Below are 57671 nucleotides of genomic sequence, written 5' to 3'. Positions count from 1 at the left end.
AGAAGCTTGGCCTTGACGGCAAGGAGCAGATCGAGGAGTACGGAATGGAGCCGTTCATTCAGCAGTGTAAGGAGAGCGTATGGAAATACAAGGGAATGTGGGAGGATTTCTCCTCTACCGTTGGTTTCTGGGCTGACATGGAGCATCCGTATGTAACATACGACAACAATTTCATCGAGTCCGAGTGGTGGGCGCTGAAAGAGATCTGGGAAAAAGGTCTCCTTTACAAAGGCTTTAAGATCGTTCCTTACTGCCCACGCTGTGGAACTCCGCTTTCCGCACAGGAGGTTTCTCAGGGCTACAAGACTGTTAAAGAGCGCTCTGCGATCGTGCGTTTCAAGGTTGTTGGTGAGGACGCATACTTCCTGGCATGGACAACAACACCGTGGACACTTCCGTCCAACGTTGCACTTTGTGTAAACCCGGATGAGATCTACTGTAAGGTAAAAGCAGCAGACGGCTATACCTACTACATGGCAGAAGCACTTCTGGACAAGGTTCTCGGCAAGCTTGCAAAGGATGATGAGCCTGCATATGAGATCCTTGAGAAATATAAAGGAACAGACCTTGAGCGCAGAGAATATGAGCCGCTTTTTGCATGTACAGGAGAGGCTGCAGCAAAACAGCGCAAAAAAGCTCATTTCGTAACCTGTGACAACTACGTTACCATGAGTGATGGTACCGGTATCGTTCATATCGCACCTGCATTTGGTGAGGATGACAGCCGTGTCGGACGTGAGTATGACCTTCCGTTCGTACAGTTCGTAGACGGACAGGGCAACATGACCAAAGAGACACCATACGCAGGTGTATTCGTAAAGAAAGCGGACCCGATGGTCCTCACAGACCTTGACAAAGAGGGCAAGCTTTTTGATGCACCGAAATTCGAGCATGATTATCCGCACTGCTGGAGATGTGACACACCGCTTATCTACTATGCACGTGAGTCCTGGTTCATCAAGATGACTGCAGTAAAGGATGATCTGATCCGTAACAACAATACTATCAACTGGATTCCGGAGAGCATCGGTAAGGGCCGTTTCGGTGACTGGCTTGAGAATGTTCAGGACTGGGGTATTTCCAGAAACCGTTACTGGGGAACACCACTGAACATCTGGCAGTGTGAGTGCGGACATATGGAATCCGTAGGAAGCCGCCAGGATCTCTATGAGAAGAGTGGTGACGAGCGTGCGAAGACCATCGAGCTTCACCGTCCATACATTGATGATATCACCATGAAGTGTCCGGACTGCGGCAAGACCATGCACCGTGTACCGGAGGTAATCGACTGCTGGTTCGATTCCGGAGCAATGCCTTTTGCACAGCATCATTATCCATTTGAGAATAAAGACCTGTTCGAGCAGCAGTTCCCGGCAGACTTCATCTCCGAGGCTGTTGACCAGACAAGAGGATGGTTCTACTCCCTTCTTGCTGAGTCCACACTGCTTTTCAATAAGGCTCCGTATAAGAATGTAATCGTTCTGGGACATGTACAGGATGAGAACGGACAGAAGATGAGTAAGTCCAAGGGAAATGCAGTAGATCCGTTTGATGCACTGAACAAATACGGCGCAGATGCAATCCGTTGGTATTTCTACATCAACAGTGCTCCGTGGCTCCCGAACCGTTTCCATGGCAAGGCAGTTGTAGAGGGACAGAGAAAGTTCATGAGCACTCTGTGGAACACCTACGCATTCTTCGTACTGTATGCGAACATTGACAATTTTGATGCAACTAAATATACTTTAAATTACGATAAGCTTCCGGTTATGGATAAATGGCTGCTCAGCAAGCTGAATACCATGGTGAAGACTGTCGATGCGGATCTTGATTCCTACAAGATTCCGGAGGCTGCAAGAGCACTCCAGGAATTTGTTGACGATATGAGTAACTGGTATGTAAGAAGAAGCCGTGAGCGTTTCTGGGCAAAGGGCATGGAGCAGGATAAGATCAATGCTTACATGACACTTTACACAGCACTGGTAACTGTTGCCAAGGCTGCAGCTCCGATGATCCCGTTCATGACTGAGGATATCTACCAGAACCTTGTTCGCAGCATTGACGCAAACGCTCCGGAGAGTATCCATCTCTGCGATTACCCGAAGGTAAACGAAGCATGGATCGACAAGGATCTTGAGGCGAACATGGAAGAGCTTCTTGAGATCGTTGTTCTGGGACGTGCATGCAGAAATACCGCAAACATCAAGAACCGTCAGCCTATTGGAACCATGTATGTAAAAGCTGAGAAAGCTATGGATAAATTCTACACAGATATCATCGCAGATGAGCTTAACGTAAAAGAAGTGAAATTCGCAGATGATGTAGAGTCCTTCATTTCCTACAGCTTCAAGCCGCAGCTTCGTACAGTAGGACCGAAATACGGCAAGCTTCTGAACGGCATCCGTACCGCACTCTCCGAGATCGACGGAACCGCAGCAATGAAAGAGCTGAGAGATAATGGTGTTCTCGTTCTTGACATTGACGGAAACAGAGTCGAGCTTGCAGAGGAAGACTTATTGATCGAAACAGCCCAGAGCGAGGGCTATGTGACAGAGACAGACGGTGAGACATCCGTTGTCCTTGATACAAACCTTACACCTGAACTGATCCAGGAGGGCTTTGTCCGCGAGATCATCAGCAAGGTTCAGACCATGCGTAAAGAGGCTGGTTTCGAAGTCATGGACAAGATCATTGTCTATGCAAAAGATAACGATAAGATCATGGATATCATGAAAGCAAACCAGGATGAGATCAAACGTGAAGTACTGGCAGAAAACATTATTCTGGGAGAAGCAGAGGGTTACACCAAGGAGTGGAACATCAATAAAGAGGCTGTAACACTGGGAGTATCCAAAGTACAGGAGGAAAACTAATGATTGACAAGCAGTTTGAGAAAGAGGAATTCAAAAAAAGTGTAAAAGAAAACGTAAAATTCCTTTATCGAAAAACACTGGAAGAGGCTACACAGGAGCAGATCTTTCAGGCTGTAAGCTACACTGTGAAGGACGTGATCATTGACAACTGGCTCAAGAGCCAGAAGGCGTATGAAAAACAGGATCCGAAGATCGTATATTATATGTCCATGGAGTTCCTTATGGGCCGTGCCCTTGGAAACAACCTGATCAACCTTGGTGCATACGGCGAGGTTAAGGAGGCTCTTGAGGAGCTTGGACTTGACATTAACTGCATCGAAGACCAGGAGCCGGATCCGGCTCTTGGAAACGGTGGACTCGGAAGACTGGCAGCATGCTTCCTGGATTCTCTTGCAACTTTGAACTACTGTGCATACGGATGCGGAATCCGTTACCGTTATGGTATGTTCAAGCAGGAGATCCGTGACGGTTATCAGGTAGAGGCACCGGATAACTGGCTGAAGAACGGCTATCCTTTCGAGCTCCGTCGTCCGGAGTATGCAAAAGAGGTTCATTTCGGCGGATATGTACGCGTTGAGTGGGATCCGGTGAAGAACGAGAATAAATTCATCCATGAAGGATATCAGGCAGTTAAGGCTGTTCCTTACGATATGCCGATCACAGGTTATAACAACGATGTTGTAAACACACTTCGTATCTGGGATGCAGAGCCGATCGTAGACTTCAACCTTGACTCTTTTGACAAGGGTGATTATCACAACGCAGTAGAGCAGGAGAACCTTGCACGTACTATCGTAGAGGTGCTTTATCCGAATGATAACCATATGGCAGGTAAAGAGCTTCGTCTGAAACAGCAGTACTTCTTCGTATCTGCCAGCCTTCAGGCAGCGATTGCCAAATATAAGAAAACACACGATGACATCACAAAGCTTCATGAGAAGGTTGTATTCCAGATGAACGATACTCATCCGACAGTTGCAGTTGCAGAGCTAATGCGTATTCTTATCGATGAGGAAGGTCTTGGCTGGGATCAGGCATGGGATATCACAACAAAATGCTGTGCTTACACCAACCACACCATCATGTCCGAGGCACTTGAGAAATGGCCGATCGAGCTGTTCTCCAGACTGCTTCCGCGTGTATACCAGATCATCGAGGAGATCAACCGTCGTTTCATTCTTGAGATCCAGCAGAAATATCCTGGAAACTTCGAGAAGATCAAGAAGATGGCGATCATCTATGACGGACAGGTTAAGATGGCTCACCTTGCGATCGTTGCAGGCTACTCTGTAAACGGTGTTGCACGCCTTCATACCGAGATCCTCAAGAATCAGGAGCTGAAGGATTTCTATGAGATGATGCCTGAGAAGTTCAACAACAAAACAAACGGTATCACACAGAGACGTTTCCTTGCTCATGGAAACCCGCTTCTGGCTGACTGGGTAACAGACAAGATCGGACCGGACTGGATCACAGATCTTTCCCAGCTTTCCAAGCTTAAGGTTTACGCAGACGATGAGAAGGCTCTTCAGGAGTTCATGACCATCAAGTTCAAGAACAAAGAGCGTCTTGCAAAATATATCCTGGAGCACAATGGTGTTGAGGTTGACCCGCACTCTATCTTCGATATCCAGGTTAAGAGACTTCATGAGTACAAACGTCAGCTTCTTAACATCCTGCATGTGATCTATCTGTACAACCAGATCAAGGCACATCCGGAGATGGATTTCTATCCGAGAACATTTATCTTTGGTGCAAAAGCTTCCGCAGCTTACGCACGTGCAAAGAAGATCATCAAGCTGATCAACTGCGTGGCAGATGTTGTAAACAATGATGCTTCCATCAACGGTAAGCTGAAGGTTGTATTCATCGAGAACTACCGTGTATCCAACGCTGAGATCATTTTTGCGGCAGCAGATGTTTCCGAGCAGATCTCCACAGCAAGTAAAGAGGCTTCCGGTACAGGTAACATGAAATTCATGCTGAACGGTGCTCCGACACTTGGAACCATGGATGGTGCTAACGTTGAGATCGTACAGGAGGTTGGCGAGGAGAATGCATTTATCTTCGGTATGAGCTCCGACCAGATCATCAACTATGAGAACAACGGCGGTTACGATCCGGACTTCATCTACAACACAGATCCGGAGATCCGTCAGGTACTGATGCAGCTGATCAACGGAACCTTCTCCAGCGATACAGAGATGTTCCGTGACATCTACAATTCACTTCTCGACAAACGCAACATGCCAAGACCTGACCAGTACTTCATCCTTGGCGACTTCCGTTCCTATGCAGAGGCACAGAAGCGTGTTGAGGAAGCATATAAGGATGAGAAACGCTGGGCTAAGATGGCACTTCTCAATACAGCATGCAGCGGTAAGTTCACATCCGACAGAACTATCCAGGAGTATGTAGATGATATCTGGCATCTGGATAAGGTTATTGTGAAAGAGAACTAAGATATATAAAGTAATATGCAAAGTATTACCATAAAATAAATTTCCACACAAAAACAGGGCGCGTCAGAAGTGGCGACGGCCCTGTTTTTTGTGTGGAAATTATGCCGGATTGATGACGATCCGGTTCCGCCTGGCCAGTGCAATGGCGATATGGCAGCCTTCCGCGATGGCGCAGGCTTTATCGGCAAAGCTGATGATCCAGGCTTCCCTGTTGCGTGGAAGAGGTCCCAGAGGGAACATATGTGAGAGTATCGCATCCAGCTCTCTGTCTGTGACATCAAAGTGTGCGGCACTGTTGTCTGCGGCAGCCTTCGGGTGATAAAACGCCTGATGCTCACCGGTCGGTGTCTCCGCCCTGAAGTCATAGGGACAGAAATCGTGGAGAAGTCCTGCCCTTGCGGCGGCTTTCTCGTCACATCCCAGCTTCCTGGCAATGAACCAGGAGAGGTAAGAAACATTGATACTGTGCATGAGCCGTGTGGTCCACTGGTGGTGGGTGTACAGGCTCAGCTTCAGGAACTCTCTGTTACAGAGGATGTTCTTCACAAGCGCATGATATTCCTGTGAGACCTCATCCGACACCGTAATATCCATCGGCAATCACCTTCTTTCTTTTGTTTATAATTTCATTATGACGCTTATGGCGAAAAATGCAATAAAGTTTATATTTTTTTTATAAATTAGTTGAGACAAATTTTTTCAGAATGGAATCTTCTGTTTTTCATCTGTTTTCCATGACCGGAGATATGGTATAGTAATGAACAGAATTGGTGTCAGTGAAAATATTATGAAAAGACGGAGGAGAGAGAACGAATATGAAACCAGAAAAACTGATTGAAGTACTTTCTGTTGCAGAACGATTAAAAGATGCAGTGCGTCATTGCTATACATCCGGAGGCAGGCGGGAGAGTGTTGCGGAGCATTCCTGGAGAATTTCTCTGATGGCATATTTTGTCAGCGACGAGTTTCCGGAGGCAGATCTTCTGAAGATCATGAAAATGTGCCTGATCCATGATATGGGAGAAGCTTTTACCGGGGATATCCCAGCTTTTGAAAAAACAGTAAAAGATTCAGAAAAAGAAGCCGATGTGCTGGGTGAATGGGTGAAAACTCTGCCGGAACCATTTGATAAAGAGATGGCAGAACTGTATCAGGAAATGGAAGCACAGCAGACTCTGGAATCCAGAATCTACAAAGCTTTGGACAAACTGGAAGCGCTGATCCAGCACAATGAATCCGACATCAAAACCTGGATCCCACTGGAATATAACCTGCAGATGACCTACGGAAATGAACAGGTGAAATTCTCAGATTATCTGACGGAGCTTCGGGAGCAGGTAAGAGCAGATAGTGTGCGGAAGATTGAAAAATCTGTACACTAATTTGCACATCTCCATCAGAAACATTAAAAAAGAGGGAACCATTTTACGTGGTTCCCTCTTGTAAAAATTCCGATTTTATGCGGATTTCTTATTTACCAAAGTATCTCTTAAGCAGTCCAGCGAATGCCTTGCCGTGTCTTGCTTCGTCTTTAGCCATCTCATGTACTGTGTCATGGATTGCGTCAAGGTCAGCTGCTTTCGCACGTTTAGCAAGGTCGAATTTACCTGCTGTAGCACCGTTCTCAGCTTCTACGCGCATCTGAAGGTTCTTCTCTGTGCTGTCTGTTACAACTTCGCCAAGGAGCTCTGCGAATTTAGCTGCATGCTCTGCTTCTTCGTAAGCTGCTTTCTCATAGTAGAGACCTACTTCCGGATATCCTTCTCTGTGAGCAACTCTTGCCATTGCAAGATACATACCAACCTCAGAGCACTCGCCCTCGAAGTTTGCTCTCAGGTCTGCAAGGATGTCTTCGCTGACGCCCTTAGCTACGCCTACAACATGCTCAGCTGCCCATGTGAGCTCGCCTTCCTGTTTGGAAAACTTGGAAGCAGGTGCTTTACATACTGGACAGACATCCGGTGCCTGCTCGCCTTCGTAAACATATCCACATACATTACATACCCATTTTGCCATAGTTTTATTCTCCTTTTCTTATAAAAATTTTATTTGATTTTATTGCTTCTCTTAATTAATAATAGTAATTATTACTGTTTTATAGTATCATGTAGATGCGTTTTTGTCAAGACTATTTTTCCTCTTTTTTGAGACATTCCTTACAGATTCCATAGAAGCTGGCGTCTACGTTGAAGACCTTGCCGTGGATGAATTCTGCGGCTGCCTGTTCCAGGATATCGTTGAGTTTGTCTGACTGCATGTCAATGACACAGTTGCATTTCGTACACATGAAGTGTGAGTGTGGTGCGACCCTTCCATCGTAGCGGTCCGCGCTTCCAAAATTGGTCAGCTTCCGGATCTCGCCGATGTCACTGAGAAGAGAAAGATTACGGTAGACAGTTCCGAGACTGATGTTGGGATAGATCTGTCGAAGATTCTCGTATACTGTATCTGCCGTTGGATGATCTGTTCTGGATCTCAGGAATTCCTTGATCGATTCTCGCTGACGGCTGTATTTAAGTGCTGCCATAATGTTTCCTCCTATCAGTAATAGTAATTATTACTGATATTATAATAACTGCCAGCCATGCTTTTGTCAATAGTTTTTTATCTGTTTACGGAAAAATATTTTGCCCTTAATGATAGGATTTTATCAGTAAAAATTCTTATTGAAAAATTTTTAAAAATAAGTTGACATAGACTAACTTTAGTAGTATATTTACAGCAGTTAGAGAAATCTAACTAAAGCGTAAAGGAGAATGCAAATGACTTGTGAAAAATTTGAATCTGTCATAGGTTATCATTGTTCCCCTGTATTAATGGGAATGAAACCGGCGAATCTTGTTTCTTTTTCCAAGGTAAAGATGCCGGAGCTGCCGGAGATCATTTCGGATTATAAGGAGGGTCTTGAACGGGAAGGTATCCGTATGGAGATCATCTGTGGATGCAGGAAGCATTATCTTCTTCTGGTGTACCGGCCGGATATGCTGCAGGAATATCTTGCGCAGGATGAAGCCAGGAATCTTTTGCTTCAGGATGGCTATAATATAGATGGTTCTCTGGATGAGATGATCGCCCGTCTGAAGGAGCGGTTTTTTCATAAGACGGAGTTTCCTCATGAAATTGGGCTTTTTCTGGGGTATCCCATTGAGGATGTGAAGGGCTTCCGGAAGTTCGGGGGCAGTGGCTGCAAGATGTGTGGTTACTGGAAGGTTTATGATAATGTTGAGCAGGCTCGCAGGGTTTTTGACAGTTATGATAAGTGCCGGGAGTTTACGGCGGCTCAAATCCGTGCGGGGTATTCGATTTTGCAGGTTGTTGGTATGAAGCATCTCTGTACATCTCAGATGTGCGTATAATATAAAGTTTAAAAACAGGAGGTTTTTGAGATGAGCAAGGTAGGAATTATTTACTGGTCTTCTACAGGTAACACAGAGGCTATGGCGCAGGCTGTTGAGGAAGGTGCTAAGGCTGCTGGTGCAGATGTTGAGATTATGGAAGTGGCTGATGCTGATGTAGATAAAGCGCTTTCTTTTGATGTTCTGGCTCTTGGTTGTCCGGCTATGGGTGATGAGGAGCTTGAGGATGGTGAGTTTGAGCCGTTCTTCTCTGATCTTGAGGGTAAACTGTCTGGTAAGAAGGTTGCTCTTTTTGGTTCCTATGACTGGGGCGATGGTGAGTGGATGAGAACCTGGTGCGGCAGAGCTAAAGATGCTGGTGCTGAGCTTGTTGAGGATGAGGGACTTATCTGCAATAATACTCCTGATGATGAGGGACTGGCTGCTTGCCGTGAGCTTGGTGGTAAGCTGGCGTAAGGATGTTGGATTCCGGATATAATTAATTGAATACAGAGTTGAGCATTGGATTTTGGAAGCTGCCTGGATGGTTTGTCCGGGCGGCTTTTTTTCTTTGATATGAGAAGGGACGCCCGTGAGGCGTGTGCTGGCTTTTCAGGGCGGTAGGGATAGAGCGATTCAGGAGTGGGAGTTTTGCTGTGTGGGTGTTGTTTTGAGGAAATATAGAAGAAATGAATATTTAAACGTGGGGAACTTGGTTGCTTTTGATATTTAGCTGTCCTAAAATAGATGGGGATGAAATAGTTGTACAGGGAGGTGTGCCGGATGACGAAGGATGAGGCGGAGCAGTATTTGTATTATGCGATGACAATTGGGGAGCAGCTTCTTTGCTGTGGTGCAGAGGTTGGGCGTGTTGAGGATACGATCCGTCGTATTTGTCTGGCTTATGGTGCTTCCCGGGCGGATGTTTTTTCGATTACGTCTAGTATTGTGACGACGATTTATGGTGAGAATTTCGGGATTTGTACGCAGACGCGACGTGTGCCGGGGATGGCGAATGATCTGGGGAGGTTGGATGATCTGAATCAGCTTTCCAGATTTATTTGTGAATTTCGGCCGAAGCCGGAAGAGATTCAGAGGCGGCTGGATGTGATACGGAATAAGCAGGGGTATTCTTTCAGGACGCAGATTTTGATTTATGCGGTGATTTCCGGTTCGTTTTCTGTGTTTTTTGGTGGGGATCTTAATGATATGATTGCTTCGGCGCTGATTGGTATTGCGTTGAAGTTGTTTGAGGCTTTTGTGAAGAGGGGGGCGCTGAATTCGCTGCTTACGGTGCTTTTGTGTTGTGGAGCGGGTGGTGTTCTTTCCAATCTTACGGTTCTGATGGGACTGGGGCATCATGCGGATCTGATCAGTATTGGTAATATTATGTTGCTGATTCCGGGTATTGCGTTTACCAATTCGCTGCGAGATATGTTTTCCGGGGATACGATTACGGGGTTGATCCGGTGTATGGAGTCGATTTTGCTGGCGTTGGTTGTGGGCCTTGGCTTTACAGCGGCGAATCTGTTATTCTGATGGGATTCAGGCGCAGTACTGTAACAGAGACAGCGGTGTGTCCATGAATATGGAGGAAAAAATATGAGAGAGATCATACAGCTGATTGTATCCTTTACAGGATCCCTCGGTTTTGCGGCTTTATTTAATATACATGGCAAAAAGCTCTGGTTTGCGGCTCTGGGCGGCTGTCTGTCCTGGGCTGTTTATCTGGCGGTGGAGTTTGTAACACCGAGTCCTTATATCTGTGGCTTTTGGTCAACAGTGGCGATTACTTTGTATGCGGAGTGTATGGCGAGGGTACATAAGACGCCGGTTACGGTTTTTCTGGTTTCGGCTACGATCCCGCTGATCCCGGGTGCGGCATTGTATCGTACCATGAACTGGATGATGATGAGGAACTGGACGAATTTTCAGAAGGATGGGATCTATACGATTCTTTTTGCGGCCAGCATGGCTGCAGGTATGACGCTGACGACCATTGCTTTCCGGATGGCATGGCGGTGGATGTATAGGCAGAGACGGATGTAGAAATGAAATCGGAACAGCTTCTGGCAGCTTTTACAGACAGTTCAGGAGAGGCTGTGGCTGAGACAGAAGAAGTGCTGCCGGATACAGAAGACATCGATGAGGTTTCTGATGCGGATGCAGCATCTGATGTGGAACAGAATGATATAGCGGAAGAGGAAATTACTGCAGAAAACGAGTTGGAGGAGCTTCAGCCGAAGATTTCAGGAGAAAGTACAGATCCTGAGAATAGCGAAGCAGAGGAAAATACGGTATCAGAGTTTTCTGATGGAGAGAATGCAGAGAAGGACTATAAAGAAAAGATAATTAAAATAAGTATTGGAAATGGCGTTACCAGTATTGGAGATAGGGCATTTAAGAAGTGTGTAAGCCTTAGTAAGATAACATTCTCACAAAGTCTCGAAGGTATTTACAAAAATGCGCAATCTGTGAAGAGGCAGGAAATGCGAAGGTATTTTGCAGCACTTGCAAAAAGATTCTTGGTGAGAAGAAAGAAATTTCTGCAACGGATCACAGCTTTGCAGAATGGGTTAAGAAAACACCGGCAACGGTAACATCCGTCGGAAAGATCACCGCAAAAGCAAAAGGAACTGCAGTGATCACCGTGAAATCCGGAACCAAAACTGTGAAGTGTAAAGTAACCGTAAATTAATATTTCCCCGTTTACAAACCATCGGAAATGTGTTACGATTTTCCCATATGGAAAACTCATGGAAGAAGAGAGTACATGTGTACACCGTACTACAGGGAAATCCCCGGAGGACTTTTTAGATGCAGGCTGTGACGCAGTTGAAGTCATAGATCTGCAGCAGAGTGAATGGTAAAGGTTCACTTTATGCAGGAGTTCCGAGACTGAGAGGGATGTGCAGGCGCAGATGGAAGATGGCTTCGGAGAGGCATTGCTGAACCGGTTTAAACGCGATAAGCGAAGTGCGAATGTCCGATTTAACGGACACCGGCAGGCAGTGACAGGACCGCCTGTTATAGCGGAAGGGTATAGGGTTTGCTGTACCTGATGAGGTTTTTGCCGCGAGGCAGGAACGAAAAGAAGTGGTAACACGGGTAATAACTCGTCTTCTCATATCGTTATGGTATGAGAAGGCGTTTTTTTATGTCGCTGAGAATTACTTGGTAATCTTCCAATGTCCCCGGACAGGAAATTTCCTGTTTTGACGGAATATATTTTCAGTCCGTTATGAGTAAGTACACAATTTATTTTTATATTTATGGAGGAAAGAAAAGATGGAAAAGCAGAGATATTATATCAGCACTGCCATTGCGTACACATCCGGTAAACCGCATATCGGAAATACTTATGAGGTTGTTCTTGCAGATGCCATCGCACGTTTTAAGAGACAGCAGGGTTATGACGTATATTTCCAGACAGGTACGGATGAGCATGGCCAGAAGATCGAGCTGAAGGCCGAGGAAGCTGGTGTTACACCGAAGGAATTCGTAGATAACGTTTCCGGTGAGATCAAACGTATCTGGGATCTGATGAACACATCCTATGACAAATTTATCCGTACAACAGATAAAGACCATGAAGAGCAGGTCAAAAAAATCTTCAAAAAAATGTATGCAAAGGGAGATATCTACAAGGGTCATTACGAAGGAATGTACTGTACACCATGTGAGTCTTTCTTCACAGAGTCCCAGCTTGTAGACGGCAAATGTCCGGACTGCGGACGTCCATGTGTACCGGCTAAAGAAGAGGCATATTTTTTCAAAATGAGCAAGTATGCAGACAAACTGATCGACTACATCAACACACATCCGGATTTCATCCAGCCGGAGTCTCGTAAAAACGAGATGATGAACAACTTCCTTCTTCCGGGTCTTCAGGATCTCTGTGTGTCCAGAACATCCTTCAAATGGGGAATCCCGGTAGATTTTGATCCGAAGCATGTTGTATATGTATGGCTGGATGCCCTGACAAACTATATCACAGGTATCGGCTATGACTGCGACGGAAACAGCAGCGATAAATTCAACAAATACTGGCCGGCGGACCTTCACCTTATCGGAAAAGATATCATTCGTTTCCATACGATTTACTGGCCGATCTTCCTGATGTCTCTGGATCTTCCGCTTCCGAAACAGGTATTCGGACATCCGTGGCTTCTTCAGGGCGATGGAAAAATGAGTAAATCCAAAGGAAATGTAATTTACGCAGATGAGCTTGTTGAGTTCTTCGGTGTAGATGCTGTCCGTTATTTCGTACTCCACGAGATGCCGTTTGAGAATGATGGTGTCATCACATGGGAGCTGATGGTTGAGAGACTGAATTCCGATCTTGCAAATACACTTGGAAACCTTGTAAATCGTACAATCTCCATGTCCAATAAATATTTCAACGGAATCGTTGAGAACAAGAACGTTACTGAGCCGGTTGATGAGGATCTTAAGAATTTCATCCTTCAGGTTCCGAAGAACGTTTCCGCAAAAATGGACAAACTTCGTGTTGCAGATGCCATTACAGAGGTATTCTCCCTGTTCAAACGTTGCAACAAATATATCGATGAGACAATGCCGTGGGCACTTGCAAAGGATGAGACAAAACAGGATCGTCTTGCAACGGTTCTCTACAACCTGGTTGAGGGAATCTGCATCGGCGCATCTCTTCTGAAATCTTTTATGCCGCGTACAACAGAGCGCATTCTTGTACAGCTCAACGCAAACGAGAGAACTCTTGAGGATATGGAGCAGTTTGGTCTTTATCCGTCAGGAAACCGTGTAACTGACAAACCGGAGATCCTTTTTGCAAGACTTGACCTGAAAGAGGTTCTTGAGAAAGTTGAGAAACTTCATCCGAAGAAAGAAGAGAAAAAGGAAGAAGTAAAAGAGGAGAAAGAGGAAACTAAAGATGTGATCGACATCGAGGCAAAACCGGAGATCACTTTTGATGATTTTGAAAAACTTCAGTTCCAGGTTGGTGAGATCATTGCCTGCGAGGAAGTTAAGAAATCCAGAAAACTTCTCTGCTCTCAGGTTAAGATCGGAAGCCAGGTTCGTCAGATCGTATCCGGAATCAAAGCTCACTATTCCGCAGAGGAAATGGTTGGCAAAAAAGTTATGGTCGTTACAAACCTGAAACCTGCCAAACTTGCAGGAATCCTCAGCGAGGGTATGATCCTCTGTGCAGAGGATGCAGACGGAAATCTTTCCCTGATGGTACCGGAGAAAGAGATGCCTGCAGGCGCTGAGATCTGCTAAATATGAAACTGAATCATTTTGATGAAAATGGCAATGCTGTTATGGTAGACGTGTCCAATAAACCGGACACTCACCGTACAGCAACAGCTACCGGTTCCATTCAGGTAAGCCCGGAGATCATGGCCGCAGTAAAAAGCGGAAATGTGAAAAAGGGCGATGTGCTTGGCGTGGCCCGTGTGGCGGGTATCATGGGTGTGAAGCGTACTTCTGACCTGATCCCCATGTGCCATCCACTTCCCATCCAGAAATGTTCTGTGGATTTTGAGACGGACGAGGATGCGGGAGTGATCCGTGTGTTCTGTACGGTAAAAACAGAGGGGAAAACAGGCGTGGAGATGGAGGCGCTGACAGGTGTTCAGGTGGCGCTTCTGACCATTTATGATATGTGCAAGGCAATCGACAAACGCATGGTCATGTCTGATATCCATCTGGAAGAGAAAACAGGAGGAAAAAGCGGAGATTTCCGTTTTGAGGAAAGATGATAGACAGGTGCGGAAGAAATATTGATTATCTCAGGATTTCCGTAACTGACAGATGTAATTTGCGGTGTATTTATTGTATGCCGGAGGAGGGAGTGCAGCATGTGGAGCGCTCCCTCATTTTGCAGGAAGAGGAAATTTTGAGAATCTGCCGGGTGATGGCAGAGCTGGGTATCCGGAAGATCAAGCTGACCGGCGGGGAACCGCTTGTACGGCCACGGATGCCTCAGCTGGTGGAAAAACTGAAAAATATGCCGGGGATCGAGAAGGTGACTCTGACTACAAATGGTGTGCTTCTGAAAGACCAGATGAGTGATTTTGCCCGGGCGGGGCTGGACGGATTGAATATCAGCCTTGATACGCTGGATGAGGCCTGCAGCAAGAGGATCACGCGGCGGGATGAACTGGGGCGGACGCTGGAAGGAATTTCGGAGGCAATGAAGTATCCGGAGATTTCACTGAAGATCAATTGTGTGCCTCTTGGGATCCAGGAGCAGGATCTTTGCCGGGTGGCGCTTTTTGCCAGGGATCACAGGGTGCATGTGCGGTTTATTGAGATGATGCCCATTGGGATGGGAAAAGAATTTCATGGGGTGTCGGAGGAGGAACTGCTTCGGATCCTTGGGGAAAAGCTTCCGCGGTTTTCGCCGTATGTTGGGGAGCCCCTTGGGAATGGACCGTGTCATTATTATGATGTGGATGGTTTTTCCGGAAAGATCGGGTTTATCAGCGCGGTAAGCCATAAGTTTTGTGGGGAGTGTAACCGGATTCGTTTGACTTCCCAGGGTTTTTTGAAGACTTGTCTGCAGTATGCGGCGGGGCGGGATCTTCGTGCTGTGATCCGTGGTGGTGGCTCGGATGAGGAGCTGAAGGCTGTGATCCTGGAGGCTCTGGCGGAGAAACCGGACGGGCATGCTTTTGGCGGAGGCCTGGAGAAACAGAAGGATGATAAGACGGAGAAGCTTTGTATGGCTCAGATTGGAGGTTAAGTGATGAAGAGAGTTGCGGTGATTACTTCTAGTGATAAGGGTTATAAAGGGGAGCGTGAAGATCTTAGTGGGCCGGCTGTGAAGGAGATTGTGGAGGCAGCCGGGTACGTGGTTGTTTCTATGGATGTTTTGCCAGATGACCGTGGGATGCTTGGTGCCCGGATGGCTGAGATTGCGGATCAGGGTCTGGCGGAGCTGATTTTGACTACGGGTGGTACCGGGTTTTCCAAAAGGGATGTGACGCCGGAGGCTACGGAGGACGTGATCGAGCGGCGTGTGCCGGGGATTCCGGAGGCGATGCGGGCGTTTAGTTTGACGATTACTAAGAGGGCGATGTTGAGTCGGGGTACGGCTGGGATCCGGAAGGGGACGTTGATTGTTAATTTGCCGGGGAGTCCTAAGGCTGTTAAAGAGTGTCTTGAGGTTATTATTGAGACGTTGGGGCATGGGATTGAGATTTTGACCGGCGATGCTGGAGAATGCGGACGGTAGTGTGTGGGGTATACTTAGACTAACGAACGGACGCCCAACGGAGGCAGGGCCAGTACGGTGACACGCTGCGCGGCCTGTTCGGCTGCGTCGCTGATTTGCTGCCATTCGCGCCAACTCGCCTGCGGCTCAAACAGGGCGCTCGGTGGCAGCAGCTATACTCGCCTCTCGACGGCCGCTCCGCTAACGTCACCGTACTGGCCCTGCCTCCGTTGGGCTGGTTGTTGAATGTGGTACGGTTTGTCGTATGTGTTGTAGGTTTTACCGGATGTGTTGATAGGTGGAAATTAATATTACTGGTGTGATATATAGGAACAAATTTGGTAACGATGTGTAATTAATAGGAGTTTGTTATGGGAAAAGTACTTGCGGTTTGTATCAGTGAGATGAAGGGGACTCAGAAGAGGAATGTGGGGTCTGCGGTTTTTGTGGAGGACTGGGGGCTTGAGGGGGATGCTCATGCAGGGAAGTGGCATCGGCAGGTGAGTCTTCTTTCCAGTGAAAAGATTGAGGCGTTCCGGGCGAGGGGCGCTGATGTTGAGGATGGTGCTTTTGGCGAAAATCTGGTTGTGGAGGGGATTGATTTTGCGAAACTTCCGGTTGGTACCAGATTTCGCTGTGGCGAGGTTGTGCTGGAGCTGACTCAGATTGGGAAGGAGTGCCATAATGGCTGTGCCATTTTCCAGAAGATGGGTGAGTGCATCATGCCACGGGAAGGTGTGTTTACAAGAGTACTGAAAGGTGGAAAAGTTTCTGTCGGTGACGAGATGACTGTGGATAAAGCTATGATTTTTGATACCCATGCCCATTATGACGATGAGGCTTTTGACGAGGATCGGTTTGAGATGCTGGAGAGTATGCAGGAGAATGGGATCGGGCATATTGTGGATGTTTGTGCTTCTGTGGGACATTTTGACCGGGTTTATGAGCTGGTGGAGAAATATCCGTTTGTTTATGGTGCAGTGGGTGTTCATCCGGATGATGCGGACAAAGTGGATGCAGCTGTTCTGGATGAAATCCGCAGATATTGTGATATGGAAAAAACAGTAGCCGTAGGCGAGATCGGTCTGGATTATTACTGGCATAAGGAGAAAGAAGAGCATCTTCTCCAGCAGAAAGTCTTCCGCCAGCAGATGGACATCGCCCGTGAAAAGAAGCTCCCATTTATGATCCACAGCCGTGATGCAGCGGAGGATACGCTGAATATTGTGAGAGAGTATATGAAGGATGGAATGTATGGCGGAGTTATCCATTGCTTTTCCTATAGTAAGGAGATTGCAAGGGAGTATCTGGATATGGGGCTTTGCCTGGGAATCGGTGGTGTGGTTACTTTTAAGAATTCTCGGAAATTGAAAGAAGTGGTAGAGTATGCACCTCTGAACCAGATTTTGCTGGAAACCGACTGTCCGTATATGGCACCTGTGCCAAACCGTGGAAAGAGAAACAGTTCCCTGTATCTGTCGGAGGTTGTGAAGACTATTGCGGAGATTAAGGGTGTCAGCTGCGAGGAGGTTGTGGCTGTGACGGAGAGTAATGCGGTGAAGGTGTTGGATTTGATTTAACCGAATCAGGGAAGTCCCCTGCGGGATTGCGAATATCCGCTTGACTATAGAAATGAGAAAAACCAGCTGGCCTGAAAGTTTTGTTTCGGGCTGGCTGGTTTTTCTTTGATCCAAAATGGGTTTATTATACCTTTAATTATTATAACACCAGTTTACAACTTTATAAATGATAGACTTGCTGACAAACCAACTGTTTTAAAGTCTTTGTCATAGCATTTGATTTTATATTGGTTTCGATATTTTTTTATGAAGTTTTCCACTTAACACTTCTCCACCAACTCCAAAATCCTATCCGTTGCATGTCCATCGCATGCGGACATAAATTTTTCCCGGAAGGCGCGGACCTGGGAGGGGTTGAAGCGGGTGTCAAGGTGTTGGATGTAGTCGATGATTTCTTCGGTTGTTTTGACGATGGGGCCTGGGGTGAGTTCGTCGTAGTTGTAGTAGAAGCCTCTCCAGTCAAAATATTCGTCCAGGTCGTAGGCGAAGAAGATCATCGGGCGCTCGAACAGGGAGTACTCAAAAATCAGTGAGGAATAGTCGGAGATGCAGACATCACTGACACAGAGTAATTTGTCGATATCCAGTTCTGTTGTGACGTCCATTGCGAAATCCTGGCAGTTTTCCGGGATTTCCGGGCGTTTTTTTACAAAGGGGTGATGTTTCAGAAGCAGGAAATATTCATCTCCAAGAGCTTCTTTCATAGCTGCAATATCCAGACAGTCAGGTGTCTGAGCTTTTGCTACTCTGCCGCGGAAAGTTGGAGCGTACAGAATAATTTTTTTGGAGCGGGCTTTGGGACACACAGAATAAACAGCCTTGGCAGCGGCTTCGATAAAGTTTTTATCATAAAAAACATCGGTACGGCTGATTCCGGTAGATACAATCTGAGTATCTGTATTTTTCAGATTCATCGCCTCTTCATAAGCCCAGCTGATTTCCGGGCTGCTGACAGTAACATAGGCAAGATTCCGGTAATTGGGGAATTTCTCCTGATTCTTACGGTTGTCACCGAAAATCAGATCGGCAGTACTCATGCCGAATTTTTTGAACGCGCCGCAGGCATGCCAGACCTGAAAGATACTGCTTCCTTTTCGAAGAGAAATACAGCTTGTGACGTTGCATGCATCATTCAGGAAAATATAATGGGCATCGGAAATTTCTTTCAGCATATGAAGACTGCGTTTTGTATATGCAAGCTTTCCTGGTTTGGTATTCAGCAGGAAACATTCATGGATTTCATAGCCTTCTTTTTCCATGCGGTTATAAATCAGCTGAAAAGTATCTGTAATCTTATCAAAACGGGCTTCAATAAAAACAACCTTTTTCGGATTTACTTTTCTTGTAAGTGTGAAAAATTTATAAGCAACAGGATAGAAAAAATGAAGAACGACAGGCTTATATATTTTTCGGTATACTTTAAAAACAGGAGAAAGAGGCCCCCTGGAAAGTTTTTTCAATAATTTTTTCATCTGTTAATTCTCCCAAATCATAATTGTTTTTCCCATGATCTTATGAATATCGATTTCGAAAGCACGGATGATGTCCTGAATATTTTTTACGTGGATTTCGGCTCCTACGATTTTTTCCAGCTGGTTTACCACATCCGGATTTTCTTTATACAGGTTAATAAGACCAAGAAAATCTTCCCGGCCGCTTCGGCTGCTTCCGAAAAGACGAAGACCTTTTTCCAGGATCATTCTTGTGTTAAGCGGGGCAAGGTCTTCGGACACACCCATGATGGAAATGGTTCCCTCCGGATTAATATGGTCAATGATCTGATTGATGGCTTTGGATGAAGCAGCTCCACCTACGCATTCGAATGCGTGGTCCAGATAAAAGTCGTCCGGAATCTCGGAAATCAGGAATACATCATCTGCAAAAGAAAAATCATGAAGTTTGTATTCATTGACGCCAAACACACAGATTCTGCTTTCCGGTAGTATGATTTTCAGAAGAAGTGAAGTAATGTAACCAAGGTTGCCATCGCCCCATACGCCAATTACATTTCTGCGTGTATGTGAAAAACGGAGAAATCTCCGGATGGCATGGTAGCTGACACTGACGATTTCTGTAAAAGCAGCCACAGAAAGATTGATATCTTCCGGGAGCGGTACAAGACGATCCGGTTTCATACTGACATATTCCTGCATAAAGCCATCAAAGCCACTGGCACGGAACTGGCTGCTCCGCAGATAATTCTCCGCAATGACCTCATCGGTTTCGGAAGGGGTATTGGGAATCATGACCACAAGAGTCCCCTCCTGGAACTGACCGGACGGATCATAAACCACCCGGCCTACTGCTTCATGAATCAGAGCCATGGGAAGCTTTTTGCGGAGAATGTTTTCCGCACGGAGCCCCTGATAATAGCGTTGATCTGCATTGCAGATAGACAGGCGGACAGGATGAACAATCACATGGGAGGTATCAAGGGTGATATCCTTAAAAACCAGTTCAAACTGACGGGGCCTGACCAGGCGATAGACAGAAGTTAACATTTATTTTCCCTCCATTAGAGCTTCAGCCAGACGGATATCAGAAGGATATGTGATTTTGATGTTGGTAACATCACCTTCTACCAGCTGGACTTTTTCACCTTTGAGAACGAGAATTTTGCATGCGTCTGTGAGAATCTGTTTTTCTGCTGCAGTAAGGCTTTCATAAATGTCGCGGAGTTTTTTTGCCCGGAAAGACTGCGGTGTCTGGCCCTGATACATAGTGGAACGGTCCGGAATGGAACTGATAAACTGATGGCCTGCGCTTTCCACAATGGTATCCGTTGCCGGGATTACGGTGTCACAGGCGCCACATTCCTGGGCTGCACGGATATTTTCTTCAATCATGCGATGGGAGACAAAAGGACGGACAGAGTCATGGGTGACAATAATGGTATTGTCATCAAGGCCGAAATTTTCTTCAATATAGCGGATTCCATTCATGATGGTTTCGTTTCTTGTGGAACCGCCCTGTACAACAACAACGTTGGATGATCTCGGGATATATTTCCGGATCAGATCCCTGGTGTGTGAGATCCATGCTCTTGGTGAAAGAACGATTACTTTATCGAAGGCAGAATGAATGGCAAATTTTTCTATTGTGTGGATAATGATTGGCTTTTTGCCGATTTCCATAAACTGTTTCGGGCGTTCTGCGTTGCCCATTCGTGTTCCCTGGCCACCAGCCAGGATAATTCCAAAAATATTATTAGCCATATATATTACCTCTTATTTATTTGGAGATTTTGAAACATAATTCATAATACGCCGGGTTGCATGTCCGTCGCAGGCGGCCATGTAGTCCTGAAAGAAATCGTGGTATTTCTGATTAACGGAAGAATTAAGGCGTGCCTCGTCAGAAAGAACTTTTACAAGCTGTTCTTCTTTTTGAATATGGATACCTGGAAGTGTGCGGTAATCCAGATAAAAACCTCTGCTGGCCAGATATTCTTCCAGATCCGGGGCAAAGAGAACCAGTGGAAGCTGATAAATCATGGCGTCAAAGAGAATGGAAGAATAATCGGTAATGACAATATCAGCAACCGGAAGCAGTTCTTCGGAAGGAATGTCACAATTGGTTCCTTCTGTGTGTACCTGTGTATGAGGATGCAGTTTAATAATGAAATAATGTGTATCTTTCAGTTCTTCCTGAGCTTTCAGAACATCATCCAGTCCATAAACACTGGCAACCCCAGGTTTTCCACGAAAAGTCGGAGCCCAGAGAACGATCTTTTTGTTCCGGGCATCCGGGTACTGGCTGAAAAAGTTATCCCGACATTTCTGATTGAAGGTTTCATTAAAATACATATCTGTCCGGCTGACACCAACTGGAAGAACACTGGTTTCCGGAAGCTTCATGGCACTGGCAAAAGGTTTTATGCAGATATCGGAACTGACAGTTACCAGACTGCAGTTTGCCATTACATTGCCAACATAATAGGAAGGGATATCTTCCTCCGTGTCATAGCCGAATTTTTTGAATGCGCCACATGCATGCCAGAGCTGTATGACCTGTGTTTCGCTGCGTTTTTTGCAGGATGCGGCAGGCAGAAAATTGTCACAGATGATAACGGTTTCCGTTGTGGCGTATTTTTTCATGAAAGAAAGCATATTCCGGAAAATCTTCACAGGAGAAGATTCGTTATTATTCCAGTACATTTCTGTAACCTGAAGCTCCGGATGCCTGGAAAGTTCTTCTTTTATGGCGAGCATACTGAACGGAATTTCGTCGTGATGTGCATCCGCCAGGATTACAGTTCCGGGTATGACAGGTTTTGCAGTACAGGCGTTATAAACAACCGGAAGAATCAGCTGCTGGAAAAGCATTTTTATGATTTGTTTTATTCCAAATATCATTACAGATCCTCCCGTTTTATATTATCTATTCTTTCAGGTTATTATAAATCAATACCTGACGAAGTATAACATATTTGTTTCAAAAATTGGTTATTTTTGTTTTACAAAGTTTACATAGTGTTAACAATACCTGTGAAGTATAACATATCCGGGGTAGAATCTCAACATTATGGTTTTTACAGAGATTTTAGTACGTTTACAAGGCGGGAGTTATCCTCCGGCATCATAATGCAAAAACGTACAAATTCTCCCTCCAGACACTGGAAAGAAGAACAGTCACGAATCATCAGGCCCTGGCGGATACAGGCTTCGAATACATCGTAAGAGGTCAGGCCGTCTTTCTGGATTTTCAGCAGGATAAAGTTTGCGTAAGCGGGATAAACTTTGTAGGTGCTGATATTTTTAAGCTCATCAATCATTCTGTCACGTTCGGAAAGAATGAGCTGGCGTGTCTGCTGGATATATTCTTCGTCCTGGAGCATAATCTCGCCGGCAAAAGCGCCAATGCTGTTAAGAGACCAAGGAGTCTGTTTTTCACGCATTTTCTCCAGGAATTTTTTGTTTCCGGTGATGCCGTAGCCCAGGCGCATTCCGGGAGCCGCGAAGAACTTTGAGACACCACGGAGAACTATGAGATTGGTGAATTCCTGTGTCAGAGGAACTGCAGTGATGGCACTGATGTCCGGTGCAAATTCCACGTAGGTTTCATCAATCATGACAAAGATATCTTTTTCTTCACAGAAATGGATCAGATCCCGGAGGTCCTTCTTTGAGATGGCAGAAGAAGTGGGGTTGTTGGGGTTACAGAGAATGAGAAAATCATAACCCTGCTCCAGTTTTCGGCAGAGATCCGGAATGTCCGGTTCAAAATCCATACTTTCCTGAAGGTGATAGTATTCCTGTGTGCTTCCGGAAAAAGAAAGTTCTCTGGAGTATTCAGAATAGGTAGGTCCAAGAATAAGGGTATGCTTCGGAGAGCGTTCCTGGATCAGAAGAGAGATCAGTTCACTGGAGCCGTTTCCCGGAAGGATAAAATCAGCCGGAATATTGCAGTAGCGGGAAATGGTATTACGAAGAGATGTATAATCTCTGTCCGGGTAGGAAGAAAGCAGTTCTATATGGCTGGCAATGGCCTGGCTGGCTCTGGGGGATAAACCCAGAGGATTCACATTTGCACCAAATTTGACGATATCTTCTTTTTTCAGGTTGTAGTAACTGCAGATTTTTTCTATATCACTTCCGTGAAAAACGGGTTTTGTGTCCATTATCTGTCACCTCATTTGTTTATTTATTATTTCAGAAATTTATATCCAGTATACACCAGAAAGCCTTTTAAAGAAAGGCAGGATAGAAATTTTCTAAGTTGTCTGGTAAAATACAGTTATGCATAACTGGCGGATGGAAGACTGGTTCGTCTGGCGTAAAATACAGAGGATTTTTAACGGAGATGGACAGAAAGAGGGAAACAGACATGAAGGCAGAAGATAAAAAAATTGCAGTAATCGGTATCGGTGGTGTAGGTGGATATATAGCGGCAATGCTGGCGAAGGCTTATCCTCATGTGACGATGGTGGCCCGTGGAGCCAGAGGGGAAAGTATCCGGAAAAATGGACTGGTGCTTCACAGTGATTATAAAGGAGAAATTGTTGCAAGACCGGAACAGGTAGTTCCAGCTCGGGAAATGGGACAGCAGGATTATATTTTTATTTGTGTGAAAAATTATTCTCTGGAAGATGTCTGCGAGAGTATCCGGGATATGGTTACAGAGGATACGGTAATTATTCCGGTAATGAATGGTGTAGATCCGGGAGAAAAAATCCGTCGGCTGATTGGAAAAGGAACGGTGGTGGATTCGCTGATTTATACGGTAGCTTTTTCCAACGCAGATTTTTCTGTTTCTCAGCAGGATACATTTACCTGGCTTTGTATCGGAATTAAGGATGCGGATAAAAAACAGCTGGAGAAAGTTGTGGAAGTGACTGAGATCCTGAAGGGAGCGGATATTGATTATAAAGACCAGGGCGATATTGAGGTGGAGATCTGGCGGAAGTATATTCTGAACTGTGCGTTTAATGTGATGACTGCTTTTTATGATAATACTATCGGGGAGTTGCGGAGTGATCCGGTGAAGGCACAGCAGTACGAGACTCTTGTATGGGAAGCAGCAAGTGTGGGCTGTGCAAAAGGGGTTGCGTTGACAGATGAGCATATCAATGAAGTGATTCATAAATTCCGCCATGTACATGCAGATAATGCCACCAGCTCACTTCAGAGAGATTATCGCATCCGTCGAAAACAGACGGAACTTGAGACATTCAGCGGGTATATTGTGAAAGAGGCGAAGAGGCTGGGCGTTTCGATTCCTCTTTCCGAAAAAATGTATCAGGGCCTGAAGGAGATGGCTGCAAGGTTTTAACCAAATCAAGAAAGCCCAGCCACGCTCTCTCTTGACAAAGTTTCTCAACTTTGTTACAATGACGAAAATCAATTCCGTGAGGGAGTAATTCGCGTGTAAACGTGGTTTGTCAACATACTGGTGCATGCACCTGGCAAATCTTAAAGAATGAGACTCATGTATATTTTATTTCTGTTGTGGAGATAAAGTATACGTGGGTCTTTTTTTATGGCTCCGGACCGGACACATATGCAAAGGAGAAGAAAGATGCTGTTATTTATGAAAGTGCTTTTTACCCAGTTTATTGCGGAAATGGGTGACAAAACACAGCTGATGCTGGTTGCAATGACTTCCAAGTTCAAGTTGAAAGATATCCTGCTTGGAACGGGTGTTGCAATCCTGGTGCTGAACGGACTGGCAGTACTGGCCGGAGGCTTTGTCAGTACGGTAGTTCCTACGTGGCTGATCCGTCTGATTGCCGGTGCGGCGTTCCTGTTTTTTGCGGCAACGACGCTTAAAGGAGACGATGATGAGGAAGAGAATGTAAAGGACCGGAAAATTAAGTTTGCGCCGTTGTCTGTATTCTGTACATTTTTTGTTGCAGAGCTTGGTGATAAGACACAGCTTACTGCCATCACATTTGGAGCAAACGAAGGTTTAAGTGCAGCAGTTGTTGTATGGCTGGCCTGTTCACTGGGACTTTTTGCGGCGGATGTGATCGGTCTTCTGATCGGTTATCTTCTGAAAAGCAAGGCACCGGAGGGAATTCTCAATACAGTTGCATTTTTCATTTTTTCCATTTTTGGAATTCTGACACTGAGACAGGGATTCGGGCTTCTGATGGGGGCAGAGTCGTCTATGGTTCTTCCGCTGACTGCTGTGGTTACGGTGGCATTTGTGATCGTCTGTCTTGTGCTTTACAGGAAGTCTAAAGCAGTGCATACACAAAAATAATACAAATAATATATATTTATATGGAAATTTCAATACCGGGCAGATATTTTTTTGACTGTCTATCCGGTATTGCGTGGGGGGATTTGCTGAGAAACCGGAACGGAATGGAGATGCTATTTTTACAGCAGCAACCCGTGGGTGATCTGCTGTGCATTTATTGTCGGGTCTGCGGTGGTTTTTCGGAAGGAGTTTCAGACAGCAGAGTGACAGGGTACATACCTTTCAAATCTTTTGCATACACTGTAAAAAAGCGTCTTCGGGGGCTTGGCAGTGAAGGATTATATAGAGGAACGTGCAGTTGAGATCGCAGGATATATTGTGGAAACAAAGGCGACGGTGAGGCAGGCGGCGAAGAAGTTCGGGATCAGTAAGAGTACGGTACATAAGGATTGCGTGGAACGGCTGAAAGTGATCAATCCGGTACTTGCCATGGAAGTTCGGAAGGTACTGGATGTGAATAAGCAGGAGCGGCATATCCGGGGAGGACTTGCTACGAGGGAAAAATATCTGCATGCACATATGCGGTGAAAAATGTCTGAGTTATTCTCTGAATTACTTCAGTTGACATACCGGGTAAGATGTGCGAAGATTTACCATATAATAAAACAGCAAAACACATCACAGAGGAAAGAGAGGATTTTATCATGCTGAAACAGTTATCCATCTACGCAGAAAATAAAAAAGGTGTTATGCAGAACATTACCGGGATCCTGAAGAATGAGGACATCAACATTCTGGGGTCAGTTACCAACGACAGTGCAGAGTACGGAATCGTGCGAATGGTAGTTTCTGATCCGGATAAGGCGAAAGAGGCACTGATCGCTGCAGGATATCTCTGTCACGTGATTGACGTGATCGGAGTGGAAGTTGAGGATAAAACCGGAAATCTGAATGATCTGCTTCTTACATTGAAGGACAGTAACGTAAGCGTGGATTATCTGTACCTCTCTTTTAACCGTGATTCCGGAAAGCCGATCATGGTATTCCATACTGAGGACACCATGGAAGTGAGAGCCTGCCTGAAGTCCAGAGGATATACAGTTTTATAAAAATAGATTATAAATAAGTTCTATATTATAAACATTAAATATTAATTTTACAAATGTATATAGCCATGCTATCATATAGCCATAATAGTTCTTAACCTGTAAACAGCCACCTCAGGATATGTGAATATCCGATATCATACAGGCCCGGAACTAAAAAACTCATCACATAAAGTTAATAATTACACCCATGAAGGAATCCGTGGATCAGCGTACATGGATTCTTTCGGAAAAAGCTGTCATATCAGCGGAGTTTTCTGTGTCTCCAATGATGTGGCAGCTTTTTCTTTTGTTATACTTTCGCAGTATTTTCACAAATACATGATATATTATAAAGTGCTTTATAATAAGCAGAAAAAAATCAGACGGAAAAGAAATGGCAGAAGAGGAAAATGCAATGAAAATATTGTCAGTAAAAGAACAGAATAATAAAAAAGGAAATAAATGCTGGGTTTATATCCTGGCGTTTCTATTTCCGGTGATGATCTTTGGGGCCGGTTTTGCGCTGAAAGGTGTTTATCCATTTGGAGAAAGTTCGGCCCTTGTGGTAGATGGGGTCCATCAGTATACTGCTTTTTATAAGGAACTTTTGAACCAGTTGCAAAAAGGTCTGGGGTGGACGTATTCGACTCATTCTATGGGCTATAATTTCTATGGCCTGTTTTGTTATTATCTTTGCAGTCCATTCAGCATTCTGGTACTTTTGCTTATGAAATTCATGTATGTGAACGAGGCGGTAACGACTGTAATTCTGGTCAAAATAGGGTTTTGCGGTGTGTCTATGGCTTGGTATTCCGGGAAAAAATATCCGGGCAGAGGAAGTATGGCAGTTTCTCTTGGCTGTATGTATGCGTTGTCCAACTTCCTGATAGGATATTACAGCAACGTGATGTGGCTGGACTGCATAATACTGTTGCCGGTTCTGGCATATCTGATCGAACAGCTGGTTTGTACCGGGAAATGGAAGTGTTACTGCCTGGTGCTGGGATTTTGTATTTTTACCAGTTATTATATGGGATTTATGTTATGTACATTTTCCGGCCTTTATTATCTGTCAAATCTTATTACAGTGGAATCGAATCGTCGTCCGGAAAAAGTCCGGTTATCAATTCTGAAATTTTCCGGTGCGTCTGTTGCAGCGGCAGGTCTTGCGGGAATTACACTGATTCCGGGTATTGTGGCAGTGTCCAGAACAGCAGCTGCGGAGGAAGCAGGCACAGGAATTGCCGGTGTTTACGGAGATATCTGGAAACAGATGAGCGCATTGATGGAGGATTCCCTGTCTTTTGTAAAATCCAGCCAGCAGGGAGACGTAAATCTATATTGTGGCTGTGCAGTACTGCTTTTTGCAGGAATGTATTTTTTTAACAAAGAGATCCGTGCAGTGGAAAAAATTGTGGCAGGTGCATTGATTGTCCTGTATTTTGCGGGATTTCATATTACTGCTCTGAATCTGCTTTTTCATGGAATGCATAAACCGGTAGGAATTCCCAACCGTTTTGCGTTTATTCTGATTTTTCTGTTCCTGAAAATGGCCTGTGATGCCTGGGGAAAAGTGGAGAATATGAGTAGAAAGCGGATTTTTGCAGGCCTGGCAGCAGCGGAAATATTCTGTACAGTTGTGGGGATCCGAAGCGGAAAAACAGGAGAGATCCTTCTTACAGATGGGATTCTTGCAGGGATGTTTCTTCCAGTGTGGATGGAGCATTATTTTTGTGGAAAACTTTCGAAGCATTCTTTCGGCTGTGTGGAAATCCGAAAGATCTGTGCGGGGATTCTGGCAGTTCTGATTCTGGTTGAGACAGGAATTCATGGAATTGTCAGCATCACAGATAATGGAACCGCAAACCGTGATATTTATGTGGAAAGTGAGCAGGAAGTTTGTGGATTGTTGGAGGCTGAAAAAGTGGATCAGGTGGATTACCGGGTGGCCATTGTAAATCCTCTTGTAAGAAATGAAGAAATGTTATATCAGCTGAACGGAGTATCCATGTATTCTTCCACCAATACAGAAGAAATGTGGAACTTTGTAAAAAGTATGGGATTTGAAAATCTGGAGAATCGTTTTCAGTATGCAGGTGCTACAGAGGTGATGGATATGCTTCTTGGGATCCGATATCTTCTGTGCAGGAATACACGAACTCTCAATACAGTCTATGAAAAGATCGGGGAAAGCCAGTCTTTTGATCTGTATGAAAATCCCAGGGCATTAAAAATCGGGTATATGGTTGACGATTCTGTACTGAATTATATTATGGAAGGAATAAATCCCATGGAAGTGCAGAACCGCCTGTTAACTGGCGTTGTGGGAAAAAGACTGTATAAAATGCAGACGGTAAGTTCTGAAGTGGCTGCAATCGGAACAACTGCTTTTCATATTCGCCTGAAAAAAGGAGAACATGGTTATCTCTATATTCCGGGAACAGAGCCGGATACTGTGACGATTCAGGGGCAGGAACAGAAATCGGATTATTGGAACAATAATTTTCTGGATCTTGGTACATTCGATACAGATACCACAGTCCGGGTAACTGCGGATACAGGAATGCAGGAGGCAGTTCTTGGCACATATGAGGAATCGGATCTGGATGAGATTTATAAGGAACTTTCTTCACAGCAGATGGATCTGAGCGATGGAAAAGGAAGCATATCTGTAAAAGAGGATGGAATTCTTATGCTCAGCAGTTTTTACGATTCGAATATGAGAATTACCGTAGATGGAAAAAAAGCAGAAACATTCCGTATACAGGGAATGACAGGGGTAAAGCTTTCTGCGGGAACACATAAGATTGTTATGAAATATCAGACTCCGGGGCTGAAAGAAGGAGCAGTTCTTTCTATATTAATAGCAGGAATGCTGGGAATAGTCTGGATTATCTGTATGAGAAATGGAAAACACCGCTTTCCGGATTAAAGTAGATACATATAAGAAGAAATGTTATACTTTTGAGTTGAAGAAAAGAGGAGGGGGAAAATATAAAGATTGTAATGATAAACGGGCAGAATCATAAAGGTTCTACCTATCATATAGGAAAAATACTGGCAGATAAGCTGGGCGGAGAAGTGACAGAGTTTTTTCTGCCAAAAGATTTCGGGCATTTCTGCATTGGATGTAACCAGTGTATTGTGAAGGATGAGAAGCTTTGCCCATATTATAAAGAACTGAAACCGCTGACAGATGCCATTGACAGCGCAGATGTGATCATTCTTACAAGTCCGGTATATGTTTATCACTGTACCGGTTCCATGAAAGCATGGCTGGATCACTATGGCTACCGATGGATGCTGCACAGGCCAAACCAGGATATGTTTTCCAAACAGGGAATCTGTATTTCTACCGCAGCAGGCGCCGGAACGAAATGGACCAACAAAGATATGGCAGACAGTATGTTTTTCTGGGGAATGGGAAAGATATACAGGTACGGTACTGCCGTTCATGCCATAAATTATAAATCGATTTCTCCGGAAAAGATGGCGGAGATTGAGAAAGCGACCGATAAGCTGGCAGAAAAAATCCGTAAGAACTATGGCCATGTAAAACCGGGGTTGAAGACCAAAACATATTTCGAGGTGATGCGTAAGCTTGTAAAAAGTGGATGGAATGAAGTGGATGTGGCTTACTGGAAGGAACATGGGTGGACAGAAAAGGCCAGACCCTGGAAGTAAAACCGTCATTTTCGCAGGGTTGTGACATCTATGAAGAAAACTGTGTTAAACCCCTGTAAAATCAGCAAAAATTCTTCATAAAACACCTTGACAAGCCCTGTATTTACGGTCTATAATGAGCAAGCGTGCGAATGAAACGTTATATTTTCGCATGCCGTAATTTGTAAATAGCAACCGCAAGGCCCCATGGGAAAGCCCATGGAGAAATAAATCGGGAGGTGAAATGGAATGCCAACATTCAACCAGTTAGTAAGAAAGGGCCGTCAGACAGCTGTTAAGAAATCTACAGCACCGGCTCTGCAGAAAACATACAACTCTTTAAGAAAGAAAGCAGTTGATCAGGCTGCTCCACAGAAACGTGGTGTTTGTACTGCTGTTAAAACAGCTACTCCTAAAAAGCCTAACTCAGCTCTTAGAAAGATCGCCAGAGTTCGTCTTTCCAACGGTATCGAGGTAACAAGTTATATTCCAGGAGAGGGTCACAACCTTCAGGAGCATAGCGTTGTTCTTATCCGTGGAGGAAGAGTTAAGGACTTACCTGGTACAAGATACCACATCATCAGAGGTACTCTTGATACCGCAGGTGTCGCTAACAGAAAACAGGCTCGTTCCAAATACGGAGCTAAGAGACCTAAAGTTAAAAAATAATTTAAGTAGATCAGAAATCTACGCCGCTTCCTGATTGCAGATAATCAGGAGGATTACAAAGATATTATTCATCTAATGTATTACAGCGGAAGACTATAAGGATTTGTACGGTATTCCATATACCCTGTCGGTTGCGGGTTAAATATAGGACCTTACCAGTGCGAACATGCAATAGTTTTACTGCGTGAGTACCGATGATATAATCAATATGATTAAGGAGGGAAGTAACGTGCCACGTAAAGGACATACTCAGAAAAGAGACGTTCTGGCTGACCCGATGTACAATAACAAAGTGGTTACCAAACTTATCAATAACATCATGTTAGACGGTAAGAAAGGTGTTGCTCAGAAAATTGTATACGGCGCATTTGCCAGAGTAGAGGAAAAAGCTGGTAAACCAGCAATTGAAGTATTTGAAGAGGCTATGAACAACATCATGCCAGTTCTCGAGGTAAAAGCAAGACGTATCGGTGGTGCTACTTATCAGGTTCCGATCGAGGTAAGAGCAGACAGACGTCAGGCACTTGCTCTTCGTTGGCTTACAATGTTCTCACGTAAGAGAGGCGAGAAGACAATGGAAGAAAAACTGGCTAATGAGCTTCTGGACGCAATGAACAACACAGGTGCATCCGTTAAGAGAAAAGAAGACATGCACAAGATGGCTGAGGCAAATAAAGCATTTGCTCACTATCGCTTCTAATTCGAGGAGGAAAATTCATTGGCTGGAAAAGAAGGAAGAGAATATCCATTAGAGAGAACCAGAAATATCGGTATCATGGCGCATATCGATGCTGGTAAAACAACTCTTACAGAGCGTATTCTTTATTATACAGGAGTTAACTACAAGATCGGTGATACTCATGAAGGTACAGCGACAATGGACTGGATGGAGCAGGAGCAGGAGCGTGGTATCACAATCACATCCGCTGCTACAACATGTCACTGGACTCTTGAGGAGAACTGCAAGCCAAAGCCAGGTGCTCTTGAGCATCGTATCAACATCATTGATACACCAGGACATGTAGACTTCACTGTTGAGGTTGAGCGTTCCCTTCGTGTGCTTGATGGTGCTGTCGGCGTTTTCTGTGCTAAGGGTGGTGTTGAGCCGCAGTCAGAGAACGTATGGCGTCAGGCTGATACCTACAATGTACCTCGTATGGCATTCATCAACAAGATGGATATCCTTGGTGCAAACTTCTACGGTGCAGTAGAGCAGATCAAGACTCGTCTTGGTAAAAACGCTATCTGCCTTCAGCTTCCGATCGGAAAAGAGGATGACTTCAAAGGAATCATCGATCTTTTCGAGATGAAAGCATACATCTACAATGATGAGAAGGGTGATGACATCTCTATTACTGATATCCCGGAGGATATGCAGGAAGATGCAGAGCTTTATCATACAGAGCTGATCGAGAAGATCTGCGAGCTGGATGATGACCTCATGATGGAGTATCTTGAGGGAGATGAGCCTTCTGTAGACAGACTGAAAGCTGTCCTCAGAAAAGCTACATGTGAGTGTACAGCAGTACCGGTTTGCTGCGGTTCCGCTTACAGAAACAAAGGTGTTCAGAAACTTCTGGACGCAATCCTTGAGTACATGCCGGCGCCTACAGATATCCCGGCTATCAAGGGTGTTGACCTTGACGGCAACGAAGTTGAGAGACATTCATCTGATGATGAGCCGTTCTCCGCTCTTGCATTCAAGATCATGACTGACCCATTCGTAGGAAAGCTTGCTTATTTCCGTGTTTATTCAGGAACAATGAACTCCGGTTCTTATGTACTGAATGCCACAAAAGATAAAAAAGAGCGTGTTGGACGTATCCTTCAGATGCACGCTAATAAACGTATGGAGCTGGATAAGGTTTACTCCGGTGATATCGCTGCAGCAATCGGATTCAAATTCACTACAACAGGTGATACAATCTGTGATGAGCAGCATCCGGTAATCCTTGAGTCCATGGAGTTCCCAGAGCCAGTTATCGAGCTCGCTATCGAGCCTAAGACAAAAGCTGGACAGGGCAAACTTGGTGAGGCACTTGCTAAGCTTGCTGAGGAGGACCCGACATTCCGTGCTCATACAGATCAGGAAACAGGACAGACCATCATCGCTGGTATGGGTGAGCTTCACCTTGATATCATCGTTGACCGTCTTCTTCGTGAGTTCAAGGTTGAGGCAAACGTTGGTGCACCTCAGGTTGCTTACAAAGAGACAATCACCAAACCTGTTGATGTAGACAGCAAGTATGCAAAACAGTCTGGTGGTCGTGGACAGTATGGTCACTGTAAAGTTAAATTCGAGCCTATGGATGCCAACGGAGAAGAGCTGTACAAGTTCGAGTCTACAGTTGTTGGTGGTGCTATTCCGAAGGAATACATCCCGGCAGTTGGCGAAGGTATCGAGGAAGCTATGAAAGCTGGTATCCTCGGAGGATTCCCGGTAGTTGGTGTACATGCGAATGTATACGATGGTTCTTACCATGAAGTCGATTCTTCTGAGATGGCATTCCACATTGCAGGTTCTCTTGCATTCAAGGATGCTATGCAGAAAGCAGCTCCGGTTCTTCTTGAGCCAATCATGAAGGTCGAAGTTACTACACCAGAGGATTACATGGGTGACGTTATCGGTGATATCAACTCCCGTCGTGGACGTATCGAGGGTATGGAAGATATCGGTGGCGGTAAGATGATCCGTGGATATGTTCCGCTTTCCGAGATGTTTGGATATGCTACAGACCTTCGTTCCAGAACACAGGGACGTGGTAACTACTCTATGTTCTTCGAGAAATATGAGCAGGTTCCGAAGTCTGTACAGGAGAAGATTCTTTCTAAGAAAGACTGATCCACTATAAATAAATAAAATGCTTGCAAATAACCTTGGTTTGCAATATAATCAAGGTTAGCAAGTTTAAATCTGAAAAAATGCTCTAATTACAGAGTCAAGTTTTTTAAGGAGGACATTTTAAAATGGCAAAGGCTAAGTTTGAGAGAACAAAACCGCATTGTAACATTGGTACCATCGGACACGTTGACCATGGTAAAACAACATTAACAGCAGCTATCACTAAAGTTCTTGCTGAGAGAGTTCCAGGAAACGTAGTAGAGAACTTTGAGGATATCGATAAAGCTCCAGAGGAAAGAGAGCGTGGTATCACAATTTCTACAGCTCACGTTGAGTATCAGACAGAGAAGAGACATTACGCACACGTTGACTGCCCAGGACATGCTGACTACGTTAAGAACATGATCACAGGTGCAGCTCAGATGGATGGTGCTATCCTTGTTGTTGCTGCTACAGACGGTGTTATGGCTCAGACAAAAGAGCACGTTCTTCTTGCTCGTCAGGTAGGTGTTCCTTACATCGTTGTATTCATGAACAAATGTGATATGGTAGACGATGAGGAGCTTCTTGAGCTCGTAGAGATGGAGATTCGTGAGCTTCTTTCCGAGTATGACTTCCCAGGAGATGACCTCCCGGTTATCCAGGGTTCTGCTCTTAAAGCTCTTGAGGATCCGGCTGGCCCATGGGGAGATAAGATCATGGAGCTTATGGATGCTGTTGACAGCTACATTCCGGACCCACAGCGTGACACAGATAAACCGTTCGTAATGCCTGTAGAGGACGTATTCTCCATCACAGGACGTGGTACAGTTGCAACTGGTAGAGTTGAGGCTGGTGTTCTTCACGTATCTGATGAGGTTGAGATCGTTGGTATCAAAGAGGAGACTCGTAAAGTTGTTGTAACTGGTATCGAGATGTTCCGTAAACTTCTTGATGAGGCTCAGGCTGGTGATAACATCGGAGCACTTCTTCGTGGTGTTCAGAGAAACGAGATCGAGCGTGGACAGGTTCTTGCTAAACCAGGAACACTTACATGCCATACAAAATTCACAGCTCAGGTTTACGTTCTGACTAAAGACGAGGGTGGCCGTCATACACCATTCTTCAACAACTATCGTCCGCAGTTCTACTTCAGAACAACAGACGTAACAGGTGTTTGCAACCTTCCAGAGGGAACAGAGATGTGCATGCCTGGAGATAACATCGAGATGACAATCGAGCTGATTCATCCGATCGCTATGAGCCAGGGTCTTACATTCGCTATCCGTGAAGGTGGACGTACTGTAGGATCAGGACGTGTTGCTACAATCATCGAGTAATCACTGACTAATATATATTGAGTACCGCAAGGTACATTGTGTCCAAACGTAAGATACCCCGGGACCGTAAGGTTTCCGGGGTTTTTCTGTTGAACAGAAGATTAAAAAAAGGCTGTAAAGAATAGCGAATAAATTAAAAACAGGCAGGTATGGGAAGAAAATGAAAACCTTCGCATATCTGCCTGTGATACTGTTATGATACTATTTCTGTTCGTTATTGGAAAATTTCTGTGTTAAAAGTTCATCTCGTTTACGGATTCGTGTCTCAAAATCCAGTTCTTCAATTTCTTTATGGGTGACAGGTTTGGAAGTGTAGTATTCCAACGTCTGCTTTTTCCACATATCAAACATATCTTTGCCTGTGAAATAAGATTCCAGGCTTTCTCTGTTCTCCTGCAGATCAGCAAGAAAATTACACATATCTGCGTTTAAAGAATGTTCCGGATCATTTCCATAAAAGCGAAGTCCGGCATACCATTTCTGTGTTTCTGTTTCTATATCACCGGGAAGTTTATTATTTATATCCAGTTCATACCGGAGTTCATTGGATTCATTCATCTGCAGTAAAACCCAAAGAATATCGCTGAGAGTAGAAATCTGTACTTTATTTTCAGATAATCCAAATAACCAGTCCAGTGAGACATGAAATTTCTGAGCAATAGTCAATAACACATCATTGGAGGGAGTAACCACACCATTTTCATAACTGGATAAAGTTGACTGACGTATACCAATAGCTGCGGAAAAGTTTTTTTGATTCATCTTCAGATCAGTTCGTAGCTCTTTTATTTTTTCTGAAATAGATGATTCCTGCATATTATCCACCTCCTTAAAAGCTATGATTAGTATATCACAAATGATAAAAATCAACAATATAGAAAAATATCATTCACACAGATAAAAACCATTGACAATGATTACTTTAAATGATATAGTATCAGTGAAAATGATAATTATAGACAAGGAGGAAATGATATGCAGAGACAAAACTATATGATTACAGCGGAAGAAGTTGCAGAGAGCATGGGGATTTCACTTGGATATGCTTACAAGCTACTTCGCAAACTGAACAAAGAGCTTGCAGATCAGGGATATGTGACCGTTGCGGGCAAGATACCGAGAGCATTCTGGGAAAAGAAATTTTATGGATATTCCCAGATTGCAATGTAAAGGGGGGGAGAAAGTATGGCAGCATACAAAGATGAAGAAAGAGGAACCTGGTATGTTTCATTTTATTATGAGGACTGGACAGGAGCCAAAAAGCGAAAAGTAAAAAGAGGATTCCGCACTAAGAAAGAAGCATTAAATTTTGAAGCGGAGTATAAAAGAACAGCGAAAGCAGACATGGATATGACAATGGGAGAGTTTGTAGAAGTCTACTTCCGAGACAAGTCTCAGTCATTGAAGGACAGGAGTATCAAGAATAAAAGAGATACGATGAAGGCTCAACTGTTACCGTATTTTAAGGACAGACCAATGAACAGTATTACACCAGCAGAGATTATCCAGTGGCAGAATACGATTATTGAAAAAGGATATTCAGATGATTATCTGAAAACAATACAGAATCAGATGACGGCATTATTCAATCATGCGAAGAATATCTACAATCTGGCAGATAATCCCTGTGACAAAGTAAAACGTATGGGAAAGACTTCAAAAAAGAAAATGAAGTTTTGGACAATTGAAGAATATCGGCAGTTTATGACCGGAATAGAACCGGGAAGCAAATATTATGTGCTGTTTGAATTATTATTCTGGACAGGAGCGAGAGAAGGCGAAGCACTCAGCATTACACCTGCTGACATTGATTTTGAAAGGAATCTACTTCATATCAATAAAACTTACTACCGTATGCATGGAGAGGACGTGATTACATCTCCCAAAACAGAAGAATCGAACCGTACGATTTCCATACCGGAATTTCTGAAAAAAGAGATTCAGGACTATATTAGCAGACTGTATGAGTTGCCCGAAGATGAACGGATTTTTCCAATGGTTCATGAAGCGGTACAGCATAAGTTAAAACAGGTGGTTCAAAAGACCGGAGTAAAAAAGATAAGAGTACACGACATTCGTCACAGTCATGCGGCATTTCTGATCAATAAGGGAGTGCAACCATTGATGATTAAAGAAAGGTTTGGACATACGGACATTCGCATTACATTGAATACTTATGGGCACTTATATCCAGATCAGCAGAAAGTAGTGGCAGATATGTTGGATGATGAAAATATAAAAAGCTCCGGAAGTACGAACAACCGGAGCAATGTGACAAATGAGGACGAATCCACAAATGTCAACCCTAGACAAGTTGATTATAGCAGAGATTCTTCCAGAGAACAACAGATAACTGGCGAGAACAGTTGGGAAAATGGAGGAATTTATGGAACAGAGAAATGAGAATAAAACAGAATTGAAAATGATAAAGATGTCAGATGTCCAGTCTCAGACAGTGGACTGGCTCTGGTATCCGTTTATCCCTTATGGAAAATTAACGATTATTCAGGGAGATCCCGGTGATGGAAAAACTACGCTGGTATTAAATATTGCTGCAAGATTGTCTAAAGGAGAAGGTCTGGATAACGATATGAAAGTAACAGAACCCGTGAATATTATCTATCAGACAGCGGAAGATGGACTGGCAGATACAGTAAAACCCAGACTGGAGCTGGCAGAAGCGGTCTGTGAAAGAATTATGGTTATAGATGAAACAGAAAAATCACTTTCCATGATTGATGAAAGACTGGAAACTGCTATCAAACAGACTGGTGCGAGAGTGCTTATTTTAGATCCGATTCAGGCATACCTTGGAGGAACAATGGATATGAACCGTGCAAATGAAGCAAGGGATATGACGAAAAGATTGAGTTTGTTGGCAGAAAAATACAAATGTGCAATTTTATTAATCGGACACATGAATAAAGCTGGTGGAAACAAAGCTGCATATAGAGGAATGGGTTCGATTGACTTTTTTGCAGTAGCCAGAAGCGTATTACTGGTAGGAAGAATAGAGGGAGAACCGGATTTAAGAGCAGTGGTTCAGATTAAAAATAATCTGGCTGCATTTGGGCATTCCAAAGCATTTCGCCTGACAGAAACAGGATTTGAGTGGATAGGTGACTATGAAATCACAGCAGATGAGGTGCTTGGTGGAATTGCGCCAAAGGTAAATAAACTGGAACAGGCAAAGAAGATGCTGAGGGAACTGGCAGAAACATCAACTTCTGTGCAAAGCAGTGAAATCTTTGATATGGCAGAAGATTTGAATATTTCTAAAAGAACACTGGAAAATGCAAAAAAGGAACTTGAAATTAAGGCAAGACGAATCGGCAATTCATGGTATTGGGATTTAGATAAAGTTAAGCCGGAATAAATTAAGGGTGCAACATTGCAGAGTATATAGAAAATGCGGAATTAAAATGCAAGGTTGCAATCTGTAAAGACATTGCAGTGTTGCGTCCTTACATAAATTGTAAGAAGGTGAGAGCTTGAAAAACGTTATGATTCCAGAGGAGTTATTTGGAAAGATTATAAAATATCATTTACTGGATCAGGAACAGGAAGCAGATGATATAAGAAAAGGTCTGGAGAAAAAGCTGGATGCAATGGTAAATCGTGAGGTATACAGTAAATTCAAAACTGCACCAACAGAAGAAGAACGGGAAAAGTTCCGGCAGGAGTATCTGGACAGAAAAGGAATGCAAGAGAGCTTTCGATGGTAACAGTTCTTATTGATTATCTTTTTACAGGAGCGTGTCACGCACCTGTGAGAAGTAAACAAGGAGAAAGTTGGTAAGGTGCAGACGGAAAACTGTGGCTGGAATGTGAGACGGCTGTAAATTTGATAGTTGTGAAGAAGGGAGAAAGATACAATGAAACAGGGAAGATTAGGATATAACAGTAGCAATAACAGATATGGGTTGTTGGCATCAGACTTATGGATTGATACGGGATTTCACTGTGGAGAAGGTCTTGAGGTGCTGGTCGATGATAAGTGGGTAAGGACAAGAATGGAGATGAATCCAGCAAGAGAATGGTATCTGGTTGGAACGCCATACTGTGGAGATCTGGAATATGTGCAGGCAAGAATAACGGAATAATTTAATCGAGAGAGTAACGAAAGAGATAAAATAGCCCCCGGCAGGGCGCAAGGGTACTTTTGATGGACGGAACGGCTGTCGAAAGTGCTTTTGCGTTACTTTTGACAAAAGTAACAAAACCGCCGTATCCGGCGAAGATTTCTTTTTATACTATAGCTGGTAAAGATACAAATTTATGTGCCATGTCTGGCACTGGTTTTAGAAAGTGGGGTGACGAACATGACGCTGAAACGAACAATTAGTGGTATGATCGGGACAGGTTCTCTGGCTCATAACAGAAGGGAATTTATAGCAGAAAATGTTGATTCAGACAGAGTGCAATTAAATATTTGCTATCAGAATGAGAATTTAAAAGAAGTTTATAAAGAACTGTTTGATGAAGCTGTAGAACGATATAATATCGGGAAAAGAAAAGATCGACAGATTACAAATTACTATGAAAAAATCCGGCAGGGCAAACAGGAAAAATTGTTCCATGAAGTGATTTTCCAGATTGGAAATCGAGAAGATATGGCTGTCGGAACAGCAGAAGGAGGTCAGGCTGTAAAAGTACTGGATGAGTATGTAAAGGACTTCCAGAAACGGAATCCAACGCTACGGGTATTTGGTTGTTATCTACATCAGGATGAAGCTACGCCACATCTACATATTGATTTTATTCCTTATGTAACTGATTGGAAAGGAAAAGGAATGGACACCAGAGTTTCGCTGAAACAGGCATTAAAAAGTCTTGGATTTCAAGGTGGGAATAAGCATGATACTGAGTTAAACCAGTGGATGAACCATGAAAAAGAAGTTCTGGCAGGGATTGCAAAAGAGCATGGTATTGAATGGGAACAGAAAGGCAGTCATGAGGAACATCTGGATGTCTATAACTTCAAGAAAAAAGAACGGAAAAAGGAAGTACAGAAATTAGAGCAGGAGAAAGAGTATCTAACTGCAGAAAACGAAGAACTGACAGCACAAATTGCGGAATCCAGAGCAGATATCCAGATTTTAAAAGACGATAAGGAACAGGCAATTAGGGAGAAGCAAGAAGCAGAACAAAGGGCAGAGGACGCAGAAAAAGAACTAAAAAGTCTGGAAGATCGTCGGAATGTGCTACAACCAATCATGGATAATGCCAGTAAGGAAATAAAAGAATATGGAATGATTAAGACGTTTTTACCGGAGGCAGGAACATTTGAACGTGCAGTACCTTACAGGGAGAATAAAATCAAGCCATTGTTTATCAAGATGAAGAATCAGATTGCTGCATTAGCTGGAAAGGTTGTAGAGCTTAACAAAATGGTAGAAAGCTGGAAAAATAAATATCAAAAATCTGTTGAGGAATGTGATAATATCCAGAAACAGTTAGACGATGTACGTAAGGAAAATGGAAAATTATCAAATGATAATCAACGTTTACAGGAGACTTCGGACAGATATGACAGAGTGGTGCGTATTCTGGGAATGGAAACTGTAGAGGATGTGGTGCAGCAGGACATTAAAGAACAAAGGGCACTGGAAGAAAAACGGCGAATGGAGCAAATGCCAAAGGGAAGCGTTCTGAAACAGTTGGAATGGGCAACTCAAAAGAGCCAGATTGAAAACCAACAACGTAAGAAAAATAAAACAAAATACAAAGGATTGGAGATTTAGACTATGAAAAAACAGATTTATGATGAGAAAAATGGAATGAGCTATACGTTGCATGGAGATTACTATTTGCCGGATCTGGTTTTAAGAGAAGAAGAACCGACATATGGAAAATATGGAATGTTACGAAAGCAGTTCTTAAAAGAACACAGATCAGCAAGGTATCAGTATTTGTTATTGACTGGAAAGCTGAATGAACATCTGAATCAGACTGATCAGGAAGCTAGAGAACAGGTGGAAACGCTTATGGAACAGATGACAGAAAAACAGGGTGTAACTGAAGAATTAAAGGCACAGGATCAGATGGAGAGGGTCAGGCTGATGAATAATATAAAAGCTAGTGCAGAAGAAATTGTATTGAAAAACATGATATATGTGTGATTGCGAGGGGGATAAGATCGCTTTTTTACATTTTTGTATATTAGAATAGAACTTTAGAAAGCACTATGGTAAAATAAAGTGAAGGTAAATTGAAAGTTATCAAAACAAAGATAAAAACGCAACGTGCATCTTTGATGTGCCAGAGCCGGTAGGTAGCCCGGCCGTCCTATATAAATAGGGTAAGTAACCTGCCCCTCCGGGTTGTCCATTCTTTGTTCAATAAATTTTAGGAGGGATTTTTATGGACAAAGTAAATGGAAGATTGACGGTATATTTTGAAGAACCATTTTGGGTAGGCATATTTGAGCATATTGAAGATGGTAAATTATCTGTGGCAAAGGTAACATTTGGCGTAGAACCAAAAGAATATGAAGTGCAGGAATATATTCAAAAATACTATTTCGGTTTGAAATTCAGTCCGGCTGTTGAAGCTATTGTAAAGGATATAAAAAGAAATCCGAAACGGATGCAGCGTTCAGCAAAAAAGCAGATGCTGGAAACTGGCATTGGCACAAAATCGCAACAGGCGTTGAAATTACAACAGGAACAGAACAAACAGGAGCGTAAAGAAAAAAAACGAAAGAAAAAAGAGGCGGAAGAACAGCGAATGTTTGAACTAAAACAGCGAAAGAAAAGAGAAAAGCATAAGGGACATTAAAAGTCCTTTGAGCTTTTTCTCAAATTCGGGATTTGGAGGTATAAACAATGAGGAAATGTGAAAAGTGTGGAGCAAGTATGAAATTAGATTTAAGACTTAAAGTTAATGGCGGTGGCTATGGGATGGTTGTTCGTGTAGATGAAAAACAAAAGGCGACAACTATAGATGATGTTAGAGTTGCAGTCTGCCCAGAATGTGGTTATACAGAAATGTATTTAGAGGATTTAACGAAATTGAAATCTTAAAAGACAACTTTCAGATTTTTAGAATTAAGAAAAACGAAATTTAGGGAGGGTCTATAATTGAAATTAGCAGATTTAGCAACAGGTTCTGATTGGATAGTGTGGATTGTCTTTGTAATATTTGCTGTACTTTCTATAGTTTTACTTTCTGGACACGGAAGCTGGTTTATTTCTGGATATAATACAGCTTCAAAAGAAGAAAAGAAAAAATATGATGAAAAGAAGTTATGCAGGACAATGGGAGTTGGAATGTCTATTATAGCAATTCTTGCATTAATTATGGGCTTGCTTGAAAATATTTTGCCTGCATTTTTTGTATATATTGCATTGGGAATCATTGTAGTTGATGTCGTGGTTATTATCATTTTAGAAAACACACTATGCAAAAAGTAATAACTTCTGGTTTGAGGAATTGACTGAAAGGAAGGCATTATATGTTCTATATTTATATTATTTTTGACTTTGCAATGGCAGTGATTATGCTTTTATTTGGAATATGGTTTTATAGGTCAAAAGGACAAGCATCCAAATTCTTGTCTGGTTATAATATGAAAGCAGCAGAAGAACGAAAAAAATATGATGAAAATGCTATGTGTAAGGCATATGGGAAGAGAATGATGTTTATGTCAATTCCTTTTATTGCTGGAATGATTATAGATATTTGGCATATAGGAATCGGTTGTTTAATTGCATGGGTGATATGGTTTGTTATGTTTATTCTGCTACTTATGGATAGACATAAAAGAGAAGGTTAATTTATAGAGGAATAGAATGCTTTTGGGGTGAAAATACCGTTTATTTGTTTTAGACATACGATGTCCGGTTGAAAATTAGCGGATTCTCGTTTTATGTCGTGGTAATTTTGATACATATTGGTAAGCTGTAAGTGGAAGAGAGGTAGAGACATGGACACAAAAAAGATTGGAGCTTTTTTAAAGCAATGTCGTAAAGAAAAGAATCTTACGCAAGAGCAGCTTGCCGAGAAGTTTGAGGTATCTGCAAGAACAGTTTCCAGATGGGAAACAGGAATAAATATGCCAGATCTCAGTATACTTGTTCAACTTGCTGAATATTACGATGTTGAGATGAGAGAGCTCCTGGATGGAGAAAGGAGCCAGACTATGAATAAAGAGATGAAAGAAACACTGGACAAAGTTGTGGTGTATGAAGGATGGGTGAAACAAAAAGCATTAAAGGCTGGAAATCTTGCATTTGCATCAATGTTTGTGATTAGCGTGTTAGCGATTATTATTCAGATGTTATTAACTGTGGATATTCGCTTGGTTTTAGGAGAGACAGCAACTGCTTTGGTAGGAGGAATCCTGTACGCCTCTATTATGGTGTACAATGGAATATGGGATAAATGTTTGCCAAAAAGTGCTACTATATGGCGAGATTTTTTCACCAGTGTGATATTTGCAGGAATTTTTACCGTCATCTATGGTGTATGCTTATTTAGAATGGGAGCTACAGAAACACAGATAACACGATTAGCATTGGGATTTCTGATTGGTATTATTATTGTGGCATTTATTATTCTTAGGCTCTTGGCATTTATTAATCGAAAAAGAAACCAGAATTCGTTAAATGTTCAGGAGAAAAAGGAAACTTCCCTATCTAAGGTAGAATGGATAAAAATTTATAATGCACAGAATATAGTAGAGACAGAACAACTTGTAGAAATGTTAAAGCAAAATGGAATAGCAGCTTTTTCACAGGAAGCAGGTGCGAATGTTGCAATGCATGGGGCACCTGGATTTGGAATATATGGTGTGGATATATTCGTGAAAACCGATGATGCAGAGAAGGCAGTACAGCTGATTAAGGAGATTAATAACCAAGAGAATGAAGAAAATTTTTGACATTTTCACACATGCGTGCTAATATGATTATAGAAAAAGAGTGCTACCGATAGACGGTTAGTCCGATATATGTTTTGACAAAAATTGCCGCTTAGTTTACCAGACCAGGGCGGCTATTTTTGTGGTTTATTATTATCCTTGCCAAAGGTATATCCAAGACCAAAGCAGGTTAAGCCGAAGCTCACTACTGCTATAAAATCAACAATACTCATGGCTTAGCCCTCCTTTCCAGTGGATTCTCTTTCGAGTTTCTATGTAATCAGAGGGTCACAGTCCCTCTGCTGAAGGACTAACCGCCTACCGTTATGATAGCACCCATGTTTCGATTATAACAGTCAAGGTGGGAATCTGCAACCGGAAAGTTGACAGCTCATGAAAATCTGGCTGTGATACCGTTTTGATACTAAAAAATGAAGAGAACAGAAATATAGCGTAGAAATCCTATAACACAGGACAATAAAGACACGAAAATCACAGAAAATAATGAGATTTTAAGAACCTCACAAACGTGAAGGTGGACGTACTGTAGGATCAGGACGTGTTGCTACAATCATCGAGTAATACAATCTGAAAATAGATTTGTTATCGCAAGATAACGTTGTGTCCAAATGTAAGATACCCGTAGAACTTCGGTTCTACGGGTTTTTCTGTTGCTTAAAAAAGTTAAATAAGTCGGAAAAGAATAACGAATGATAAAGAAAAACGGTTGCCGGGAGATTATCCTAACAACCGTTTGTGATAACAGAATGATAACAAAATATGAAATTTTCACCAATTTGATAACAGATACAGTGGATTTGTTCATATATCACAGATATGGGTGTGGATTAAGTCAGATCATATGTCTTAATGTCATTACCATCTGTGCCCTTCTTAACAATAGTGTGACACCCTATCGTTGTTCCCATAGCACGCAATTTCCATTCTTCCTGGGTAGCGTTCAGTTTATCCAGTTCTGCCTGTCTTTTATCTTCATCTTCAATAGCTAATATTTCAGCTTTTTCCTTTTCATAGACATTTTTAAATTGACACCATTTCCTGAAAAAGTCCTGCATTGTAGGATTTTCGAATGTCAGTGCAACCTTCTGCTCAGGTGTTTCAGCAAGTGAGAGGTTCACCGAATCATCAATAGAAAACAACAGAGAGAGTACATCTCCGACTGTTTCAATATTAAAATCCAGAAAAACACTTACATTTAATCCCAGTGCAGTTGCAATCTTTTCTAACTGATCCGGTTTCGGATTCCGGATTCCCAGTTCATATTTTCTGATTGTTCCTACGTTAATGCCGGACAGCTCGGCTAACTGTATCTGACTGTATCCTCTAAATTCCCGGAATGCCCGGATTTTTTTGCCAACCATAATGCTGCCTCCTTAATAATATTTGTGCTTCTATTCTAGCACAAAAGTGAATGATACAAAAGAGTGAGATTTAACAAATTGCCGATACGCAAGCAATAGGTATGGAATGGAAAAAATAAATTCGCAAATGTTTATTGACAAATTCACAAAAGTGAATTATTATAAGAGAACAACGAAAGAGTCACAAAAGTGACTGGAAAGGAGGACGCTATGAGAACTAATTATATGATGACTGTTGATGATGTCATGGAAGAATTAGGCGTGAAACGCAGTAAAGCATATTCCATTCTGAAGCAGCTTAATGATGAACTGGCAAAGGAAGGATATGTGGCAGTTCGTGGAAAGATTCCACGTCCCTACTGGGAAACAAAATTTTATGGATGCTCTCAGAGAGCAGTGTGAAGGAGGTTTTAAGATGTCAGCTTACAAGGACAAAACACAGGGAACCTGGTATGTGAGCTTCCGCTATATTGACTGGACAGGTAAGAAAACGCAGAAGCTGAAAAGAGGGTTCAAGACAAAGAAAGAAGCATTGAATTATGAAAAGGAATTCATAAGAAAGACTGCAGCGGATATGAAAATGGAGATGAACAGTTTTATTCAAGTCTATTTTGAAGATAAAAAGAATGAACTGAAAGAAAATTCAATCCGTAACAAGCAGCACATGATGAACAAGCACATTGTTCCGTATTTTGGAACAAGAAAAATGAATGAGATCACACCGGCAGAGATTATCCAGTGGCAGAACACCATTCAGGAAAAAGGTTACAGCAAGACTTATGAGCGTATGATTCAGAATCAGTTAAATGCACTGTTTAATCATGCACAGAAAATTTACAATCTGAAGGAAAATCCATGTAAGAAAGTAAAAAAGATGGGGAAATCGGATGCTAATAAGCTGGAATTTTGGACGAAAGCAGAATATGACAGCTTTATCGCCGGGATTGAGCCAGAGAGTGAGGATTATCTGATATTTGAAATCCTGTTCTGGACAGGAATCAGGGAAGGAGAACTTCTGGCATTGAGTCTTTCAGACTTTGATATGAGTGGTAATCTTTTGCATATCAATAAGACTTATAACCGGATCAGGAAAAGAGATGTGATTGATACTCCAAAAACAGAAAATTCAGTCCGTACCATTGATATTCCTAATTTTCTTAAAGAAGAGGTGCAGGAGTATGCGAAGAAGCATTATGGATTTCCGGAAAATCAGCGGTTATTTCCGATTGTGGCGAGAACACTGCAGAAACGGCTTAAGAAGTATGAAGCATTGACCGGTGTAAAACCAATCAGAGTGCATGATATCCGTCACAGCCATGTAGCATATCTGATTTATCAGGGTGTAGAGCCACTGATCATCAAGGAAAGACTGGGGCACAAAGATATTCAGATGACATTAAACACTTATGGTCACCTGTATCCGTCACAGCAAAAAAAGGTAGCTGAGATGTTGGACAACAAACGTTAAATATGGAGGAAAAGACACATGAAAACAAAGAAAGTAGTCAGAAAAATATTTGATACGCTCAATTATAGTAAGAAGCTGAAGATAAGTTCCATTTTACCGGATCGAGATTCGGATTATGCGATTCTTCTTGAATTAGAGGATGGAAGCAAATTTGAAATTATCATTATCCCAACAAGGAGATTCGTATAAGGAGTGGAACTATGGCTACTAACAGACAAAAAGAAAAAGCCCAGACAAAATATCTGAGCAAGTTCTCTGATAATCAGATTCACTGATATATCATCTTGGCAGATTCAGTATATCACGAATTGAACGATACAACAATTCCCGAATATCTGTTCATCAGAGACTTGTCCGGAGGGGCAGGAGGTAGAAGTGACATTATTTGAACAGGTAAAAGAATGTGTGACAGCCAGACAGGCTGCGGAGCATTACGGGATTAAAGTAAAAAGAAATGGAATGGCGTGTTGTCCGTTTCATAAAGACCGACACCCAAGTATGAAGGCCGATAAAATATATCACTGCTTTGCATGTGGAGTGGGCGGTGATGCGATAGATTTTACAGCAAGGTTATTTGGAATATCACAGTATGAAGCTGCGAAAAAGATGATAGAAGATTTTGGACTGGATATAAAAATCGAAGACAGAAACAAATACAAAAGGATGCACCAAAGCAGGAATACTTTGATATCAAAGAAACCTAAAGTTGTGATGATCAGAGAAAAACTGGAGCAGTGGTTGAAACATGCAACAGACGTGCTGATCAGATATCTGAAATGGATTCAGTTCTGGAAAGAGATTTACAAACCAGAACCAGATGAAGAGTGGCACGAATTATTTACGGAGGCATTGGCAAATGAAAGAAAGATAAATGACTATCTGGACGTGCTGATGTTTGGAACAGGAGAAGAGATTGTAGAGTTTTTCAAGATGAAGAGAAGGGAGGTTGAAAAAATTGAAGAAAGAATTAACGAATATCAGCGAGAAGTCCTTGATGGAATTAGAAGATATTGTGAACGAGGAAATGCTTACAACAGAAGATGTCAATAATATGTTGGAGCATACGGATAAAGGAAGAACAAAGCAGACAATTAGAAATTGTGTAACCGTACTTCAAAATGATCCGGTATTGAAAAAAGCGATTAAACGAAATGAACTTTCTGGAAGGATGGACATTGTAAAAGAGGTTCCCTGGGAGCGGAGGAATAACAGTCCTACGGTTACAGATACTGATGAAAATAATTTGAAGATGTATCTGGAAGAAAATTATGAACTGACAAGTGAGCGTGTGATCAAAGCAGGAATAGATATTGTTTCCAATGAAAATAAATATCACCCAATTAGAGATTATCTGGAGAGTCTGGTCTGGGACGGAATTCCAAGAATAGAAAATATGCTTCCACATTTTCTGGGAGCAGAAAAGAGCAAATATACAATCGGAGTAATGAAAATGCACATGCTGGCAGCGATTTCAAGAATTTATGAACCGGGAATAAAATATGATATTATGTTGTGTTTGGTTGGGAGTCAGGGAGCCGGAAAGTCCACATTTTTCAAATATCTAGCGATAAAAGAAGAATGGTTCAGCGACAATCTGGATCATTTGGATGATGAAAATATTTACAGAAAACTGCAAAATCACTGGATTATCGAAATGGGAGAAATGAAGGCAACTATCACAGCAAAGAATATTGAACAGATAAAATCGTTTCTGAGCAGACAGAAAGAAACTTATAAAGTACCTTATGAAGTTCACCCGGAAGACAGACCGAGACAGTGTGTATTTTGCGGTACTTCAAATGATTTGAATTTCCTTCCGCTGGACAGAACCGGAAACAGAAGATTTGCTCCGGTGATGACAGATATGTCGAAAGCAGAAGTTCATATTCTGGACAATGAGGCAGAGAGCAAAGCCTATATCGAACAGGCTTGGGCAGAGGCAATGGTACTGTATCGACAGGGAAATGTGTTCTTAGGATTTACAAAGGAAATTGAGGAAGAGGCAAAGCGTCTGCAGAAAGAATTTATGCCGGAAGATACCAATGCCGGAATCATACAGGAATTTCTTGATGACTACGATGACGATTATGTATGTACAAGAATTCTGTTCGATGAAGCGCTACATCGAACCGGAGAAATGAAACAGTGGGAAGGTAAAGAAATTGCCAATATTATGAACAATGCGATTGTAGGCTGGAAACCACATGGTACACATCGATTCGGAAAGGAATATGGAATACAGCGGTCATGGAAACGGATGAAAGATTCGGTGAAGAAAGATAAAGACGGATTTATAGAAGTACCGGAACAGTTGGAAATACCGTTTGAGTAAAGATTATTGTAAACGATGTAAACGGAACTTGAAGAAAAAACTTAAAACGTTAACTTTTAAAATCTTTTGAACTCCGTTTACAAATTTCGTTTACAGACTGGAAAGGAGCAGAAAATGATGAAACAGGGAAGATTAGGATATAACAGCAGCAATGGAAGATATGGATTATTATCATCAGATTTATGGATTGATACAGGATTTCACTGCGGAGAAGGACTGGAAGTGCTGGTAGATGATGAATGGGTACAGACCAGAATGGAGATGAATCTGGCAAGAGAATGGTATCTGGTGGGAACACCTTATTGTGGAGATTTGGAATATGTGCAGGCGAGGATACCAGAATAAACAGATCTATGATTCACTTCGGTCGGTGCAGAACAGACGTCCATAAGGACGTTATGCCCCCGGCAGGGCGCAAGGGGACTTTTGATGGACGGTACGGCTGTCGAAAGTGCTTTTGCGTTACTTTTGACAAAAGTAACAAAAGAGGGGCTTGTCCCCGATACTTCTCGAACTACTAATGTTCGAGAAGGTTCCTAAATATCGTATCCGGCGAAAATTTCTTAAATATCGCCATAACTGGCGTAAATAAAAATTATGTGCCATGTCTGGCACTCGAGTAGAAAAGAGGTGAGAAAATTTATGATGAAACGGACAATCAGTGGCATGATCGGAGCCGGTTCACTGGCTCATAACAGACGGGATTTTGTAGCAGAAAATGTAGATCCGGACAGAGTGCAATTGAACATTTGTTATAAGAATGAGAATCTGAAAGAAGTTTATAAGGAACTGTTTGACGATGCTACGGAGAGATACAATGTCGGGAAAAGAAAGGACCGGCAGATTGCAAATTATTATGAAAAAATCCGACAGAGCAAACAGGAAAAGTTGTTCCATGAAGTGATATTCCAGATTGGAAATCGAGAGGATATGGCAGTGGGAACAACAGAAGGAAATCTGGCTGTAAAGGTATTGGACGAATATATGAAAGATTTCCAGAAGCGGAATCCGACACTTCGGGTATTTAGTTGCTATCTGCATCAGGACGAAGCTACTCCACATCTGCATATCGATTTTGTCCCTTATGTGACCAACTGGAAGGGAAAAGGAATGGATACTAGAGTTTCACTGAAGCAGGCATTAAAAAGTCTTGGATTTCAAGGCGGAAATAAGCATGATACAGAACTGAATCAGTGGATAAATCATGAAAAAGAAGTGCTGGCAGAAATCGCAATGCAACGTGGAATTGAATGGGAACAGAAAGGTACACATGAAGAGCATCTGGACGTTTATAATTTCAAGAAAAAGGAACGTAAAAAGGAAGTGCAGGAACTGGAGCAGGAAAAAGAAAATCTGACAGCAGAGAACGAAGGATTGATTTCTCAGATTGCGGACGCAAGGGCAGATATTAAACTACTGGAAGAAGAAAAAATTCAGTTCCAGAAAGATAAAGAAATAGCAGAAAAACGTGCCGAGAACGCAGAAACGGAATTGAAAAAACTGGAGGACAGAAGAGAATTCCTGCAACCGGTGATGGATAATGTCAGTAAGGAAATAAAAGAATATGGAATGATCAAAACATTTTTGCCGGAAGCTACAGCATTGGAACGTGCGGTAACTTATCGGGATAAGAAAATAAAACCCTTGTTCATTGAAATGAAGAATAAAATTGGTGCGATGGCTGCACAGGTTAAAGAACTTACCAGAGAAAGAGATAAGTGGAAAAGTAAGTTTCAGAAGAAAAAGCAGGAGCACGAGAACACTAAAAAGGAACTGGCAGAAGTTCAGAAGGATTATCAGAAATTATCCGGTGAGAAAGAAATATTGCAGGGATTTGCAGACAGATACAATCGACTTTTACGTATGCTGGGGAAAGATATGGTAGAAAGACTGGTGCAGGACGATATCCGGATGCAGGCGGAACTTGAAGCGAAAAAGCAGAAAGAACAAATGCCGAAAAAATAGGCGACCGTATACAATGGGCAAGAGAACGAAGTGAAGAACACAATGTACAGATAAAGAAGAACAAAACAAAATATAGAGAAATGGAGTTGTAAGAATATGAAGAAACAGATTTATGATGAAAAGAACGGACTGAACTACACACTGCATGGAGATTATTATCTGCCGGATCTGGAAATCAATGAGGAAGAACCCACATATGGGAAATATGGAATAATGCGAAAACAGTTTCTGAAGGAACACAGGAGTGCCAGGTATCAATATCTGGTACTGACCGGGAAATTGACGGAGCATTTGAATCAGGTCGATAAAGAAGCGAGAGAAAAAGTTGAAATGCTGGTGGAACAGATGGCTGAGCAGTGGGGCGTGACAGAAAAACTGAAGATGCAGGATCAGATGGAATGGGTTAGGAAAATGAATAATATTCGTAGCAGAGCAGTAGAGATTATAGATGTAGAATTGATTTGTGTTTAGGAGGACAAAGCGGCAGATATAATGTTAAAAGTAGTTGCGTGCGCACGCATATTGTATTATAATACTGGTGGTTAGGAGGAATATATCTATGAAACTATTAAAATGGCTTTCAGTAACAGACCGATTTTACAAAATCTATTTGGATAAACAGCTTGCCCCCTTTGGAATCAACAACAGCCAATATATGTTTTTGATTAAAATCTGTCGTTCGCCTGGCATTTTACAGGATTCTTTAATGGATATGTTTTATGTTCATCCGAGCAATATTGTACGGACAGTTGCGGCATTAGAAAAGCAGGGAATGATTATGCGTTCCCCAAATGATAAGGATAAGCGGACGTGTAAGCTGTATCCTACGGAACGTGCGCTGTCTGTAATTGATGAGATACAGACGGTATGTGAAAAGACAGAAGCTCTTTTATTGCAAGGCTTCAGGGAATCCGATAAAAACCTCTTTATTGATTTGCTGATTCAGGCAGGTGAAAATATTACAGCGGAACTCCGTATAGAAAGAAAGGGGGATGAATTTAATGACTGAGAATCCCCTAGGATATGAAAAAATTTCAAAACTGTTGAAAGATTTTGCCATTCCCAGTATTATGGCGTCTCTTGTCGGCTCAATCTACAATATTGTGGATCAGATTTTTATTGGTCAAGGGGTCGGTTATCTGGGAAATGCAGCAACCAATGTTGCCTACCCGTTCTCTACCATCTGCCTTGCTATTGCACTGCTGGTTGGAATTGGCAGTGCTTCCCGTGTTTCCCTCTGTCTTGGACGCAAAGAGCCGAAAGCTGCCGCCAAAGCAGCGGGAAATGGTATTGTTCTGATGGGGATTTTCGGAATTATTTATTTATTGGTTGGTGAAGCTTTTCTGTCTTTGCTCCTAAAGGCATTTGGGGCAACGACAGATGTATTTCCATATGCAAAGCAGTATGCTAGCATAACATTGATTGGAATGCCGTTTCTTATTGTAACGAATGGTATGAGCAATTTGATTCGAGCAGATGGAAAACCAAAGTATTCAATGGTTTGCATGGTTATGGGAGCTATTATCAATACCATTCTTGACCCTATTTTTATTTTTGCTTGCGATTGGGGGATTGCCGGCGCAGCTTGGGCAACAGTTATTGGGCAAATTTTTTCCTTCATACTCGCACTCCGTTATCTATGGCGTTTCCAAACAATCCATTTTGAAAAAGAGTCGTTTTTATTGGACATCAAAGAAAGTATGAAAATTTGCAGCATGGGAATCAGCAGCAGCTCAAACCAGATTGCAGTTACCGTGATTCAAATCATTCAGTACAATTCGTTGACTTATTACGGCGCATTAACAAAATATGGAACAGATATTCCCTTAGCTGCTTGCGGAATCGTTATGAAAACAAATGCCATAATCCTTGCGATTGTTGTAGGAATCTCGCAGGGAACACAGCCGATTATCGGCTTCAACTATGGGGCAAGGCAATACCATCGTGTACGGGAGGCTTACCTGCTTGCGGTAAAATGGAACCTTGTTGTTTCCACAATTGCTTTCATCGCATTTCAATTTTTCCCGCAATCTATCATTTCGCTATTCGGAGATGGGAACGAGCTGTATTTTGAATTTGCTGTTTTGTTCATGCGTACCTATCTTTTCATGGTGTTGGTAAATGGTGTGCAGTTGCTTTCTTCCAGTTTTTTTACCGCAATAGGAAAATCGTTAAAAGGTGCTCTGTTGGCATTAACAAGGCAGACCTTTGTGTTGATTCCGCTTACCCTGCTGCTCCCGCTTCGTTTCGGAATTATGGGAGTATTGCTTGCGGGACCTGTTGCTGATTTTTCAGCGTTTATGCTATCTGTTGTACTGGTGGGTATAGAATTAAAAAAACAAAAAAATGACATGTAAACAACAGCCCTATGTGAAAACATTCTTTTTCCGCCGTTAAGTAATCAAGAAGCAAAAACTTAAAAACCGTTGCGATAAATTTTATAAATTCACCACCACAATCTGCGCAAAACATGAGTCCGGTTAACGGATTTGCTTTGCCCTGTGCTATTGGGCGGTGCTTGGTCTCTCTGATTTTCTGAACCACATACCAGGTGTCTTCATCAACAATAGCTTCCTGCGTATCTCTGAATATCATCCAGTCCTCCGGATTAGTATATTGGGAATGCTTGTCTTCGCAAGATAGTAGGATGGACGCTCAACCTTTTCGTTTGTGAGTATTCTGGCAACCTGCATCGGTCCATTCCCTTCAATAATTAACTGGAAAATACGTCTTACCACAGCAGCGGCTTCTTCATCAACAAGCCAGTGGTTGTTATCTTCCGGGTCTTTTTTGTATCCGTAGATGGCATTAGAAGTCAGATGTTTGCCTTCCATACCCTTGTTGCGAAGTACAGACTTGATTTTTCTGCTGGTATCACGCACATACCATTCATTCATAATGTTTAAGAATGGTGCAAATTCATTGGATTCAGAATGTGTGCTGTCAACACCATTGGAAATGGCAATAAAGCGGACGCCTTTTTCTCGGAATAAAACCTCCGTATAAAAGCCTACTTCCAGATAATTTCTGCCGATTCGACTCATATCCTTGACGATAACACATCCGATTTTTCCTTCTTCAATGTCGGCAGTCAACCGCTTCCAATCCGGTCTGTCAAAGTTAGTACCGCTATATCCATCGTCGGTATAGTGTGCAAGGTTCGTAAACCCCTGTTCTTTGGCATACTTTTCAAGCATTTTCTTCTGGTTTACAATGCTGTTGCTGTCCCCATTCAGTTCATCATCTCGTGACAGTCTTTTGTAAAGTGCTGTTATTTTGTTGTTGTCCGGTCTCTTCATAAAATCTCCTTTCCGAGGTAGCAATACCTCTGTGACCGGGCATCTATGGATGAATTTATTCTATCATACAGGGTCACTGCTATATAATCTTGTGATTCGGGAACAGATTTTCTAAAAATGACCATAAAAATGACAGGGCATGTAACCCTGTCATAAAGTTAGAAATTGTTCCTTCACTTATAGGAGAAATTCGAGGGGATAAACGGAACTGTTTTTTTCTAAACAATAGTATGTAAATGTTTACGACAAACTGCGATTTTCCTACGATTCATCATATCTTATTTATCAGTTTTTCTATTAACGAATTCACTTCCTCCGGTGCATCGGTATTTGAATTATGTCCTGCATTTTTAATCCATGCAATAGGAATTCCAGTATTTTTATGCCATGCATTATTGTAACGAATACAAGAACCGGCATGATCTTTTTCTCCACATATCAGTTGAGCCGGACAGTTTATCCTGTATGGAAGATTAGTTTCCATTGCTTCTGCCAATATTCTAAAACCATGACCTGCGATTTTGGCATATCTTTTTTGGTCACCATCGTAGATCATCATAATATCATGCATTAATTTTCTACCATATTCGGATGTAGCCACACCATTTGTTCCCGTTTTCAATAATGATTTCCAAGGATAGTATCTATATACTGGCTCCATTTTTTTCAGAAGCCACAGCTCGATTCCTGTTACATATTTTCTTTGTAAAGGAGCAGAATCAATAGAAATAAATCCTTTCAGCTTGTTGGGAAATAATTCTGCATACGCTTGACCAACATAACCTCCCATGGATTGTCCTATAATCACTGGATACCGAATGTTTTCCAAGCTCAAAATATCATCAAGCCATTTCGCTTTATCCGACAAAGAAAAATTAAATTCAAACGGCCAGGATTTTGCATGACCAGGTGCATCCCATACAAAAACATTATATATGCCTTCAAAGAATTCAATTTGTTTATCAAATAGTCTATGGTCGGCAGTTAAACCTGGAAGGAAAATCAAGGTTGCTTTTTCTGGATCTTGTCCCAGATTTATCCAATAATGAATACATCCACTTTGCGTTTTATATATCTTTTCATTCATTGCAAACACTCTTTCAAATTCAAGTTTTCTTTATTATAGTACTGATTAAAACGTGATACAACATATAAGAAGGACGGGACTAAATAAATGTCCTGTCCATATCATTATGCTATGAATATATCAGTTGTCAGGGCTCCAGCCTATCCGCAAATACAGTTCATAATCACGCTTATCATCAGAAGCTCCATGCGGAAGCGAAACGGCATTTATTATTATGTATATCCGTGTGTGTACCGGGATAAAAAACTGACCTGCCTTGCCTATGCAACGTCGAAAAGTCCGTTAGGGCCATTTACTTATCAGGGGATAATTATTGATAATGCCAAATGCGACCCGAAATCCTGGAATATACACGGAAGCAGAGCCGGGAACCTATGAAATCAAAGTAACCTGTAAAGGAGATGTGGTACTGCATTCCGTGACCATTCAGTAAAGGAAATGCAAACCTATTTTTACAATAAATAACTCAAAACTATAATACGAAAAGAAAAATATATGCTATCTTTATCCAAAAGAGAAAGATTGGCAGGAGGATGAAACATGGAAACAGCAAAAATAAAAGAATTGGTCTCCAGAATGACTCTGGAGGAGAAAGCATCTTTGTGTTCCGGGCTTGATTTCTGGCACACAAAAGGAGTGGAACGTCTCGGAATCCCTTCGGAAATGGTCTCAGACGGACCTCACGGACTCCGCAAGCAGGACGATAAAGCAGACCATTTGGGAATCAACGACAGCATTCAGGCTGTTTGCTTTCCAGCGGGATGTGCAACCGCATCCAGCTTTAACCGTGAGCTGGTGACAAAACTTGGAGAAACACTGGGGGAAGAGTGTCAGGCAGAAAATGTAAGCACAATCTTAGGCCCGGCTATGAACATTAAGCGTTCCCCGCTGTGCGGACGTAATTTTGAATACTATTCAGAGGACCCACTTGTGTCAACGGAAATGGCAGGTGCGCTTGTCCACGGCGTCCAGAGCAAACATATCGGAACAAGTCCGAAGCATTTTATGGCAAATAACCAGGAATATCACCGCTTAACAAGCTCTTCAGAAATGGATGAACGCACCATGCGTGAAATTTACCTTGCTTCTTTTGAAGGAATGGTAAAGAAGGAAAAGCCGTGGACCATTATGAACGCATACAACAAGCTGAACGGCACATACCTTTGTGAAAATAAAGAAATGCTCACAGATGTGCTCCGCAAGGAATGGGGATTTGACGGCTATGTAATGACAGACTGGGGTGCGATGAATGACCGTGTGGAAGCTCTGAAAGCAGGCTGCAATCTGGAAATGCCGTCCTGTGAAGGCGCTACGGATGTGGAAATTGTTGCCGCAGTACAGGACGGAACACTGGATGAATCTGTACTGGACAAGTCCTGTGAAGAATATTTGAATGTTATTTTCAAATATGAGGAAAACAGAGACAAAAACGCGGTATTTCAGCATGAAAAAGACCATGAGACAGCCCGGGAAATCGAAGAGGAGTGTATTGTGCTTCTGAAAAATGAGGATGCGCTTCTCCCGTTGTCCGCAGACAAAAAGGTGGCTTTTATCGGCAAATACGCCGAGGAACCACGCTATCAGGGCGGCGGAAGTTCCCACATCAACAGCTTTAAAACAGAATCTGCAATGGACGCCGTAGAATTTCTCGCAACTGTAAAAAAGGAAAACATCACATTTGCCAAAGGCTTTGATGATGTTGAGGATAAAGTGGATGAAGCATTGGCTGCAAAAGCCGTAGAGGCTGCTGCTAATGCGGATGTGGCGGTAATCTTTGCCGGACTGCCGGACAGCTTTGAATCCGAAGGGTATGACCGGAAGCATCTTGGGATGCCGAACTGCCAGAACGCACTGATTGAAGCGGTGGCGGAAGCACAGCCGAACACCATAGTTGTGCTTCACAACGGCGCTCCGATAGAAATGCCGTGGCTCGGAAAAGTAAAAGCCGTGCTGGAAGCCTACCTGGGCGGACAGGCTGTGGGCGGCGCAGTGGTCAATGTGCTTTACGGAAATGCAAATCCAAGCGGACGATTGGCGGAAACATTCCCACTTCGGATACAGGATACGCCGTGCTATTTGAATTACGGCGGAGAACATGACAAATCGGTTTATTCAGAGGGCGTATTTGTGGGATACCGCTATTACACATCCAAAGAAATGGAAGTCCTGTTCCCGTTCGGATACGGATTGTCTTATACGACCTTTTCTTACGGCAATCTTACGGTGGACAAAAAGGAGTTTAAGGAAAGTGAAAAACTGCTGGTATCCGTAGACGTAACAAATACAGGCGCATGTACAGGAAAGGAAGTCGTACAGCTTTACGTAGCGCCGAAGGGCGGAACAATCATCCGCCCGGTACGGGAGTTAAAAGCATTTGAAAAAACAGAACTTGCACCGGGTGAGACAAAAACCGTCACCTTTGAACTTGACAGCAGAGCCTATGCATACTGGAATACGGAAATCCATGACTGGCATGTGGAGACCGGAGCCTATGAAATCCAGATTTGCCGGAATGCACAGGAAGTGCTTCTGTCAGAGGAAGTACAGGTAGAATCAGAAACCGTCCTGCCGAAAGTGTATACCCTCAATTCCACAATGG

57 protein-coding genes and 1 pseudogene (2 of these 58 cut by a window edge) are annotated in these 57671 nt (G+C 42.8%); 46 read left to right on the top strand and 12 right to left on the bottom strand.

What is annotated here, in order from left to right; all coding sequences use genetic code 11:
- Both ileS and G5B06_RS02935 read left to right on the top strand, forming a co-directional pair.
- A protein-coding gene (ileS, locus tag G5B06_RS02940) for an isoleucine--tRNA ligase (RefSeq protein ID WP_173771366.1) crosses the window boundary here: on the top strand, positions 1-2873 show its 3' portion. Its footprint begins 292 nt before the window's first position; the window shows 2873 of its 3165 coding nt (coding positions 293-3165); its start codon lies beyond the left edge, outside the window; it ends in the stop codon at positions 2871-2873.
- A complete protein-coding gene (locus G5B06_RS02935) occupies positions 2873-5335 on the top strand; it encodes a glycogen/starch/alpha-glucan phosphorylase (RefSeq protein WP_059086602.1) in 2463 nt (820 codons plus the stop codon). The genes ileS and G5B06_RS02935 overlap by 1 nt, the downstream gene beginning before the upstream one ends.
- Positions 5336-5434: 99 nt before the next feature.
- On the opposite strand, the gene G5B06_RS02930 is transcribed toward G5B06_RS02935, so the two are convergent.
- Positions 5435-5929 carry an HD domain-containing protein gene (locus G5B06_RS02930; protein ID WP_173746229.1) on the bottom strand — a complete coding sequence of 165 codons (495 nt, stop codon included), beginning with the start codon at positions 5927-5929 and terminating at the stop codon, positions 5435-5437.
- Between the two features lie 221 nt (positions 5930-6150).
- On the opposite strand from G5B06_RS02930, the gene G5B06_RS02925 reads away from it, so the two are divergent.
- Positions 6151-6717, top strand: coding sequence for an HD domain-containing protein (locus tag G5B06_RS02925; RefSeq protein WP_118752642.1), 567 nt, complete (start codon positions 6151-6153; stop codon positions 6715-6717).
- An 88-nt stretch (positions 6718-6805) separates the two neighbouring features.
- Here the strand turns inward: G5B06_RS02925 and G5B06_RS02920 are convergent, their stop codons facing one another.
- Positions 6806-7351 (bottom strand): NADH peroxidase, encoded by a 546-nt coding sequence (locus G5B06_RS02920; RefSeq protein ID WP_147602717.1) that lies wholly within the window; start codon positions 7349-7351, stop codon positions 6806-6808.
- A 112-nt stretch (positions 7352-7463) separates the two neighbouring features.
- A complete protein-coding gene (locus tag G5B06_RS02915) occupies positions 7464-7862 on the bottom strand; it encodes a Fur family transcriptional regulator (protein ID WP_173771272.1) in 399 nt (132 codons plus the stop codon).
- A 235-nt stretch (positions 7863-8097) separates the two neighbouring features.
- Here G5B06_RS02915 and G5B06_RS02910 point away from each other — a divergent pair, with 235 nt between their 5' ends.
- The 10 genes from G5B06_RS02910 to G5B06_RS19745 all read left to right on the top strand — a co-directional run bounded on the left by G5B06_RS02910 (position 8098) and on the right by G5B06_RS19745 (position 17451).
- Positions 8098-8691, top strand: coding sequence for a DUF3793 family protein (locus G5B06_RS02910; RefSeq protein ID WP_173771270.1), 594 nt, complete (start codon positions 8098-8100; stop codon positions 8689-8691).
- A 30-nt stretch (positions 8692-8721) separates the two neighbouring features.
- Positions 8722-9147 carry a flavodoxin gene (locus G5B06_RS02905; RefSeq protein WP_173762822.1) on the top strand — a complete coding sequence of 142 codons (426 nt, stop codon included), beginning with the start codon at positions 8722-8724 and terminating at the stop codon, positions 9145-9147.
- A gap of 306 nt (positions 9148-9453) precedes the next feature.
- Positions 9454-10209 (top strand): threonine/serine exporter family protein, encoded by a 756-nt coding sequence (locus G5B06_RS02900; RefSeq protein ID WP_173762821.1) that lies wholly within the window; start codon positions 9454-9456, stop codon positions 10207-10209.
- A gap of 63 nt (positions 10210-10272) precedes the next feature.
- Positions 10273-10719 (top strand): threonine/serine exporter family protein, encoded by a 447-nt coding sequence (locus G5B06_RS02895; protein ID WP_173771268.1) that lies wholly within the window; start codon positions 10273-10275, stop codon positions 10717-10719.
- 2 nt (positions 10720-10721) lie between these two features.
- Positions 10722-11270, top strand: coding sequence for a leucine-rich repeat protein (locus G5B06_RS02890; RefSeq protein WP_173771266.1), 549 nt, complete (start codon positions 10722-10724; stop codon positions 11268-11270).
- Positions 11271-11958: 688 nt separating this feature from the next.
- Positions 11959-13932 carry a methionine--tRNA ligase gene (gene metG / locus G5B06_RS02885; RefSeq protein ID WP_173771264.1) on the top strand — a complete coding sequence of 658 codons (1974 nt, stop codon included), beginning with the start codon at positions 11959-11961 and terminating at the stop codon, positions 13930-13932.
- Between the two features lie 2 nt (positions 13933-13934).
- Positions 13935-14414, top strand: coding sequence for a cyclic pyranopterin monophosphate synthase MoaC (moaC, locus tag G5B06_RS02880; RefSeq protein ID WP_173771262.1), 480 nt, complete (start codon positions 13935-13937; stop codon positions 14412-14414).
- Positions 14411-15400, top strand: coding sequence for a GTP 3',8-cyclase MoaA (gene moaA, locus G5B06_RS02875; RefSeq protein WP_173771260.1), 990 nt, complete (start codon positions 14411-14413; stop codon positions 15398-15400). The genes moaC and moaA overlap by 4 nt, the downstream gene beginning before the upstream one ends.
- A 3-nt stretch (positions 15401-15403) precedes the next feature.
- Positions 15404-15892 carry a MogA/MoaB family molybdenum cofactor biosynthesis protein gene (locus G5B06_RS02870; RefSeq protein ID WP_173771258.1) on the top strand — a complete coding sequence of 163 codons (489 nt, stop codon included), beginning with the start codon at positions 15404-15406 and terminating at the stop codon, positions 15890-15892.
- 350 nt (positions 15893-16242) lie between these two features.
- Positions 16243-17451 (top strand): TatD family hydrolase, encoded by a 1209-nt coding sequence (locus G5B06_RS19745; protein WP_180214171.1) that lies wholly within the window; start codon positions 16243-16245, stop codon positions 17449-17451.
- 260 nt (positions 17452-17711) lie between these two features.
- Here the strand turns inward: G5B06_RS19745 and G5B06_RS02855 are convergent, their stop codons facing one another.
- The 5 genes from G5B06_RS02855 to G5B06_RS02835 all read right to left on the bottom strand — a co-directional run bounded on the left by G5B06_RS02855 (position 17712) and on the right by G5B06_RS02835 (position 23071).
- Positions 17712-18923 (bottom strand): CDP-glycerol glycerophosphotransferase family protein, encoded by a 1212-nt coding sequence (locus G5B06_RS02855; RefSeq protein ID WP_173771256.1) that lies wholly within the window; start codon positions 18921-18923, stop codon positions 17712-17714.
- A gap of 3 nt (positions 18924-18926) precedes the next feature.
- Positions 18927-19952 (bottom strand): alcohol dehydrogenase catalytic domain-containing protein, encoded by a 1026-nt coding sequence (locus G5B06_RS02850; RefSeq protein ID WP_173771254.1) that lies wholly within the window; start codon positions 19950-19952, stop codon positions 18927-18929.
- Positions 19953-20666, bottom strand: coding sequence for a 2-C-methyl-D-erythritol 4-phosphate cytidylyltransferase (locus G5B06_RS02845; RefSeq protein ID WP_173771252.1), 714 nt, complete (start codon positions 20664-20666; stop codon positions 19953-19955).
- A gap of 12 nt (positions 20667-20678) precedes the next feature.
- Positions 20679-21806 carry a CDP-glycerol glycerophosphotransferase family protein gene (locus G5B06_RS02840; protein WP_148445486.1) on the bottom strand — a complete coding sequence of 376 codons (1128 nt, stop codon included), beginning with the start codon at positions 21804-21806 and terminating at the stop codon, positions 20679-20681.
- A 176-nt stretch (positions 21807-21982) separates the two neighbouring features.
- Positions 21983-23071, bottom strand: a complete 1089-nt coding sequence (locus G5B06_RS02835) for a pyridoxal phosphate-dependent aminotransferase (protein WP_173771249.1) — start codon at positions 23069-23071, stop codon at positions 21983-21985.
- A gap of 206 nt (positions 23072-23277) precedes the next feature.
- Between G5B06_RS02835 and G5B06_RS02830 the strand changes: the two genes are divergently transcribed.
- The 10 genes from G5B06_RS02830 to tuf all read left to right on the top strand — a co-directional run bounded on the left by G5B06_RS02830 (position 23278) and on the right by tuf (position 34676).
- Entirely contained in the window at positions 23278-24222 is a 945-nt protein-coding gene (locus G5B06_RS02830; protein ID WP_173771247.1) for a ketopantoate reductase family protein, read from the top strand.
- A 246-nt stretch (positions 24223-24468) separates the two neighbouring features.
- Positions 24469-25155 carry a TMEM165/GDT1 family protein gene (locus G5B06_RS02825; RefSeq protein WP_173771245.1) on the top strand — a complete coding sequence of 229 codons (687 nt, stop codon included), beginning with the start codon at positions 24469-24471 and terminating at the stop codon, positions 25153-25155.
- A 270-nt stretch (positions 25156-25425) separates the two neighbouring features.
- Positions 25426-25683: a sporulation transcriptional regulator SpoIIID gene (spoIIID, locus tag G5B06_RS02820; protein ID WP_148445477.1), complete on the top strand. Its 258-nt coding sequence runs from the start codon at positions 25426-25428 to the stop codon at positions 25681-25683.
- Between the two features lie 116 nt (positions 25684-25799).
- Positions 25800-26204, top strand: coding sequence for an ACT domain-containing protein (locus G5B06_RS02815; protein WP_021976037.1), 405 nt, complete (start codon positions 25800-25802; stop codon positions 26202-26204).
- Between the two features lie 394 nt (positions 26205-26598).
- A complete protein-coding gene (locus G5B06_RS02810; protein ID WP_173771243.1) occupies positions 26599-29115 on the top strand; it encodes a YfhO family protein in 2517 nt (838 codons plus the stop codon).
- A gap of 74 nt (positions 29116-29189) precedes the next feature.
- Positions 29190-29867: a flavodoxin family protein gene (locus G5B06_RS02805; RefSeq protein WP_202030836.1), complete on the top strand. Its 678-nt coding sequence runs from the start codon at positions 29190-29192 to the stop codon at positions 29865-29867.
- Between the two features lie 228 nt (positions 29868-30095).
- On the top strand, positions 30096-30515 hold the full coding sequence (gene rpsL / locus G5B06_RS02800; protein WP_015526360.1) for a 30S ribosomal protein S12: 420 nt from the start codon (positions 30096-30098) through the stop codon (positions 30513-30515).
- Between the two features lie 229 nt (positions 30516-30744).
- Positions 30745-31215 (top strand): 30S ribosomal protein S7, encoded by a 471-nt coding sequence (gene rpsG, locus G5B06_RS02795; protein WP_207664959.1) that lies wholly within the window; start codon positions 30745-30747, stop codon positions 31213-31215.
- An 18-nt stretch (positions 31216-31233) separates the two neighbouring features.
- Positions 31234-33357 (top strand): elongation factor G, encoded by a 2124-nt coding sequence (gene fusA, locus G5B06_RS02790; protein ID WP_256442543.1) that lies wholly within the window; start codon positions 31234-31236, stop codon positions 33355-33357.
- A 125-nt stretch (positions 33358-33482) separates the two neighbouring features.
- Positions 33483-34676 (top strand): elongation factor Tu, encoded by a 1194-nt coding sequence (tuf, locus tag G5B06_RS02785; RefSeq protein ID WP_148445471.1) that lies wholly within the window; start codon positions 33483-33485, stop codon positions 34674-34676.
- 201 nt (positions 34677-34877) lie between these two features.
- Here tuf and G5B06_RS02780 read toward each other — a convergent pair whose 3' ends face one another.
- On the bottom strand, positions 34878-35492 hold the full coding sequence (locus G5B06_RS02780) for a helix-turn-helix domain-containing protein (RefSeq protein ID WP_070100139.1): 615 nt from the start codon (positions 35490-35492) through the stop codon (positions 34878-34880).
- 159 nt (positions 35493-35651) lie between these two features.
- On the opposite strand from G5B06_RS02780, the gene G5B06_RS02775 reads away from it, so the two are divergent.
- The 12 genes from G5B06_RS02775 (at position 35652) to G5B06_RS02720 (ending at position 43560) form a co-directional block, all read left to right on the top strand.
- Positions 35652-35846 carry a hypothetical protein gene (locus G5B06_RS02775; RefSeq protein WP_055053915.1) on the top strand — a complete coding sequence of 65 codons (195 nt, stop codon included), beginning with the start codon at positions 35652-35654 and terminating at the stop codon, positions 35844-35846.
- Between the two features lie 15 nt (positions 35847-35861).
- Positions 35862-37079, top strand: a complete 1218-nt coding sequence (locus G5B06_RS02770) for a site-specific integrase (protein ID WP_072522257.1) — start codon at positions 35862-35864, stop codon at positions 37077-37079.
- Complete coding sequence (locus tag G5B06_RS02765; protein ID WP_072522256.1) at positions 37051-38052, top strand: AAA family ATPase; 1002 nt, start codon at positions 37051-37053, stop codon at positions 38050-38052. Before G5B06_RS02770 ends, G5B06_RS02765 begins: the two co-directional genes overlap by 29 nt.
- A 127-nt stretch (positions 38053-38179) precedes the next feature.
- On the top strand, positions 38180-38401 hold the full coding sequence (locus tag G5B06_RS02760) for a hypothetical protein (RefSeq protein ID WP_055059751.1): 222 nt from the start codon (positions 38180-38182) through the stop codon (positions 38399-38401).
- A gap of 150 nt (positions 38402-38551) precedes the next feature.
- Positions 38552-38779, top strand: a complete 228-nt coding sequence (locus G5B06_RS02755) for a DUF5348 domain-containing protein (protein ID WP_114002719.1) — start codon at positions 38552-38554, stop codon at positions 38777-38779.
- Between the two features lie 219 nt (positions 38780-38998).
- Positions 38999-40420, top strand: a complete 1422-nt coding sequence (locus G5B06_RS02750) for a plasmid recombination protein (RefSeq protein ID WP_147567297.1) — start codon at positions 38999-39001, stop codon at positions 40418-40420.
- A 3-nt stretch (positions 40421-40423) separates the two neighbouring features.
- Positions 40424-40798, top strand: coding sequence for a TnpV protein (locus G5B06_RS02745; RefSeq protein ID WP_055059744.1), 375 nt, complete (start codon positions 40424-40426; stop codon positions 40796-40798).
- Positions 40799-41039: 241 nt separating this feature from the next.
- Positions 41040-41456 carry a YjdF family protein gene (locus tag G5B06_RS02740; RefSeq protein WP_055059745.1) on the top strand — a complete coding sequence of 139 codons (417 nt, stop codon included), beginning with the start codon at positions 41040-41042 and terminating at the stop codon, positions 41454-41456.
- Positions 41457-41503: 47 nt separating this feature from the next.
- On the top strand, positions 41504-41701 hold the full coding sequence (locus G5B06_RS02735) for a zinc ribbon domain-containing protein (RefSeq protein ID WP_008373560.1): 198 nt from the start codon (positions 41504-41506) through the stop codon (positions 41699-41701).
- Positions 41702-41758: 57 nt separating this feature from the next.
- Positions 41759-42091: a DUF3784 domain-containing protein gene (locus tag G5B06_RS02730; RefSeq protein WP_008373562.1), complete on the top strand. Its 333-nt coding sequence runs from the start codon at positions 41759-41761 to the stop codon at positions 42089-42091.
- A 41-nt stretch (positions 42092-42132) separates the two neighbouring features.
- Positions 42133-42453 carry a DUF3784 domain-containing protein gene (locus G5B06_RS02725; protein ID WP_114002721.1) on the top strand — a complete coding sequence of 107 codons (321 nt, stop codon included), beginning with the start codon at positions 42133-42135 and terminating at the stop codon, positions 42451-42453.
- A 150-nt stretch (positions 42454-42603) separates the two neighbouring features.
- Positions 42604-43560 carry a helix-turn-helix domain-containing protein gene (locus G5B06_RS02720; protein ID WP_114002722.1) on the top strand — a complete coding sequence of 319 codons (957 nt, stop codon included), beginning with the start codon at positions 42604-42606 and terminating at the stop codon, positions 43558-43560.
- An 827-nt stretch (positions 43561-44387) separates the two neighbouring features.
- Here G5B06_RS02720 and G5B06_RS02715 read toward each other — a convergent pair.
- Positions 44388-44921: a helix-turn-helix domain-containing protein gene (locus tag G5B06_RS02715; protein ID WP_173762049.1), complete on the bottom strand. Its 534-nt coding sequence runs from the start codon at positions 44919-44921 to the stop codon at positions 44388-44390.
- Between the two features lie 210 nt (positions 44922-45131).
- On the opposite strand from G5B06_RS02715, the gene G5B06_RS02710 reads away from it, so the two are divergent.
- The 10 genes from G5B06_RS02710 to G5B06_RS02665 all read left to right on the top strand — a co-directional run bounded on the left by G5B06_RS02710 (position 45132) and on the right by G5B06_RS02665 (position 53043).
- Complete coding sequence (locus G5B06_RS02710) at positions 45132-45323, top strand: helix-turn-helix domain-containing protein (protein ID WP_009243123.1); 192 nt, start codon at positions 45132-45134, stop codon at positions 45321-45323.
- 13 nt (positions 45324-45336) lie between these two features.
- A complete protein-coding gene (locus tag G5B06_RS02705; protein WP_044925418.1) occupies positions 45337-46389 on the top strand; it encodes a site-specific integrase in 1053 nt (350 codons plus the stop codon).
- A gap of 18 nt (positions 46390-46407) precedes the next feature.
- Positions 46408-46578 (top strand): hypothetical protein, encoded by a 171-nt coding sequence (locus tag G5B06_RS02700; RefSeq protein ID WP_165854697.1) that lies wholly within the window; start codon positions 46408-46410, stop codon positions 46576-46578.
- A 216-nt stretch (positions 46579-46794) separates the two neighbouring features.
- Complete coding sequence (locus G5B06_RS02695) at positions 46795-47439, top strand: CHC2 zinc finger domain-containing protein (RefSeq protein WP_243005660.1); 645 nt, start codon at positions 46795-46797, stop codon at positions 47437-47439.
- Positions 47384-48721 (top strand): virulence-associated E family protein, encoded by a 1338-nt coding sequence (locus G5B06_RS02690; RefSeq protein ID WP_044925412.1) that lies wholly within the window; start codon positions 47384-47386, stop codon positions 48719-48721. Before G5B06_RS02695 ends, G5B06_RS02690 begins: the two co-directional genes overlap by 56 nt.
- A gap of 117 nt (positions 48722-48838) precedes the next feature.
- Complete coding sequence (locus tag G5B06_RS02685) at positions 48839-49066, top strand: DUF5348 domain-containing protein (protein WP_055066584.1); 228 nt, start codon at positions 48839-48841, stop codon at positions 49064-49066.
- A gap of 297 nt (positions 49067-49363) precedes the next feature.
- A complete protein-coding gene (locus G5B06_RS02680; RefSeq protein ID WP_275945171.1) occupies positions 49364-50686 on the top strand; it encodes a plasmid recombination protein in 1323 nt (440 codons plus the stop codon).
- A gap of 96 nt (positions 50687-50782) precedes the next feature.
- Positions 50783-51157 (top strand): TnpV protein, encoded by a 375-nt coding sequence (locus G5B06_RS02675; RefSeq protein WP_117998135.1) that lies wholly within the window; start codon positions 50783-50785, stop codon positions 51155-51157.
- 88 nt (positions 51158-51245) lie between these two features.
- Complete coding sequence (locus G5B06_RS02670) at positions 51246-51695, top strand: MarR family winged helix-turn-helix transcriptional regulator (RefSeq protein WP_055056235.1); 450 nt, start codon at positions 51246-51248, stop codon at positions 51693-51695.
- Positions 51688-53043 carry an MATE family efflux transporter gene (locus G5B06_RS02665; RefSeq protein ID WP_330385184.1) on the top strand — a complete coding sequence of 452 codons (1356 nt, stop codon included), beginning with the start codon at positions 51688-51690 and terminating at the stop codon, positions 53041-53043. The genes G5B06_RS02670 and G5B06_RS02665 overlap by 8 nt, the downstream gene beginning before the upstream one ends.
- Positions 53044-53131: 88 nt before the next feature.
- On the opposite strand, the pseudogene G5B06_RS02660 reads toward G5B06_RS02665, so the two are convergent.
- Together G5B06_RS02660 and G5B06_RS02655 are read right to left on the bottom strand one after the other, a co-directional pair.
- Positions 53132-53985 (bottom strand): annotated as a pseudogene (locus tag G5B06_RS02660) (recombinase family protein); the annotation flags it as partial.
- A 271-nt stretch (positions 53986-54256) separates the two neighbouring features.
- Positions 54257-55072 (bottom strand): alpha/beta fold hydrolase, encoded by an 816-nt coding sequence (locus G5B06_RS02655; RefSeq protein WP_117943784.1) that lies wholly within the window; start codon positions 55070-55072, stop codon positions 54257-54259.
- A 540-nt stretch (positions 55073-55612) separates the two neighbouring features.
- On the opposite strand from G5B06_RS02655, the gene G5B06_RS02650 reads away from it, so the two are divergent.
- Positions 55613-57671: the 5' portion of a glycoside hydrolase family 3 C-terminal domain-containing protein gene (locus G5B06_RS02650; RefSeq protein WP_117943785.1), read on the top strand. Its footprint extends 239 nt past the window's final position; the window shows 2059 of its 2298 coding nt (coding positions 1-2059); its start codon is at positions 55613-55615; its stop codon lies off the right edge, out of view.

The sequence above is a fragment of the Blautia luti genome, from assembly GCF_013304735.1.
GTDB lineage: Bacteria > Bacillota > Clostridia > Lachnospirales > Lachnospiraceae > Blautia_A.
Note: the sequence above shows the minus strand (reverse complement) of the source record. Positions and strands in the feature narration are given on the sequence as shown.

What these genes read in the sequence shown, in the direction of transcription:
- G5B06_RS02935 (WP_059086602.1), top strand. Translation starts at nt 2,873, where the DNA reads ATGATTGACAAGCAGTTTGAGAAAGAGGAATTCAAAAAAAGTGTAAAA.
- G5B06_RS02930 (WP_173746229.1), bottom strand. Translation starts at nt 5,929, where the DNA reads ATGGATATTACGGTGTCGGATGAGGTCTCACAGGAATATCATGCGCTT.
- G5B06_RS02925 (WP_118752642.1), top strand. Translation starts at nt 6,151, where the DNA reads ATGAAACCAGAAAAACTGATTGAAGTACTTTCTGTTGCAGAACGATTA.
- G5B06_RS02920 (WP_147602717.1), bottom strand. Translation starts at nt 7,351, where the DNA reads ATGGCAAAATGGGTATGTAATGTATGTGGATATGTTTACGAAGGCGAG.
- G5B06_RS02915 (WP_173771272.1), bottom strand. Translation starts at nt 7,862, where the DNA reads ATGGCAGCACTTAAATACAGCCGTCAGCGAGAATCGATCAAGGAATTC.
- G5B06_RS02910 (WP_173771270.1), top strand. Translation starts at nt 8,098, where the DNA reads ATGACTTGTGAAAAATTTGAATCTGTCATAGGTTATCATTGTTCCCCT.
- G5B06_RS02905 (WP_173762822.1), top strand. Translation starts at nt 8,722, where the DNA reads ATGAGCAAGGTAGGAATTATTTACTGGTCTTCTACAGGTAACACAGAG.
- G5B06_RS02900 (WP_173762821.1), top strand. Translation starts at nt 9,454, where the DNA reads ATGACGAAGGATGAGGCGGAGCAGTATTTGTATTATGCGATGACAATT.
- G5B06_RS02895 (WP_173771268.1), top strand. Translation starts at nt 10,273, where the DNA reads ATGAGAGAGATCATACAGCTGATTGTATCCTTTACAGGATCCCTCGGT.
- G5B06_RS02890 (WP_173771266.1), top strand. Translation starts at nt 10,722, where the DNA reads ATGAAATCGGAACAGCTTCTGGCAGCTTTTACAGACAGTTCAGGAGAG.
- metG (WP_173771264.1), top strand. Translation starts at nt 11,959, where the DNA reads ATGGAAAAGCAGAGATATTATATCAGCACTGCCATTGCGTACACATCC.
- moaC (WP_173771262.1), top strand. Translation starts at nt 13,935, where the DNA reads ATGAAACTGAATCATTTTGATGAAAATGGCAATGCTGTTATGGTAGAC.
- moaA (WP_173771260.1), top strand. Translation starts at nt 14,411, where the DNA reads ATGATAGACAGGTGCGGAAGAAATATTGATTATCTCAGGATTTCCGTA.
- G5B06_RS02870 (WP_173771258.1), top strand. Translation starts at nt 15,404, where the DNA reads ATGAAGAGAGTTGCGGTGATTACTTCTAGTGATAAGGGTTATAAAGGG.
- G5B06_RS19745 (WP_180214171.1), top strand. Translation starts at nt 16,243, where the DNA reads ATGGGAAAAGTACTTGCGGTTTGTATCAGTGAGATGAAGGGGACTCAG.
- G5B06_RS02855 (WP_173771256.1), bottom strand. Translation starts at nt 18,923, where the DNA reads ATGAAAAAATTATTGAAAAAACTTTCCAGGGGGCCTCTTTCTCCTGTT.
- G5B06_RS02850 (WP_173771254.1), bottom strand. Translation starts at nt 19,952, where the DNA reads ATGTTAACTTCTGTCTATCGCCTGGTCAGGCCCCGTCAGTTTGAACTG.
- G5B06_RS02845 (WP_173771252.1), bottom strand. Translation starts at nt 20,666, where the DNA reads ATGGCTAATAATATTTTTGGAATTATCCTGGCTGGTGGCCAGGGAACA.
- G5B06_RS02840 (WP_148445486.1), bottom strand. Translation starts at nt 21,806, where the DNA reads ATGATATTTGGAATAAAACAAATCATAAAAATGCTTTTCCAGCAGCTG.
- G5B06_RS02835 (WP_173771249.1), bottom strand. Translation starts at nt 23,071, where the DNA reads ATGGACACAAAACCCGTTTTTCACGGAAGTGATATAGAAAAAATCTGC.
- G5B06_RS02830 (WP_173771247.1), top strand. Translation starts at nt 23,278, where the DNA reads ATGAAGGCAGAAGATAAAAAAATTGCAGTAATCGGTATCGGTGGTGTA.
- G5B06_RS02825 (WP_173771245.1), top strand. Translation starts at nt 24,469, where the DNA reads ATGCTGTTATTTATGAAAGTGCTTTTTACCCAGTTTATTGCGGAAATG.
- G5B06_RS02815 (WP_021976037.1), top strand. Translation starts at nt 25,800, where the DNA reads ATGCTGAAACAGTTATCCATCTACGCAGAAAATAAAAAAGGTGTTATG.
- G5B06_RS02810 (WP_173771243.1), top strand. Translation starts at nt 26,599, where the DNA reads ATGAAAATATTGTCAGTAAAAGAACAGAATAATAAAAAAGGAAATAAA.
- G5B06_RS02805 (WP_202030836.1), top strand. Translation starts at nt 29,190, where the DNA reads ATGATAAACGGGCAGAATCATAAAGGTTCTACCTATCATATAGGAAAA.
- rpsL (WP_015526360.1), top strand. Translation starts at nt 30,096, where the DNA reads ATGCCAACATTCAACCAGTTAGTAAGAAAGGGCCGTCAGACAGCTGTT.
- tuf (WP_148445471.1), top strand. Translation starts at nt 33,483, where the DNA reads ATGGCAAAGGCTAAGTTTGAGAGAACAAAACCGCATTGTAACATTGGT.
- G5B06_RS02780 (WP_070100139.1), bottom strand. Translation starts at nt 35,492, where the DNA reads ATGCAGGAATCATCTATTTCAGAAAAAATAAAAGAGCTACGAACTGAT.
- G5B06_RS02775 (WP_055053915.1), top strand. Translation starts at nt 35,652, where the DNA reads ATGCAGAGACAAAACTATATGATTACAGCGGAAGAAGTTGCAGAGAGC.
- G5B06_RS02770 (WP_072522257.1), top strand. Translation starts at nt 35,862, where the DNA reads ATGGCAGCATACAAAGATGAAGAAAGAGGAACCTGGTATGTTTCATTT.
- G5B06_RS02765 (WP_072522256.1), top strand. Translation starts at nt 37,051, where the DNA reads ATGGAGGAATTTATGGAACAGAGAAATGAGAATAAAACAGAATTGAAA.
- G5B06_RS02760 (WP_055059751.1), top strand. Translation starts at nt 38,180, where the DNA reads ATGATTCCAGAGGAGTTATTTGGAAAGATTATAAAATATCATTTACTG.
- G5B06_RS02755 (WP_114002719.1), top strand. Translation starts at nt 38,552, where the DNA reads ATGAAACAGGGAAGATTAGGATATAACAGTAGCAATAACAGATATGGG.
- G5B06_RS02750 (WP_147567297.1), top strand. Translation starts at nt 38,999, where the DNA reads ATGACGCTGAAACGAACAATTAGTGGTATGATCGGGACAGGTTCTCTG.
- G5B06_RS02745 (WP_055059744.1), top strand. Translation starts at nt 40,424, where the DNA reads ATGAAAAAACAGATTTATGATGAGAAAAATGGAATGAGCTATACGTTG.
- G5B06_RS02740 (WP_055059745.1), top strand. Translation starts at nt 41,040, where the DNA reads ATGGACAAAGTAAATGGAAGATTGACGGTATATTTTGAAGAACCATTT.
- G5B06_RS02735 (WP_008373560.1), top strand. Translation starts at nt 41,504, where the DNA reads ATGAGGAAATGTGAAAAGTGTGGAGCAAGTATGAAATTAGATTTAAGA.
- G5B06_RS02725 (WP_114002721.1), top strand. Translation starts at nt 42,133, where the DNA reads ATGTTCTATATTTATATTATTTTTGACTTTGCAATGGCAGTGATTATG.
- G5B06_RS02720 (WP_114002722.1), top strand. Translation starts at nt 42,604, where the DNA reads ATGGACACAAAAAAGATTGGAGCTTTTTTAAAGCAATGTCGTAAAGAA.
- G5B06_RS02715 (WP_173762049.1), bottom strand. Translation starts at nt 44,921, where the DNA reads ATGGTTGGCAAAAAAATCCGGGCATTCCGGGAATTTAGAGGATACAGT.
- G5B06_RS02710 (WP_009243123.1), top strand. Translation starts at nt 45,132, where the DNA reads ATGAGAACTAATTATATGATGACTGTTGATGATGTCATGGAAGAATTA.
- G5B06_RS02705 (WP_044925418.1), top strand. Translation starts at nt 45,337, where the DNA reads ATGTCAGCTTACAAGGACAAAACACAGGGAACCTGGTATGTGAGCTTC.
- G5B06_RS02700 (WP_165854697.1), top strand. Translation starts at nt 46,408, where the DNA reads ATGAAAACAAAGAAAGTAGTCAGAAAAATATTTGATACGCTCAATTAT.
- G5B06_RS02690 (WP_044925412.1), top strand. Translation starts at nt 47,384, where the DNA reads ATGGAATTAGAAGATATTGTGAACGAGGAAATGCTTACAACAGAAGAT.
- G5B06_RS02685 (WP_055066584.1), top strand. Translation starts at nt 48,839, where the DNA reads ATGAAACAGGGAAGATTAGGATATAACAGCAGCAATGGAAGATATGGA.
- G5B06_RS02680 (WP_275945171.1), top strand. Translation starts at nt 49,364, where the DNA reads ATGATGAAACGGACAATCAGTGGCATGATCGGAGCCGGTTCACTGGCT.
- G5B06_RS02675 (WP_117998135.1), top strand. Translation starts at nt 50,783, where the DNA reads ATGAAGAAACAGATTTATGATGAAAAGAACGGACTGAACTACACACTG.
- G5B06_RS02670 (WP_055056235.1), top strand. Translation starts at nt 51,246, where the DNA reads ATGAAACTATTAAAATGGCTTTCAGTAACAGACCGATTTTACAAAATC.
- G5B06_RS02665 (WP_330385184.1), top strand. Translation starts at nt 51,688, where the DNA reads ATGACTGAGAATCCCCTAGGATATGAAAAAATTTCAAAACTGTTGAAA.
- G5B06_RS02655 (WP_117943784.1), bottom strand. Translation starts at nt 55,072, where the DNA reads ATGAATGAAAAGATATATAAAACGCAAAGTGGATGTATTCATTATTGG.